This window comes from Synechococcus sp. MIT S9507, assembly GCF_047304715.1.
Lineage (GTDB): Bacteria > Cyanobacteriota > Cyanobacteriia > PCC-6307 > Cyanobiaceae > Synechococcus_C.
The window spans coordinates 2,793,478-2,849,135 of record NZ_CP138970.1 but is presented as its reverse complement, the minus strand read 5'-3'; the positions used below and the strand labels follow the sequence as shown (position 1 = coordinate 2,849,135).

Annotated in this window: 58 protein-coding genes, 3 tRNA genes and 2 pseudogenes (1 of these 63 running past the window's edge); 36 read left to right on the top strand and 27 right to left on the bottom strand. The window is 54.4% G+C overall.

What is annotated here, in order from left to right; all coding sequences use genetic code 11:
- Positions 1–1,801, top strand: partial view of a ribonuclease catalytic domain-containing protein gene (locus tag SIB83_RS15670; protein WP_413746376.1) — the 3' portion only. 167 nt of this gene lie to the left of the window's left edge; only the last 1,801 of its 1,968 coding nucleotides appear in the window; the start codon falls outside the window, past its left edge; its stop codon occupies positions 1,799–1,801.
- On the opposite strand, the gene SIB83_RS15665 is transcribed toward SIB83_RS15670, so the two are convergent.
- Positions 1,802–3,568: an FAD-dependent oxidoreductase gene (locus SIB83_RS15665; RefSeq protein ID WP_413746375.1), complete on the bottom strand. Its 1,767-nt coding sequence runs from the start codon at positions 3,566–3,568 to the stop codon at positions 1,802–1,804.
- Positions 3,569–3,717: 149 nt separating this feature from the next.
- Between SIB83_RS15665 and metG the strand changes: the two genes are divergently transcribed.
- Together metG and lptC are read left to right on the top strand one after the other, a co-directional pair.
- Positions 3,718–5,262, top strand: a complete 1,545-nt coding sequence (metG, locus tag SIB83_RS15660) for a methionine--tRNA ligase (RefSeq protein ID WP_413746374.1) — start codon at positions 3,718–3,720, stop codon at positions 5,260–5,262.
- Positions 5,262–6,449: an LPS export ABC transporter periplasmic protein LptC gene (gene lptC, locus SIB83_RS15655; protein ID WP_413746373.1), complete on the top strand. Its 1,188-nt coding sequence runs from the start codon at positions 5,262–5,264 to the stop codon at positions 6,447–6,449. Before metG ends, lptC begins: the two co-directional genes overlap by 1 nt.
- Here the strand turns inward: lptC and SIB83_RS15650 are convergent.
- On the bottom strand, positions 6,379–7,044 hold the full coding sequence (locus SIB83_RS15650; RefSeq protein ID WP_413402664.1) for a cofactor assembly of complex C subunit B: 666 nt from the start codon (positions 7,042–7,044) through the stop codon (positions 6,379–6,381). The genes lptC and SIB83_RS15650 overlap by 71 nt on opposite strands.
- Before the next feature lie 67 nt (positions 7,045–7,111).
- Here SIB83_RS15650 and SIB83_RS15645 point away from each other — a divergent pair, with 67 nt between their 5' ends.
- The 6 genes from SIB83_RS15645 (at position 7,112) to SIB83_RS15620 (ending at position 11,522) form a co-directional block, all read left to right on the top strand.
- Entirely contained in the window at positions 7,112–7,519 is a 408-nt protein-coding gene (locus SIB83_RS15645) for a tellurite resistance TerB family protein (RefSeq protein WP_413402662.1), read from the top strand.
- A gap of 18 nt (positions 7,520–7,537) precedes the next feature.
- Positions 7,538–8,227: a photosystem II repair protein Psb32 gene (psb32, locus tag SIB83_RS15640; RefSeq protein WP_413746372.1), complete on the top strand. Its 690-nt coding sequence runs from the start codon at positions 7,538–7,540 to the stop codon at positions 8,225–8,227.
- A 7-nt stretch (positions 8,228–8,234) separates the two neighbouring features.
- Positions 8,235–9,383, top strand: a complete 1,149-nt coding sequence (gene pxcA, locus SIB83_RS15635) for a proton extrusion protein PcxA (protein WP_413402658.1) — start codon at positions 8,235–8,237, stop codon at positions 9,381–9,383.
- The gene (cobU, locus tag SIB83_RS15630; protein ID WP_413746371.1) at positions 9,376–9,927 is read left to right on the top strand and encodes a bifunctional adenosylcobinamide kinase/adenosylcobinamide-phosphate guanylyltransferase; all 552 of its coding nucleotides are present in this window, start codon (positions 9,376–9,378) and stop codon (positions 9,925–9,927) included. The genes pxcA and cobU overlap by 8 nt, the downstream gene beginning before the upstream one ends.
- A complete protein-coding gene (locus tag SIB83_RS15625; protein ID WP_413402655.1) occupies positions 9,924–10,421 on the top strand; it encodes a tRNA (cytidine(34)-2'-O)-methyltransferase in 498 nt (165 codons plus the stop codon). Before cobU ends, SIB83_RS15625 begins: the two co-directional genes overlap by 4 nt.
- Before the next feature lie 108 nt (positions 10,422–10,529).
- Positions 10,530–11,522: a peptidoglycan DD-metalloendopeptidase family protein gene (locus SIB83_RS15620; RefSeq protein WP_413746370.1), complete on the top strand. Its 993-nt coding sequence runs from the start codon at positions 10,530–10,532 to the stop codon at positions 11,520–11,522.
- 87 nt (positions 11,523–11,609) lie between these two features.
- Here SIB83_RS15620 and SIB83_RS15615 read toward each other — a convergent pair.
- Both SIB83_RS15615 and SIB83_RS15610 read right to left on the bottom strand, forming a co-directional pair.
- Positions 11,610–11,683, bottom strand: a tRNA-Met gene (locus SIB83_RS15615).
- 50 nt (positions 11,684–11,733) lie between these two features.
- On the bottom strand, positions 11,734–12,030 hold the full coding sequence (locus tag SIB83_RS15610; protein WP_413402653.1) for a hypothetical protein: 297 nt from the start codon (positions 12,028–12,030) through the stop codon (positions 11,734–11,736).
- A gap of 152 nt (positions 12,031–12,182) precedes the next feature.
- Here SIB83_RS15610 and SIB83_RS15605 point away from each other — a divergent pair, with 152 nt between their 5' ends.
- Positions 12,183–12,776, top strand: a complete 594-nt coding sequence (locus SIB83_RS15605) for a peroxiredoxin (protein ID WP_413402651.1) — start codon at positions 12,183–12,185, stop codon at positions 12,774–12,776.
- Between the two features lie 51 nt (positions 12,777–12,827).
- On the opposite strand, the gene SIB83_RS15600 is transcribed toward SIB83_RS15605, so the two are convergent.
- Complete coding sequence (locus SIB83_RS15600) at positions 12,828–15,638, bottom strand: UPF0182 family protein (RefSeq protein WP_413746369.1); 2,811 nt, start codon at positions 15,636–15,638, stop codon at positions 12,828–12,830.
- Positions 15,635–17,497 carry an ATP-dependent metallopeptidase FtsH/Yme1/Tma family protein gene (gene ftsH / locus SIB83_RS15595; protein WP_413406432.1) on the bottom strand — a complete coding sequence of 621 codons (1,863 nt, stop codon included), beginning with the start codon at positions 17,495–17,497 and terminating at the stop codon, positions 15,635–15,637. The genes SIB83_RS15600 and ftsH overlap by 4 nt, the downstream gene beginning before the upstream one ends.
- 87 nt (positions 17,498–17,584) lie before the next feature.
- On the opposite strand from ftsH, the gene rpmF reads away from it, so the two are divergent.
- Complete coding sequence (gene rpmF, locus SIB83_RS15590) at positions 17,585–17,761, top strand: 50S ribosomal protein L32 (protein ID WP_114992884.1); 177 nt, start codon at positions 17,585–17,587, stop codon at positions 17,759–17,761.
- Here the strand turns inward: rpmF and SIB83_RS15585 are convergent.
- The 3 genes from SIB83_RS15585 to SIB83_RS15575 are packed head-to-tail and all read right to left on the bottom strand — an operon-like array spanning position 17,725 to position 19,815.
- Entirely contained in the window at positions 17,725–18,672 is a 948-nt protein-coding gene (locus SIB83_RS15585; protein WP_413402648.1) for a kinase, read from the bottom strand. The two genes, rpmF and SIB83_RS15585, sit on opposite strands and share 37 nt — an antisense overlap.
- Before the next feature lie 28 nt (positions 18,673–18,700).
- Positions 18,701–19,039 (bottom strand): DUF565 domain-containing protein, encoded by a 339-nt coding sequence (locus SIB83_RS15580; RefSeq protein WP_413402646.1) that lies wholly within the window; start codon positions 19,037–19,039, stop codon positions 18,701–18,703.
- On the bottom strand, positions 19,036–19,815 hold the full coding sequence (locus SIB83_RS15575) for an HAD-IA family hydrolase (protein WP_413746368.1): 780 nt from the start codon (positions 19,813–19,815) through the stop codon (positions 19,036–19,038). The genes SIB83_RS15580 and SIB83_RS15575 overlap by 4 nt, the downstream gene beginning before the upstream one ends.
- Before the next feature lie 63 nt (positions 19,816–19,878).
- Between SIB83_RS15575 and recJ the strand changes: the two genes are divergently transcribed.
- On the top strand, positions 19,879–21,774 hold the full coding sequence (recJ, locus tag SIB83_RS15570) for a single-stranded-DNA-specific exonuclease RecJ (RefSeq protein WP_413747402.1): 1,896 nt from the start codon (positions 19,879–19,881) through the stop codon (positions 21,772–21,774).
- Positions 21,771–23,135 carry a chloride channel protein gene (locus tag SIB83_RS15565; protein WP_413746367.1) on the top strand — a complete coding sequence of 455 codons (1,365 nt, stop codon included), beginning with the start codon at positions 21,771–21,773 and terminating at the stop codon, positions 23,133–23,135. The genes recJ and SIB83_RS15565 overlap by 4 nt, the downstream gene beginning before the upstream one ends.
- On the opposite strand, the gene psb30 is transcribed toward SIB83_RS15565, so the two are convergent.
- Positions 23,114–23,245 carry a photosystem II reaction center protein Ycf12/Psb30 gene (psb30, locus tag SIB83_RS15560; RefSeq protein WP_413439723.1) on the bottom strand — a complete coding sequence of 44 codons (132 nt, stop codon included), beginning with the start codon at positions 23,243–23,245 and terminating at the stop codon, positions 23,114–23,116. The genes SIB83_RS15565 and psb30 overlap by 22 nt on opposite strands.
- A gap of 111 nt (positions 23,246–23,356) precedes the next feature.
- On the opposite strand from psb30, the gene SIB83_RS15555 reads away from it, so the two are divergent.
- The 11 genes and pseudogenes from SIB83_RS15555 (at position 23,357) to fmt (ending at position 33,969) form a co-directional block, all read left to right on the top strand.
- A complete protein-coding gene (locus SIB83_RS15555) occupies positions 23,357–23,725 on the top strand; it encodes a YkgJ family cysteine cluster protein (RefSeq protein ID WP_413747401.1) in 369 nt (122 codons plus the stop codon).
- Positions 23,725–24,054 carry a TMEM165/GDT1 family protein gene (locus SIB83_RS15550; RefSeq protein WP_413402639.1) on the top strand — a complete coding sequence of 110 codons (330 nt, stop codon included), beginning with the start codon at positions 23,725–23,727 and terminating at the stop codon, positions 24,052–24,054. Before SIB83_RS15555 ends, SIB83_RS15550 begins: the two co-directional genes overlap by 1 nt.
- Before the next feature lie 42 nt (positions 24,055–24,096).
- Positions 24,097–24,402 (top strand): TMEM165/GDT1 family protein, encoded by a 306-nt coding sequence (locus tag SIB83_RS15545; protein WP_413402637.1) that lies wholly within the window; start codon positions 24,097–24,099, stop codon positions 24,400–24,402.
- A gap of 121 nt (positions 24,403–24,523) precedes the next feature.
- Positions 24,524–26,887, top strand: coding sequence for an RNB domain-containing ribonuclease (locus tag SIB83_RS15540; protein WP_413747400.1), 2,364 nt, complete (start codon positions 24,524–24,526; stop codon positions 26,885–26,887).
- On the top strand, positions 26,884–27,492 hold the full coding sequence (locus SIB83_RS15535) for a flavin prenyltransferase UbiX (RefSeq protein ID WP_413402635.1): 609 nt from the start codon (positions 26,884–26,886) through the stop codon (positions 27,490–27,492). Before SIB83_RS15540 ends, SIB83_RS15535 begins: the two co-directional genes overlap by 4 nt.
- The gene (locus SIB83_RS15530; RefSeq protein ID WP_413402633.1) at positions 27,489–27,992 is read left to right on the top strand and encodes a hypothetical protein; all 504 of its coding nucleotides are present in this window, start codon (positions 27,489–27,491) and stop codon (positions 27,990–27,992) included. The genes SIB83_RS15535 and SIB83_RS15530 overlap by 4 nt, the downstream gene beginning before the upstream one ends.
- Positions 27,993–28,550: 558 nt before the next feature.
- A pseudogene (locus SIB83_RS15525) lies at positions 28,551–28,964 on the top strand (DUF2996 domain-containing protein); the annotation flags it as partial.
- A gap of 72 nt (positions 28,965–29,036) precedes the next feature.
- Positions 29,037–30,119 carry a magnesium-protoporphyrin IX monomethyl ester (oxidative) cyclase gene (gene acsF, locus SIB83_RS15520; RefSeq protein ID WP_413402631.1) on the top strand — a complete coding sequence of 361 codons (1,083 nt, stop codon included), beginning with the start codon at positions 29,037–29,039 and terminating at the stop codon, positions 30,117–30,119.
- A complete protein-coding gene (locus tag SIB83_RS15515) occupies positions 30,119–31,567 on the top strand; it encodes a TldD/PmbA family protein (RefSeq protein WP_413746366.1) in 1,449 nt (482 codons plus the stop codon). Before acsF ends, SIB83_RS15515 begins: the two co-directional genes overlap by 1 nt.
- A gap of 2 nt (positions 31,568–31,569) precedes the next feature.
- Positions 31,570–32,937: a TldD/PmbA family protein gene (locus tag SIB83_RS15510; RefSeq protein ID WP_413746365.1), complete on the top strand. Its 1,368-nt coding sequence runs from the start codon at positions 31,570–31,572 to the stop codon at positions 32,935–32,937.
- Positions 32,938–32,961: 24 nt separating this feature from the next.
- Positions 32,962–33,969, top strand: coding sequence for a methionyl-tRNA formyltransferase (fmt, locus tag SIB83_RS15505; RefSeq protein ID WP_413747399.1), 1,008 nt, complete (start codon positions 32,962–32,964; stop codon positions 33,967–33,969).
- A gap of 26 nt (positions 33,970–33,995) precedes the next feature.
- Here fmt and SIB83_RS15500 read toward each other — a convergent pair whose 3' ends face one another.
- The 4 genes from SIB83_RS15500 to SIB83_RS15485 all read right to left on the bottom strand — a co-directional run bounded on the left by SIB83_RS15500 (position 33,996) and on the right by SIB83_RS15485 (position 36,645).
- Complete coding sequence (locus SIB83_RS15500) at positions 33,996–35,117, bottom strand: DEAD/DEAH box helicase (RefSeq protein ID WP_413746364.1); 1,122 nt, start codon at positions 35,115–35,117, stop codon at positions 33,996–33,998.
- A gap of 238 nt (positions 35,118–35,355) precedes the next feature.
- Complete coding sequence (locus tag SIB83_RS15495; RefSeq protein ID WP_413746363.1) at positions 35,356–35,580, bottom strand: hypothetical protein; 225 nt, start codon at positions 35,578–35,580, stop codon at positions 35,356–35,358.
- A 5-nt stretch (positions 35,581–35,585) separates the two neighbouring features.
- Entirely contained in the window at positions 35,586–35,921 is a 336-nt protein-coding gene (locus SIB83_RS15490; RefSeq protein ID WP_413402621.1) for a DUF6464 family protein, read from the bottom strand.
- A 4-nt stretch (positions 35,922–35,925) separates the two neighbouring features.
- Positions 35,926–36,645 carry a TerC family protein gene (locus SIB83_RS15485; RefSeq protein WP_413402619.1) on the bottom strand — a complete coding sequence of 240 codons (720 nt, stop codon included), beginning with the start codon at positions 36,643–36,645 and terminating at the stop codon, positions 35,926–35,928.
- A 37-nt stretch (positions 36,646–36,682) separates the two neighbouring features.
- Between SIB83_RS15485 and SIB83_RS15480 the strand changes: the two genes are divergently transcribed.
- Positions 36,683–37,504, top strand: a complete 822-nt coding sequence (locus SIB83_RS15480) for a hypothetical protein (protein WP_413746362.1) — start codon at positions 36,683–36,685, stop codon at positions 37,502–37,504.
- A gap of 71 nt (positions 37,505–37,575) precedes the next feature.
- On the opposite strand, the gene SIB83_RS15475 is transcribed toward SIB83_RS15480, so the two are convergent.
- Positions 37,576–37,899, bottom strand: coding sequence for an MgPME-cyclase complex family protein (locus SIB83_RS15475; protein ID WP_413402615.1), 324 nt, complete (start codon positions 37,897–37,899; stop codon positions 37,576–37,578).
- On the bottom strand, positions 37,899–38,645 hold the full coding sequence (locus tag SIB83_RS15470) for a pyridoxine 5'-phosphate synthase (RefSeq protein WP_413747398.1): 747 nt from the start codon (positions 38,643–38,645) through the stop codon (positions 37,899–37,901). The genes SIB83_RS15475 and SIB83_RS15470 overlap by 1 nt, the downstream gene beginning before the upstream one ends.
- 132 nt (positions 38,646–38,777) lie before the next feature.
- On the opposite strand from SIB83_RS15470, the gene SIB83_RS15465 reads away from it, so the two are divergent.
- From SIB83_RS15465 to grxD, 4 genes are read left to right on the top strand one after another with little or no spacing between them, the layout of a single operon-like run.
- Positions 38,778–39,473 (top strand): lysophospholipid acyltransferase family protein, encoded by a 696-nt coding sequence (locus SIB83_RS15465; RefSeq protein WP_413402611.1) that lies wholly within the window; start codon positions 38,778–38,780, stop codon positions 39,471–39,473.
- Between the two features lie 25 nt (positions 39,474–39,498).
- Positions 39,499–40,032 (top strand): hypothetical protein, encoded by a 534-nt coding sequence (locus SIB83_RS15460; protein ID WP_413402609.1) that lies wholly within the window; start codon positions 39,499–39,501, stop codon positions 40,030–40,032.
- Between the two features lie 57 nt (positions 40,033–40,089).
- The gene (locus tag SIB83_RS15455; RefSeq protein WP_413402607.1) at positions 40,090–40,323 is read left to right on the top strand and encodes a BolA family protein; all 234 of its coding nucleotides are present in this window, start codon (positions 40,090–40,092) and stop codon (positions 40,321–40,323) included.
- Positions 40,324–40,347: 24 nt separating this feature from the next.
- Positions 40,348–40,671, top strand: coding sequence for a glutaredoxin family protein (gene grxD, locus SIB83_RS15450; protein ID WP_413402606.1), 324 nt, complete (start codon positions 40,348–40,350; stop codon positions 40,669–40,671).
- A 250-nt stretch (positions 40,672–40,921) separates the two neighbouring features.
- Here grxD and SIB83_RS15445 read toward each other — a convergent pair whose 3' ends face one another.
- Positions 40,922–41,191, bottom strand: a complete 270-nt coding sequence (locus SIB83_RS15445) for a DUF6761 family protein (protein ID WP_413402604.1) — start codon at positions 41,189–41,191, stop codon at positions 40,922–40,924.
- A gap of 77 nt (positions 41,192–41,268) precedes the next feature.
- Between SIB83_RS15445 and SIB83_RS15440 the strand changes: the two genes are divergently transcribed.
- Positions 41,269–42,033: a response regulator transcription factor gene (locus SIB83_RS15440; protein WP_413402602.1), complete on the top strand. Its 765-nt coding sequence runs from the start codon at positions 41,269–41,271 to the stop codon at positions 42,031–42,033.
- Here the strand turns inward: SIB83_RS15440 and SIB83_RS15435 are convergent.
- The 7 genes and pseudogenes from SIB83_RS15435 to SIB83_RS15405 all read right to left on the bottom strand — a co-directional run bounded on the left by SIB83_RS15435 (position 42,008) and on the right by SIB83_RS15405 (position 47,576).
- The gene (locus SIB83_RS15435; protein ID WP_413746361.1) at positions 42,008–42,568 is read right to left on the bottom strand and encodes a hypothetical protein; all 561 of its coding nucleotides are present in this window, start codon (positions 42,566–42,568) and stop codon (positions 42,008–42,010) included. The genes SIB83_RS15440 and SIB83_RS15435 overlap by 26 nt on opposite strands.
- A gap of 3 nt (positions 42,569–42,571) precedes the next feature.
- Entirely contained in the window at positions 42,572–42,856 is a 285-nt protein-coding gene (locus tag SIB83_RS15430; protein WP_413746360.1) for a hypothetical protein, read from the bottom strand.
- Between the two features lie 57 nt (positions 42,857–42,913).
- Complete coding sequence (crtH, locus tag SIB83_RS15425; RefSeq protein ID WP_413746359.1) at positions 42,914–44,464, bottom strand: carotenoid isomerase; 1,551 nt, start codon at positions 44,462–44,464, stop codon at positions 42,914–42,916.
- Positions 44,465–44,492: 28 nt separating this feature from the next.
- Positions 44,493–45,445, bottom strand: a pseudogene (locus SIB83_RS15420) (cation transporter).
- Positions 45,426–46,802 (bottom strand): FADH(2)-oxidizing methylenetetrahydrofolate--tRNA-(uracil(54)-C(5))-methyltransferase TrmFO, encoded by a 1,377-nt coding sequence (trmFO, locus tag SIB83_RS15415; RefSeq protein WP_413746358.1) that lies wholly within the window; start codon positions 46,800–46,802, stop codon positions 45,426–45,428. The pseudogene SIB83_RS15420 and the gene trmFO overlap by 20 nt, the downstream one beginning before the upstream one ends.
- A gap of 57 nt (positions 46,803–46,859) precedes the next feature.
- Positions 46,860–46,982, bottom strand: a complete 123-nt coding sequence (locus SIB83_RS15410) for a photosystem II protein Y (protein WP_413402593.1) — start codon at positions 46,980–46,982, stop codon at positions 46,860–46,862.
- A 60-nt stretch (positions 46,983–47,042) separates the two neighbouring features.
- Positions 47,043–47,576: a gamma carbonic anhydrase family protein gene (locus SIB83_RS15405; RefSeq protein ID WP_413402591.1), complete on the bottom strand. Its 534-nt coding sequence runs from the start codon at positions 47,574–47,576 to the stop codon at positions 47,043–47,045.
- Positions 47,577–47,771: 195 nt separating this feature from the next.
- Between SIB83_RS15405 and SIB83_RS15400 the strand changes: the two genes are divergently transcribed.
- The 5 genes from SIB83_RS15400 (at position 47,772) to SIB83_RS15380 (ending at position 52,524) form a co-directional block, all read left to right on the top strand.
- Positions 47,772–47,843: transfer RNA gene (locus SIB83_RS15400), tRNA-Lys, on the top strand.
- A gap of 56 nt (positions 47,844–47,899) precedes the next feature.
- Entirely contained in the window at positions 47,900–48,286 is a 387-nt protein-coding gene (locus tag SIB83_RS15395; RefSeq protein ID WP_413746357.1) for a response regulator, read from the top strand.
- A gap of 420 nt (positions 48,287–48,706) precedes the next feature.
- On the top strand, positions 48,707–50,101 hold the full coding sequence (locus tag SIB83_RS15390) for a glutamate decarboxylase (RefSeq protein ID WP_413402588.1): 1,395 nt from the start codon (positions 48,707–48,709) through the stop codon (positions 50,099–50,101).
- Positions 50,102–50,132: 31 nt separating this feature from the next.
- Entirely contained in the window at positions 50,133–50,831 is a 699-nt protein-coding gene (locus tag SIB83_RS15385) for a MarC family protein (RefSeq protein ID WP_413746356.1), read from the top strand.
- 1,171 nt (positions 50,832–52,002) lie between these two features.
- Positions 52,003–52,524 carry a hypothetical protein gene (locus SIB83_RS15380; RefSeq protein WP_413746355.1) on the top strand — a complete coding sequence of 174 codons (522 nt, stop codon included), beginning with the start codon at positions 52,003–52,005 and terminating at the stop codon, positions 52,522–52,524.
- A 663-nt stretch (positions 52,525–53,187) separates the two neighbouring features.
- On the opposite strand, the gene SIB83_RS15375 is transcribed toward SIB83_RS15380, so the two are convergent.
- The 3 genes from SIB83_RS15375 to SIB83_RS15365 all read right to left on the bottom strand — a co-directional run bounded on the left by SIB83_RS15375 (position 53,188) and on the right by SIB83_RS15365 (position 55,194).
- The gene (locus tag SIB83_RS15375) at positions 53,188–53,280 is read right to left on the bottom strand and encodes a DUF3104 domain-containing protein (protein ID WP_413746354.1); all 93 of its coding nucleotides are present in this window, start codon (positions 53,278–53,280) and stop codon (positions 53,188–53,190) included.
- Positions 53,281–53,697: 417 nt separating this feature from the next.
- Positions 53,698–54,537 carry a mechanosensitive ion channel family protein gene (locus tag SIB83_RS15370; RefSeq protein WP_413402581.1) on the bottom strand — a complete coding sequence of 280 codons (840 nt, stop codon included), beginning with the start codon at positions 54,535–54,537 and terminating at the stop codon, positions 53,698–53,700.
- Positions 54,538–54,873: 336 nt separating this feature from the next.
- Positions 54,874–55,194, bottom strand: a complete 321-nt coding sequence (locus SIB83_RS15365) for a hypothetical protein (RefSeq protein WP_413746353.1) — start codon at positions 55,192–55,194, stop codon at positions 54,874–54,876.
- A 261-nt stretch (positions 55,195–55,455) separates the two neighbouring features.
- Between SIB83_RS15365 and SIB83_RS15360 the strand changes: the two genes are divergently transcribed.
- A tRNA-Pro gene (locus SIB83_RS15360) sits at positions 55,456–55,529 on the top strand.
- Positions 55,530–55,658: the final 129 nt, after the last annotated feature.

Below are 55,658 nucleotides of genomic sequence, written 5' to 3'. Positions count from 1 at the left end.
ACAGGCCAGTCCCGGCTGTCGCGACTGGGGCGAAACATGGGTCCTGCTGCTGGAATCATCCGAGACGGCTGATCTCGCTTCTTTCGCTGAGCTCGCCTGCGGATCAGATGCTGTGATCAACAAGGCAGCCTGTTGGTTGGCACTCCATCGCGACCAGGACTTTTTTCGCTGGAAGCAGGGTCTTGTTCAGGCAAGACCTGCTTCCGAGATCCGCAGCCGTCGGGCTGAGCGCTGCGTTCAGCTCAAAGCCGAACAGAGAAATCAGCGATGGTTCCAGGTCTTGAAGGCACGTCAACCCGTGGTTTTCAACATGCTTGATCCTCTCCACCAGGGATGGATCAAGAGCATGCAGGAACTGGTCGGAGAAGGCGTTGAAGGGGTTCAACTCGATGCTCAGCTGTCGCAGTCGCTGAAGACAGCTCGCGTGGATGCCACCTCCAGAGATCTACGTCTCTTGTTGATTCAGCTCGGCCAGTGGGATGAGCATCGACCTGCATCAATCGCGGGAACGCCCTGGAGCAACGGATTCAGTGAAAAGCTGCTTCTCGAGGCCAGGCAACTGCTCGAACAGTGTGATGCGCCGCATCCCGGAGATGAGACAAGACTCGATCTCACCGCCCAGGCCTGCGTCACCATCGATGACGCAGAGACGACCGACATTGACGACGCCATCGCTCTTGAACGTCGACAAGACGGAACCGAACGTCTCTGGATCCATATCGCCGATCCGGGTCGTCTGATCACAGCTGGCTCACCACTGGATCTTGAAGCTCGACGCCGTGGCAGCAGTCTTTATCTCACCAGGGGCAATCTGCCGATGTTCCCAGCCGAGCTTTCGACAGGCCCCTTCAGTCTCAGAACCGGTCAGCGCAACGCGGCCTGGAGCACCTGGGTGGACCTCGATCAACACGGTGGCATCAGCGATTTCGGGATCGTTCGCAGCTGGGTGACTCCCCGTTACCGACTGACCTATGACGACGCCGACGAACTGATTGATTTCGCTCCACCTGAAGAGGCAGATCTTTCAGACCTCCATAAGCTGCTGGAGCGTCGCCGAGGCTGGCGAACTGATCAGGGCGCACTCCAGATGGAACTCCCGGAGGGTCGCATTCGTTGCCGCGACGGCGACCTGTCCGTGCAAATCACAGAGCCTGGTGCCTCCAGGATGATGGTTGCCGAGGCCATGATTCTTGCGGGTGCCGTTGCGGCCCGGTTCGGATCGACTCACAATCTGGCGCTCCCCTATCGAAGTCAGCTTCCTGCTGACCTGCCCTCTGCAGTCGAGCTTGAGCAGCTTCCCGATGGTGCCGTTCGATTTGCTGCCATCAAACGTTGCCTGAGCCGTGGTCTGATGGGAACGCAACCCTCAGCTCATTTCAGCCTTGGCCTCAACGCCTATGCCCAGGCCACATCGCCAATCAGACGCTACGGGGATCTCGTTGTCCAACGCCAGATCGCCGCAGTCATCAACTCTGAAACTCCTCTGAGTGAGGAGTCGATGCAGGACCTGATCGAAAGCTTTGATTCAGCTGTGCGCGAAGGGCTGACCATCGCAAGAGAAGATCAGCGCCACTGGCAACAGGTCTGGTTCGAGCGTCATCAGAGTGATCAGTGGCCTGTTGATTTTCTGCGCTGGCTGAGGCCTCAGGACCGACTGGGTTTGGTTCGTCTTGATGATCTGGCCATGGATGTTGCCGCTGAGTGCCCTCAGGGATCGGTGCCGGGAGAAGCACTGATGCTGAAGGTCGATCAGGTTGATTCTCAGTGTGACCAGCTCAGACTGATTGCCCTGGCTGCTTGATCACTGCATGGAGGAGCAACGAAACCATCCTCCCCAGGGATTGTCAGTGCCCTGAATCATGACTTTCGTCGGCTTGTCGAGCGTCTCAAGTCCTGCGTTGACGGCTGGTTCCAAGGTGATCAACTGGCGGGGCTCATCATCCTCCAGTTGGACTGTGTAGCCACCTTCGCCGTCCGGGCTGACCATGCCGTGCCCTGATCTTCCCTTGTCCAGTGTCTCGGGGCGTGCTGCTGCCAGGGAGTTCTGCTCCAGCACAGCTGTTTGCCGCTCCAACCACTGACTGTGATGCCAGGGTGTATCCCAGAGAGGAGCGACTGCCGATGGCGCCATGGCGTCGCCGATCAATCGATCCTGCAGACTGCGCAACGACAGTTCGGAAGGTTGCCGACCTGTTTCCACGGCAAGCGCGGCGGCCGCACCGGCGGCCTGGCCGATGTTCATGATCAACGGTTGCAATCGGGTGGCCCCATTGGCCATGTGACTCGCACTGAATCCCTTGTCTGCCATGAGCAGATTCTCAGTTTCATTGCTCAGCAGGGCTCCAAAGGGAATGCAGAAGGGTGTTCCCGTCCAGCGGCCACCCCAACGACAACTTTTCGGCGCCAATGGCCAGTCATCGCCTGGGTAGTGATGGTCATTGGCGTAATTACCCACAGCAATCGATTCCAGAACACAACGGTCATTGACCGGTGGACCAGGCAGACGTCGTCCTTCAGCGAGAGGGAGCAGATTCTGTTCGATCACCGTGGCGCGACCAACCACCCGCCGGCCTTCGCGCCAGTACGGCATCGCCGCAAGCCAGGGGGCTGGGCTTGCAGCGTCGCTGGGAAAGGCTTCACCCAGCTGTAGCCATCCATCAGTTGCCTTGCGCAACTCGTGGGCGAAGCAGAGGCTGTGTTGCTGCATCTCCCTGAACAGCTCGGCCTCCTGGCTTGAATCAGTGAGGAATGCTCGTTCCAGCCCTCGATGCCAGTCATTGCCGTGCAATGGCCAATTGAGCATCACCAGTCCTGACGGCAAGCGGCCGTAGGTGATGGTTTTTTCCAGCCCGAAAGTGTCACACGCACCGTGGAACGGTGGAGGCAGCTGAACGGGGACCCGTGGATCATTTTGCAGGGGATGATCTGCAGGCTGATCTCCCCGCAGTTGTCCCATCACCACCCAGGTGGGCGATTGCACCGGTTGAATCCTGAAAAACGGATCTGCATCCAAACGCTCCTGTGAAGGCGCACTGGGTTCGGTCCACTGTTCCTGGGGTTCCCAACCCAGTCGGAACGGAACATTCGCCAAAGGCAGAAGATCGCCTCGATCACTGCCGTCAATGACAACGCGGCACCTCACCCTGCGGATCTCTCCACCCACATCAACCTTCAGTGCTGTGATCAGGCAGCCTTCACGCTCAACGCTCAGCAGCTGACAGCAAGACCACCACACCACTTTTTCCTCCTGCTGGAGCCAGTTCTGAAGAATGGTTTCAGCGGTCAGTGGCCGGTACCCGAAACAGCTCACCCAGTTGTGGTCCAGTCCTTCCGGTTCACGCGTTTCCAGTTCACGCAGAAACGCTCCCCAAAGCCCCGTCTGCCATGGGGTCAGTTCGTTGCCATCAGGACAGCACACACCTGCAGCACTGACCATTCCACCCAGCCATGCCCCCGGGGTGAGAAGCAGCGTGGTGGCACCCCCACGGGCTGCCTGAATCGCCGCTGAAGCACCGCCGGTCCCCCCACCCCAGACCAGGACATCCACCGAATCAAGGCTGATGGTCATGGTCCTTCGGCTCTCAATACAGGTACGGCATTCACGATGTTCAGTTGCAGTTCAGCCACCAGGCGACACAGCCGCAAAATCAGGACCCTGGAAAGAGGGTCGTTAAGATCCAGCCCCAGAGCCAGGGGCAAAAGGAGAGCGCCGCAGCGATGACCTACAGCCTCACAACCCCGCTCTACTACGTCAATGCCAAGCCCCATCTCGGCAGCACCTACACAACCATCGCCTGTGATGCACTGGCCCGTTTTCAGCGCCTTGAAGGTCAGGAGGTGCTGTTTGTCACCGGTGTCGATGAGCATGGCCAGAAGATCCAGCGCACGGCCGAGGCCCGCAAGATCAGTCCACAGGAACACTGTGATCTGATCAGCCGTGAATACATGGATCTCTGGTCGCGGTGGGAGATCAGCAACGATCGTTTCGTCCGGACAACAAGTGAGCGTCACCTGCCTCTGGTGCAGGCGTTCTTCCAACGTTGTGAAGCCGCAGGTCACATCCGAACGGGCCACCAGGAGGGTTGGTACTGCGTTGACTGCGAAGAATTCAAGGACGACCCGGCCGACGCTCAATCACCGTGCTGTCCAACCCACCTGAAACCCCTCGAGTGGCGCGATGAAGAGAATCTCTTTTTCTGTCTCTCGACGTTTCAGAAGCCCATCGAGTCGCTGATCGCGGAGCCAGGATTCATTGCACCAGCCAACCGGCGCAAGGAGGTTGAAAACTTTGTGGCCGGCGGCCTGCGTGACTTCTCCATTTCCCGGGTGAATGTCTCCCACGGTCTTCCGGTGCCTGGCCATCCCGGTCACACGTTTTATGTCTGGTTCGACGCTCTGCTCGGCTATCTGACTGCTCTGCTGGACGACGGAGGGTCTGTGGATCTGGATCGTCTGAGCGATGCAGGCTGGCCTGTGAGTGTGCATGTGATCGGCAAGGACATCCTGCGTTTTCATGCCGTCTACTGGCCAGCCATGCTGATGTCCGCTGGTCTGCCTTTACCGAAGAGCGTTTTCGGCCATGGCTTCCTCACACGAGAAGGCCAGAAAATGGGTAAATCCCTGGGTAACGTTCTCGATCCTGAGCTCTTGCTGGATCGCTGCGGAACGGACGCCGTGCGTTGGTACCTGCTCCGTGATATTCAATTCGGAGATGACGGTGATTTTCAGCAACAGCGGTTTGTGGATCTTGTCAATAACGACCTCGCCAACACCATCGGGAATCTGCTGAACCGCACCTCATCGATGTCCAGGAAATGGTTTGAGAACGCAGTGCCCCCTGCTGATGAAGCAGTTCGTGAACACCACCTCCTCCGCGACAAAGCCGAACTGACCATTCAGCAGGTTCGTGAATCAATGCAGCAGCTCAATTTTCAGAAGGCTTCTCAAGCGGTGCTTCAGTTGGCCATCGATGCCAATGGTTTTCTGAATGAGCAAGCTCCCTGGAGTCAGATGAAACAACCCGGTCAGGAAGTTGAGGTTGGCCAGGATCTCTATGCCGTTCTCGAATCTTCCCGGATTGTCGGCATTCTGCTTCAGCCGATCGTGCCCGATCTCAGTGAACGTATCCTCACGCAGCTGGGGCTTGGCTCTGTTTCAGGCGCCTGGAACGACCATCTGACCTGGGGCAGGCTGGTGCCCGGATCAGTCTTACCCAAGCCGGAACCTGTGATGCAGAGACTCGAGCTCGAAGCGCCTCTCTGATGTTCCTGTCGCATTCAAGTGATCATTGTCGTGGTGGTTGTCTCGTTGCCCTGTTGCTGCTGACAGGTTGTGTCAGTGAGCAACCCTCAGCAACGGTCCAATCCCCTCCCTTCGTCTTCCGCTCGCTGAAGCTCGAGCAGAAGACCAGGAAAGGACTGATGGACTGGAGCCTGAACAGTCCTGAAGCTCGTTATGAGCTCAATCGACGACTGGTTCGAGCCGTTCAACCTGTGGGTGTTCTCTACAGGAAGGGAAAACCATCGTTCAAGGTGCAATCAGATCTTGCACTGGTCGTGAACGATGGCGAGCAGATCCTGCTCGAAGGTGATGTGAAGCTCCAGCAGCTCAACGGGTCCAAGCTTCTGATTCAGGGAGATCGTCTGCGTTGGCGACCACAGGAGGGGGTGCTGCTGATTGAACAGCGTCCAAGGGCCTTCGATCAGGACTCCCGGATCAGCTCCAGCAAGGCGCAGTTGATGCAGACCACCAATGATCTGACCCTCAAGGGAGTTGTACAGCTGGAGCGATGGACCGAAAGCTCCGATCCATCCAAGCCGGATACGACATTGAGAACCGGAGAGGCCCAGTGGAATCTCGATTCCGGTGTGCTGAACGCTGAAGGCCCCGTTCTTGCACAAAGACGCAACCTGGAGGGAACAGTGCTTCAGCAGCTTCAGGGCAGGAGTCTTCAGGGCAATACGCGTGCCGGTGACCTGAAGGTGACGGCTCCGGTCGTGGTCCGGATGCCACCCCAGAAGGGAGTGCTCAAGGCTCAGGACATCATGTGGAATTTCCGTTCCCAGATTGTGCGCACCGAGCAGCCGTTTGAAGCCGAACTCGATCGCACCAGGATTTTCGGCAGTGCCTTCCAGGCTGAGTTGAAGAACACAACTGTTCTGATTCAGGACGATTGCAGGATTCAACAGCCTGGAGAATCTCTCGATGCCAGAACCTGCACCTGGAACTGGGGCACAGAGGAGGTTCTTGCTGAGGGGAATGTTGTGGTGAAACGCGACGCCAATGACCAGCTGACTCGTGCCAGCAAGCTGGTTGGTCGGGTTGGAGAGAAAGGCCGGATCACTTTCACTGCACCGGGTGGCAGAGTTGAATCACAGGTCAGATTCCCTGCGGATCGACCTGTTGATCGGACTCCTCGACCGAGGAAATCAGCTCCAGTTGAGTTCTGAGCCTTTCTGCCCAACCTGCAAGCCATCGTTCATCGGATCGAGTGAAGCAGCGCTCTGTCCAGCCACCGAGCACGATCCATCCACGCTGACCCAGGGGTTGAACCATCACCGCCGGCAGACCTGGCAGAACCGGGTCAAATTCCTGGCGTCCAGGGTAAAGAGCGGTTCTGACCAAAGACACCAGCGCCTGCCGTTGCGTGCTGCGACGACAGATGTCGCCTGGAGTGAATGGTTCTCGGGTGATCAGACCTCTTCTCAGCAACACCCTCTCATCCCAGTTCACCAGGATCGTTGCCGCAGATGTCGCCGTCAGAAACTGGTGACTACCCCAGGCCAGTTCCGTTCGCAGGCAGTCGGAGAGCCCAGCGGCGATCTCGAGACCCTGCTCCCCTTCGAGATTCACCGCCTTGGGGGTGCGTGGCACCGCCCGGGTCCAGAGCACCGCCACGAGCATCAGGCCGACCGCCGCCATACCGGACAACACTTCCGCCCGTTGCAGAGCAGGAGTGAAAGCTCCAGCCGTCAACGCATTGAACACAGCGAGCCCCAGCACCAGCAGCCCGGAGATCAGGCAAAGTCGCGCGGAGCCTGGCATGGTCTCAAGTGTCCTGCGGTCAGAAGGGCACACTCTTGCTCAAATGGGGCAGCACTGACCAGTGGTGATGACGGACGCGGAAGCTTTTGCCTCAATCGCACTTGCCGCAGTGGCCTGCGACGGAACACTGGGCCGCGAGGAGGCCCATGCACTCCGACGATCGCTGGAGTACCGCACCCCTTACAAGAACAGGACTGAACAGGAGATGGGAGCCCTGTTCGATCGACTGCTGGTCACGCTCCGGGAGCAGGGGGTGAACCAGCTGGTGACTGATGCATTACCGGCGTTGTCACCTGTCCAGCAGGAAACAGCTCTCGCGGTTGCCGTTCAACTCACTTACGCGGACAGGGATGTCTCGACAGCAGAGCAGTTGTTTCTGAACCAACTCTGCGATCGTCTTTCGCTTCCAGACGGAAGGGCAGCGGCGGTGATGGAATCGATCATGGCTCTTCATCGCGACAGCCTGTCCACCTGAAGGCAGACTGGCACCGCAATGCTCCTGACCATGAAGCGTCTGAACCAACTCGTCGGAGGGTTTCTGTCTGCTTTGATCTGTCTTGTGCTGGCTGCTCCAGCAGCAGTGGCGGTCTCTGCACAGGATTTTCCGCAATCTCTGCCGGATGCAGCCGTACTTGACTCTGCCGATGTGCTCAGCAGGGCCAGCAGAAACGAGATCAGCACGCGTTTGCAGGATCTGAATCAGTTTCATGTGGACGCCCGTTTGGTGACACTGCGGCGACTTGATTACGGGCTCACTCTTTCCGGTTTCGGTGAGGAACTGCTCGAGCGCTGGGGACAGGGTGACAGCCTCACTGATCGTCCTCTGCTGATCTTCCTCGAGGAAACACAGAGCAAACAGGCCACGGTGGTCGCCGCTGAGGCATTGCTCGAGCAGCTGCCGGAATCCTTGTTGCGAAGCACGGGGCGCACCACCATGAGTCAGCCCCTGCGGGATGGTGATCGATTCCGACAGGCGACTCTCGATGGTGTGACCAGGATTGAAACCGTGCTGAACGGTGGGGAAGATCCAGGTCCACCCGTTCAGCTGGAACGTGCGTCAATCCCCACCAATATTCCCACTGCTGAAGAGACAGAGAACAGCAACGCCTTCACATGGGTTGTCGTTCTCCTAGTCGTCGGCACCATAGTGCCAATGGCGACCTGGTGGATTTTCTCCAGCTGACGACACGATGGCAGGACGTAACTGGCTTGGGACCTTCGGCGGAACGAATTCTTTCAACGTGAATTCAGAACTGGATCGTGGTTACGAAGCCGCGCTTCTGATTCAGAGTCTTGAACTTGAATATTACGGCGACCGTCCCATCCGCCCTGATCTGGAACTATCTGTTCCTGCAACAGTTCAGGCCACAATTCTTCGAAAGTTCAGGGCTGCCATCAACGTCTGCCGCTCATCGCTCGATAAACTTGAATATCAGCGTGCACAATTTGACACTCAGGAATTAAGACAGCTTCAACTAATTGAAAGTGTAGTCAATCGATACAGTCCCAGGCGTACTGCATCAGCTCCAACAATCAGCCGAGCGCCTGATCCCCTCCCACGCTCTTTACTGGGCATTTTCGATACATTGCGCCGGCAGCTGAATCCTGCTGCCGAAGCAACTCTGGTGGCGGGATTTCGACGCCGAAGAGATTCAACCTTGATCTCCCTAAAGGTGCTGCTTCTTTTGATTCTTGTGCCGCTTCTGGTTCAACAGGTCAGTCGCACTTACATCATCAGCCCAGCTGTTGATCATTTTGCTCCAGATCTTCCGTTTCTCAGTTATCCCAAGCCTCAACTTGAGGAACAGGCCGTTGAAAAACTGAGGGTCTTCAAGGCTGAGATTGAATTTGATGCACTGCTTCGGGGTGATTCAATCCCTACTCAGGAGGAGCTTCAACAAAAACTCTCTGCAAAAGCAGAAGAATTAAAGGAAGAAGCTGACTCAGAAAGCACCCATGCAGTGAAAAATGTATTGGCTGATCTTGCGGCAACGGTTGCATTCGTTGTGGTCTGTCTGTTCAGTCGCGAAGAACTAAGGGTGCTCCGTGGATTTTTTGACGAGGCTGTCTACGGTCTCAGCGATTCTGCCAAGGCCTTTGCAATCATTCTCTTTACAGATATTTTTGTCGGTTTTCACAGCCCGGAGGGATGGACTGTGCTTCTCGACGGAATCGCCAATCACTTCGGATTCCCTGCCAGGGAGAACTTTATTCTTCTGTTCATCGCAACGTTCCCAGTGATTCTGGCGACAATATTCAAATACTGGATCTTCCGTTATCTCAATCGTGTCAGTCCCTCTTCCGTGGCCACTCTTCGCGGCATGAACGGTGGTGGCTGAATCCTTGCATGGACTTGTATTGGTCACGGGACCAAGTCGTGGTGGCAAGAGTCGCTGGGCAGAACACCTTGTCTCTCAGCACAGTCCTGTCAGCTACGTCGCCACATCCGATCCACGTCCAGACGACAGCGAATGGCAGGAAAGACTTCGTCTTCACAGCGAACGCCGTCCCTCAGATTGGCAGGTCATTGAAAGCGGAGCCGATCTTTCCAAGGCCCTCAGTACTATCCCAAGTGATCACACCATTCTTGTTGACGCTCTCGGAGCCTTCACGGCGTGGCATCTCGAAGCTTCCGCTGTTGACTGGACCCAACTTCAGACAGATCTGATAAAAACCCTTCAGGAACGTCATCGACCTGTCGTTCTGGTGATTGAGGAAACGGGCTGGGGGGTCGTGCCATCAACGGCAATCGGCGGACGTTTCCGTGATCGTCAGGGCCGCCTTGCCCTTGAGCTTGAAGCCATTGCCTCAGCGAGCTGGCTCGTGGTTCAGGGACGAGCTCTTGATCTTCATGCGTTCGGAGTCGCGGTTCCCGAACCATGACAGCGGATTCCACAACACCTCTGAGGATTGCGCTGTTCGAACCAAGAATTCCGCCAAATACCGGCAGTATTGCTCGCACCTGCGCCGCCTTCGGCTTACCGCTTTCGCTGATAGAACCACTTGGATTCTCGATTGATGATCGCCATCTCAAGCGCGCCGGACTGGATTACTGGCCTTTTGTTGATCTTTCCGTTCATCCTGACTTCAATCATTTTCTGAACAGCCTTCCACAACCCTCACGGTTGATCGGTTGCAGTCGACGCGGTGGGCAGATCCTTTCGACCATGAGTTTTCAGGAAGGCGATGTTCTGTTGTTCGGTCGTGAAGACATCGGACTGCCCGATCACATCCGGGCTCAATGCGATCAGATTCTCACGATTCCGATGCCCTGCAGCGCTGCGCAAGATGGGAGCGGAGGTGTGAGAAGTCTGAATCTGTCTGTCGCCTGTGGCATCGTCAGCTATCACGTCGGATCACAGCTTCAGCTGTGGTGATTGGAGATCTGCCACGAAAGCTCTTGCGTGGCCGTGTTCGGCTCGCTACGTTCTGCCGAATCCCGGGTTGTGGTGGCTCCATCGGGAATGATCTTCAATCCTGCCTGAATGAAGCCCCTATTTCTAGCTGTAACCGCAATTACTTCCAGCAGTGTGCTGTTTGCGGCTTCTCAGCTTTCAGGGCATGCAGATGGAGACCACCACAGTTCCCACCAGCTTCTCGTTGCCTTACCCAAATCGCCATCGCTGATCTGGGTCAAGCTGTCGGCGGACAGTGATCTTGGTGTGATTGCTCGAGAACTTGATCTTTCATTGAATGAGCTTTCAAAGTTGAATGAAAAGTCAGCTTCGATTTTGCTCAAATCAGGTTCATGGCTTGTCCTTCCTGAAAAAAGTCGTGATGACCTGAGCGACTTATCCCGTTTCGTCAAAGGTTCCGTTCGCACATCAGCTCCTCTGAGTTCGCCGCCCACACCAAAAGCTGTGGTGAAAATCAAATCAGGTCAGAGTCTGGCTTCTCTTGTTAAAGATCATGGCATCACTCTTCAACAACTGAAGGATCTGAATCCAGGGGTTCCGATTTCCCGAATGCTGGTGCCAGGGAATGAGGTCCGTGTGGCCAAAGCCCGTCCTGTTCTGGCGATCCGTCCATTGAAATCGGGGGGTGCGAGCTATCCGAAACTTCCTTCTTTTTCTGGATCGGATCCTGTTCAATCAGCTAGATCCTTTATCTGGCCGACGAAAGGTGTGTTCACCTCCGGATATGGCTGGCGATGGGGTCGGATGCACAAAGGAATCGATATTGCCAATAATGTGGGTACTCCAATCATCGCCGCCAAGGATGGTGTCATTGCTTTCGCTGGTTGGAGCAGTGGCTATGGCTATCTCGTAGAGATGTCGCATGGTGATGGAACCTCCACGCGGTATGCCCACAACAGTCGTCTGCTGGTCAGGAAAGGTCAGATGGTTCCACAAGGGTCACGTATCTCCTTGATGGGCAGCACTGGCCGTAGCACTGGTCCACATCTCCACTTTGAGATTCGTCGACCCGGTGGAGCAGCCATGGACCCTATGGCCATGCTTCCTGCCAAGCGTTCCTGAAAATCAACTTCTAGGGTTCAATTTATAATTTAAGCTGCGTTATCATAATTTCCATTCAATTTTTGACTTCAAGTTTCAAAAAATAAATGTCAGAGGAGAGACTTGAACTCTCGACCTCAGGGTTATGAATCCTGTGCTCTAACCAGCTGAGCTACTCTGACCAAAGGCCTTCAGGCCAGTCGCCATCATACATCTTGAGATGTCCTCGGAGCTATCTCATCTCGATGGCATTGAGGCGTTCCCTGAACGATTTAGGAGATGATTGCGCTGTTGTCCCTTCATCACTCAATGAGACGTGACCCTCAGGAATCGCATTAGGGCGCCGTTGTTGCCTGACCGGTTGGCCACGATGCGGACGAGCCTTGAGTAGCAGAGCACGCGTTTTTGGATCGCGTTCGAGCGGTTGACTGTTCAGCTCACTTCGCACCTGATTCAGCAAACGGAAATGACCTGTGCTGCTGAATTTTCTGAGAAGTGCTGGATCCCAGCTCATGGAGGATTGAATCATGAACGCATTTTAGAAGTTGAGCATGCCTGGCCAGGTATCTGGTCGCTCCGCAGTCACTGGGTCAGCCGTGATAACTTGACGCGAGCAACTGGAAGTCGGAACGACTACGACCTAGGCCTGTTCACTTCCTTGCCAAACCTCGCATCACCAACATGTCTTCGTTGCGTGTGGGTCAAAAGGCCCCCGATTTCACTGCCACAGCAGTGGTAGACCAGGAATTCAAGGAAATCACTCTCTCGCAGTATCGCGGCAAGTACGTCGTACTGTTCTTTTACCCGCTTGATTTCACCTTTGTTTGCCCTACTGAAATCACCGCTTTCAGTGATCGTTACGCTGATTTCTCAAGCAAAAACACAGAAGTTCTAGGTGTTTCTGTCGACAGTCAGTTCAGTCATCTGGCTTGGATTCAGAGTCCTCGTAACCAGGGTGGTCTCGGTGACATCAATTATCCTCTGGTTGCTGACCTCAAAAAAGAGATCGCATCTGCTTACAACGTCCTTGACGAAGCTGAGGGAGTTGCGCTGCGTGGCTTGTTCATTATCGATCCAGATGGAGTGATCATGCACTCCACCATCAATAACCTTCCTGTTGGAAGGAACGTTGATGAAACGCTTCGTGTTTTACAGGCTTTCCAGTACGTCCAGTCAAATCCTGACGAAGTATGTCCTGCAAACTGGACACCCGGGGAAAAGACAATGAAGCCTGACCCTGTTGGCAGCAAGGAATTTTTTGCTGCCATTAACTGAGTCGTTGAACTCTGCCTGGTACCTCCAAGGTCCGCTCACAGCGGACCTTTTTTATGTGGCTTTGAGGGTTTCCTGCTGCCGTCTCTCCAGCAATGACTTCAATCCTTGATCCAGATCAGCTGCCATTGCAACGCGACGTCCGTCACTGACCACAATTCGAGTCAGTGTTGGCAGCCCACCTTGTTGTGCTCGCAGATAAATCGGTTCGACATAGAGAAGCGAATCACCGACAGGTACAACAAGGAGATTTCCCTGAACCACCTGTGAGCCTGCCCGGTCCCAAAGGGCAAACTGCTGGCTGATTGCAGGGTCTTGATTGATCAGCGCCTGAACCTGTTCCGGGCCAAAAATCGGAATGTCAGTAGGGAACCGCAAAAGAATCAACTCGCCATAGTGTTCATCGTCGTTTCTTGCCGCCAACCAGGCCGAGAGATTTGGTCGTGCAAGAGGAGTCAATGGCTGAAGCAGCAGAAACTCTGAATTCGGGCTTGGTTTCACCTGGGCCGTGATGTGGTACGGAGCTACAGGAATCTGATTATTTCCGTACAACTCCTTGGGTACTTGCCAGACATCATCTCCACTGTAAAAAATGCGAGGGTTGGTGACGTGATAACGGAGAAGTTGCTGCACTTGAAGTTCAAACTGTGCCTGAGAAACCATCAGGTGACGTCTAAGGCTAGTGGGCATATTTTCAAGATTTTCAAACAATGATGGAAAAACCTTGGTCCAACCTTGAATCATTGGGTCGTTCGGTTCATTGATATAAAAATGAACTTTGCCGTTGTAAGCATCCACAACAGCTTTAACCGAATTTCGTAGATAGCGAAGAGGTCGACCATCAGGAAGTGTTGATGCGTAGGGAACGGTTCTTGATGATGTGAATGCATCAACAATCCAGTACTGATGCTGACCCTGTTGATAACCACTGGGGGCATCGTCAATAGGTACGGAGACAAGATATGGCTCACCCATCAGATCCAGAAAAGGCGCCAGTGCGTGAACTCTTTCTTTGACGTCACGTCGCAGAAGCAGACGAGATTCTTTTGTGAGAGCTCCTGTATTCAGAAAACGTGGATCCGCTAGATAGGTCGCTGCAGTAATCCTTTGCCAAAGATGTTCAAGGGGAACGCCTGCTGAACCTGAATAATGGTTGTAAGTGTTCTCGTCACCTTCGGGGTAATCAAATTCATCGATTTTTGTTGGTGCAACCGCGTAAGGTGAATACAGTGATCCAAAGTAAAGTGCGGCGCGTCCAATAGGAACTTCACGTTCCACGGTTTCCTTGCTGATGCCTAGAGACTTGTTTCCTTCAATTTGTGTGGATTGACCCAGATCGCTGATGAAGTAAGCCGGCAGTCCGTCCGGTTCGCGTGTATCCACAGGATTCATAGTGAAACCAAAGCCATGAGTGAAAACAAAATGTTTGTTCTGCCAGGTTCTCGAGCGAGCAGGAAGTGAGGCCTGGTCTAACTCGCGCGCTGAAATGATCACCTGTTGATTCTCATTACTTCCCTCATTGAGTGGGTAACGATCAACGGATGCATTTGCAAACTGGTAATAAACCCTGAGTTGCTGCAATTGGCGATTGGTGTCCAGCATTGGTTGGCTGTCCCAGAGCCTGATGTTCTGCAGGGTGCTGGCTCCCTTGATCAGGTCCTCTTCACTGATCTCCTGGGTCGGTGTGATCCCTCGGGCCCTGATCGAATCCAGTTGATAGGCCTGACGGGTCGCAGCGATCGATCGGCTGAGATACGGAGTCTCGAGTTGCAGCTCACGGGGACGAACCACCATCCACTGGACAATCGGTGAAAGCAGAAGTTCCGACAGAACGGCGATCAAAGCAAGCGTGAACAATGCTGTTCTGAGGCGACGTCGTTGGCGCTGCCTCTTCCCCGGCCATGGCAGACAAGTGCCGGCCATCAGCACAAGCAGAAGAGCAACCCATTCACGAAGCGGAAGCCGCAGATGGATGTCAATCCAGCCTGCGCCGGCGATAAGCCCGCTTTGAGTCCAGAGGAGTTGATGACGTACGAGCCATGTGAGAGCAGCCAGCACCAGCAACAGAGCCACCAGTGCAGGTCGAAGCAATGCCCGTTCCTGTTCATTCCAGCCAGGGAATCCCCAGTCACTCAGACAGGGGGAACGGGTCAGTCGACTCCATGCCGAGGTGCTCAGAGTCAGAAGGATCTGAAGGAGCAGCAGCTGGAGAGCCAGTGCGATCGCTGAAAATCGCGCCAAGCCGAAACTGAGATCAGCTCCCAGCAGTGGGTCCGCCGTCCCGGAATCTGGAATCGTGATGGCCAGCGCCCAGAGGCCCCAGCTGCGACCTGCCACAACACAGAGGCAAAGGCTTCCGTACAGAAAGGCCAGGTTGATTCTTCGCCTCCGGCCAAGCCCCAAAGTGATCAGCACGATCAGCAGGATGCTGATGAACAGAACACTCCATTCCGGTCGAAACGGAACACTCCACCAGTGGGCCAGGAGAAAGGGCTGCTTCCATGCCAGCCACGCCAATCTTGTTGTGACTGCGAGAACGCTGAGAAGGATGGAGAGGCAGGCGAACAGCGAAAGGAAATAGATGCCTCCACTCGATGCGGGGATCTCCCCTCGGGGTGTGGGGATATAGGCCTGCATCCAGCGGTGTCGCCACCAGGCCGTGAACAGAACCAGCAGAAACGCCAAACCAGCGCCGAGAAGCTGAAAGCCAAGCCGCTGCCCATAGGTTCCCTGTTGGCCGAACTGAGCGAACCAGGACCACTCAACCTGGAGCCTGGCGAACAGCCAGAAGACGGGAAAGATCAGCAGCAACCCCACCGCTGATGAACTCGAGAGGGAGGGAAGGCCCCGTTTGAGCAGGCTCAAGCCCCGGCCGGCAGCTGCTTCAGGCTAGGACTCCTCGAGGAGACGTCGAGCCCTGCCAGGGCGTGGAAGCGATCGGACTGGAGGGTCTCTTCCTCGATCAGCGCTTCCACGAGGCGATCCATGAGCTGCCGCCTCGGCTTCAGAAGATCGATGGCCTGTTGCAGAGCGTCCTGTGCCAGCGATCGGACCCGTCGGTCGATCTCACGACCTGTGCTTTCGGCATAGGCCTGTCTGGTGTTGACCAGATCTCGTCCGAGGAACACTTCCTGGTCCTGGCCTTCCAGAGCAACCGGTCCAAGATCGGAGAAGCCGAAGCGCGTCACCATTTCCCGTGCGAGCTGCGACACCATCTGGAGATCACCGCTGGCACCCTGGGTCACCTCAGAGTCTCCGAAAACCACAATCTCCGCTGCACGACCGCCTAAGGCCATCACCAGCCTTGCTCTCAGATAGGAACGCGTGACAAGCCCGGAGTCAATGATCTCCTCATCAGGGAAGAAACGGGTGAACCCACCAACACCACCACTGCGTGGAAGCAGGGTGACCTTATCCACCGGGTCGGCATGGGGTGTGAGCGCCGCCACGAGTGCATGGCCGATTTCGTGATAAGCAATCAATCGCTTCTTTGCTCCGTCCTGGAGCGGGGCAGCTGTGAGGCCCATCGTGATGCGTTCCAGCGCTTCCTCAAGCTCTCTGTTACCTAGGAAAGAAGCTTCATGACGGGCCGTGAGAATGGCTGCTTCGTTGAGAAGATTCGCCAGATCAGCTCCTGAAAAACCAGGGGTTCTGCTCGCCCAGTCAGCAAGAGACACCTCATCCGACAAGGGACGGGTTCGAGCATGTACAGCCAGGATCGATTCACGACCGCGGCGATCGGGGAGACCGACCTGAATACGCCGATCAAATCGTCCAGGACGCATGAGCGCTGTGTCCAGAACATCTGCGCGGTTTGTTGCTGCCAGGAGAATGACCCCCGAGTTGTCAGCAAACCCATCCATTTCGGTGAGCAACTGATTCAGGGTTTGTTCACGCTCATCGTTTCCTCCACCGATCCCGGCACCTCTCTGTCGGCCGACAGCATCGATCTCGTCAATGAACACGATGCAGGGAGCTTTTTCCTTGGCTTTTCGAAATAGATCTCTGACCCGACTGGCTCCGACACCAACAAACAATTCGACGAATTCAGAAGCAGCGATCGAGAAGAAAGGAACGCCTGCTTCCCCGGCGATAGCCCTTGCGAGAAGAGTTTTACCGGTTCCTGGAGGGCCGATCAACAACACTCCCCGGGGAATCCGAGCACCAAGTTTGATGAAGGTCTCCGGCTGTTTCAGAAAGGTGACGACCTCCTGCAGTTCCTCCTTGGCTTCACCAATGCCTGCGACATCCTCAAACCGAACAGTGATGTCCTCTTGAGGACTTGTTCTCGCCTGACTGCGCCCGAAACCCATCGCTTTGTTGGCTGCCTGTGCAGAACGGCGCAACAGCAATGAAAGGCCCACAACGATCAGCACAATCAAAGCCAGATTCCCGGCAAGCCCTGCCAAAGCCTGTTCCTGGCGCACATCCTTGACATTCAGCGGAGTACCCGAAGCCTCGGCAACTCTCAGAATCTGCTGATCATTCGCCAGGACTGGAACTGTGACTGATTTGCCATCGCGGTAGGTGACGATCACCTGACGCCGGGCTGGCACCAACACCAATTCCTTGACGGAACCTGATGAAATTTGCTTCAGCAGGGTGCTGTAACTCACATCCGGTTGCTTGCGGAACAGAGCGAACGGACTTGTCTGTTGTTCGTCAGGCTTTGAATTGGGCGCTGGAGTTCCCTGCTCTGACTGGGTCGGCTGCTCTGAACTCACACCGCTGATGCGTCGTACAAAGATTAGCGATTTGACGAGTGGCGACTTCGAAGTGGATCATGGCTGTTTGGCAGTGCAACGCCCGCGATGGCCGTCCCGAAGAAGAAAACCTCGAAAAGCAAGCGCAATCAGCGTCATGCTGTCTGGAAGGCCAAGGCTGCCACTGCAGCTCAACGTGCGCTTTCCATTGGTAAGTCCGTATTGAGCGGACGGGCTCAGGGATTTGTCTACCCAGTTGCTGAAGAAGAGGAAGCTGAAAGCTGAGTTCTCAACACTTTGATCTCACGGATGCTGCGTGATCCCGTGAGATCGATCACCACTCCAGCTCGAGCAATGTTGTGCAACCAGCTCGGCGGCAGAGCTGCAAGCACCATTCGATTGAAGTCGGAGAGCTCATTCGGGCGGAACCCAACGCCACTGTGTTGTTCCAACGTGGCCAGCTGCTGTCGCTTCCACTGAGATGACAGACCGCTGTGAATGGCTCGCAGATGCCAGAGGTCATCCAGGCATGTCCAGATCTGCCGATAATCAGCAAGCAGGGACTCAGCTCTGGATCGCCATTCCAGCTCCTGATCGGACAACCCTTCAACGATTTCCGTTTCGATTGAGGGATGCGGCGATGCACCCAGAAACCAGCCTTCCAGCAGCACCACTTGTGATCGGGAACTGCTGCTTCCGAAACGATCCCCCCGGCCGTTGCGGAGTGCTTTGTCAAAGCGGGGAGCAGTGATCAGACCGCTTTCTTTCCACGTTTCAAGCGACTGGAGCATGCCATCGATGTCATGGCTTCCAGGAAGCGCTCTCGGAACGGACCAGGGATTTCCCTGAACACTTTTATCCAGCTGCTCGGCAGGCCAGTAAAAATCATCAAGCGACAGATGTTCCACGGGCCAGCCCAGCGTCTGACTCGCGGATTTGACCCAGCTGCAAAGGGTTGACTTGCCGCAGCCAGGCAGAGCGCTGACACCGAGAAGCACTCGTCTGCCCTCTGACAGAGCGCATTCAACCCGGCTGAGCAATGGCAGACCAACGAAAGTAACCCAGGCATCCATGACCGGGACGGACCACCGATCTCTGGCGAGGTTCACACCACCAACGCCTTCCCAGCGGTTCCACCAGTCATCAACATTGGGCCAGCCGAGACTGGCGACCAGGAGCTGGTGCCCATCCGTCACCTGAAGGGGGACTGACTTGTTCCAGCAATCAGGATCCAAGCTTGTAGGCCTCGAGCACCACGGCATACACCGTGCCGATACGCAGGTTGTCGAGGGCGAGCCAGGGGAGTGGCCAGGGTCCCGGACGCACCCTGGTGCGCAGTCGCACGATCAGTTCAATGATCAGCACCATCACCAGTACTGCCACAGGACGGTTCTGACCGGATCTCTGAAACCAGATCATCGTGACGTTACTTCCGATGATGAAGCCGAACAGCAGAGCGAGAACACCCACACTGCGTCTCCGCCAGGGACCAACAAGAACCTGATTCAGCTGCCTGCCGATTCGCCGCTGCAACTGCTCGTAGCGCGTGGCCTGAAGGGTCATCGAGAGGGGGTCGTGATTAGCAGCTTGAGGTACTCCAGCGTGATCAGACCATCTGCACAAGGGGGTCCACTGAAGATTCTTGCCGGCTGGTCAGGCTCTCCAAGCTGATCGACAATGACATCAGCATGTTGCCTGTTGTTTTCAAGCTGCTTGTCCCATGGCGACGGAGTCAGCACACAGCGCAGACCTGCTGTGTGGGCAGACTGGAGACCAGGAAATGAGTCCTCGAAAACAACAACGGCTTCCCGCTCTGATCCACTCAGTTCAAGTGCCAGTTGATAAGGGTCAGGACACGGTTTGTGTCTTTCGACGTCATCAGCGGTGACCATTCCCTGAAACACGTCGATCAACTCGCAGGGCAGGGAGTTGAGCAGCGCCTGAACCGAAGCATGTCCACTGCTGGTCACAACCCACTGCAGCACTCCTGCGGATTTGAGCTCGAGCAGAAGCCGTCTGACACCGGGTCGCAGAGTCACGGCTCCAGACGAAACAATCCTGAGGTAGTGCTGTTGTTTGGAAAGACGCAACCGTTCGAGAGTGGCTGGATCCAGTGTTTCGCCCATTTCTTCAGCAAAGAATTTCATGCGCTGCCTTCCACCCGGGATGCTCAGCAAATCCAGGTAGAGCTGCTCATTCCAGTTCCAGCTGAGGCCACAGTCTGCGAATGCCCTGTTGAATGCAGGACGATGACCATTTAGTTCGGTGTCGGCAAGCGTTCCATCCACATCCCAGAAAACAGCCTGCAAACGCGTCATGCCGATGACTCGATCGGGCACCAGCTTGACCGATCGCTTTTAAGGCGATGAGGGCCCACAATGCAGCGATCGTTTGCATTCGGCATGGTGGCAGGCGCCCGAAATCAGCAGTGGCGACTACCACAACCGATCAAGGGTGATCCACTTCCAGCAGTGGATCTGCCTCTGGCTCTTAAAGCGGTTTTGTTCAGACGCGGACTTCAGGGTCCTGAACAGGTCACGTGGTTGCTCAGTGATCAACCGCTGCCGGATGCGAGTCGTCATTTTCCCGAGTTGAGCACAGCGCTCAAGAGACTTAAGACTGCATGCCTCAACAAGGAGTCTGTCGCCATCTGCGGCGATTACGACGCCGACGGCATGACCAGCACTGCACTGCTGATGCGTGCTCTCGAAGCCATGGGGGCGAATCCTCTGGCGGCCATTCCAAGCCGAATGGAGGATGGATACGGACTCAACAGAGGCATGGTGGAACAGCTCCATGCGGATGGTGTCCGTCTGCTGGTGACGGTCGACAACGGAGTCGCCGCTCATGAAGCTCTCGAAAGAGCTTCAGAGCTTGATCTGGAGGTGGTTCTGACCGATCACCACACTCTTCCTGCCAACCGACCGAAGGCGCTGGCTCTGATTCATCCCGCCACCACGCCAAAAGGCTCTCCCTATGGCTGTCTGGCAGGAGTCGGACTGGCCTACGTGCTGGCCAGAGCATTGGCCGCGGAGTTGAATCACCCTGCTTCGATCAGCACAGCGAGAGATCTGTTCTGCATCGGCACAGTGGCTGACATGGCTCCACTCACAGGTGCGAACCGAATCCTGCTGCGGGAAGGACTGAATCATCTGCATCGAAGCCGCTGCCCTGGAGTTCAGGCCCTGCAACAACTGGCCGGGCTTGGAGATCGTCCTTTGCGTGCCGATGACATCGGTTTCCAGCTGGCTCCGAGAATCAATGCGGTGGGCCGCATCGGCGAACCCTCCCTCGTGGTCGACCTTCTCACTGCTGACGATCCAAATCGTGCATTTGAGCTCGGGCGCCAGTGTGATGCTCTCAACCGTCAGCGACGCGAGCTGTGCGATGCGATCGAAGCGGAGGCTGTGGCATTGCTTGAAAGTGATCCCTCACCTCTGCCTCCCTTTCTGCTGCTTGCTCAGGGCCATTGGCATCACGGGGTGATCGGCATTGTTGCCGCGCGTCTTGTTGAGCGTTATCAACGCCCAGCGGCGTTGCTGGCCAGTGACGGAGACGGGCAAATGCGGGCTTCGGTGCGCGCACCGGATGGTTTTGCTGTTGATCGTGCACTGCAGCACTGCACTGATCTTCTGGTCAGACACGGAGGCCATCCCGCCGCGGGTGGATTCACTGTGCAGGTGACGGCTGTCAGTGCCTTGCATCAGGCTCTCAACACACTTGCGGCGGAATGGCTGCAGCAACGAGGCGAGGATCTGCTGGTCGAACCTGAGGCGCTTCTGGAGCTCGATCAAATCGATCATTCATTCTGGGACGCTCTGCAGAAGCTGGAACCGTTCGGGGCTGGTCATCCAAAACCGCTGTTCTGGTCCAGGGGGTGCCGGATCACTGATCAACAGGTGCTGCGTGGCGGACATCTACGCCTGAAACTTGAACAACGTGGAGTTGAGCGTCAGGCGATTGTCTGGCGCTGGCCTGAAAAGGCTGAACTCAGTCAGATGATTGATGCGACCTACACAGTGACTCAGAATCACTGGCAAGGAGAGACACGGTTTCAACTTGAGATCCAGGCCCTTCGTCCTCACCTTGAAGTGATGGAACTGCAGCGTTCGCGAGGGTGCTATCGCGTCCATCGCGTTGACAGCAACAGCCTGAAGTTGATCAATTCAGACGGACAGTTTCTGGTGAGCCGAGTCAATCGCGAGGGTGAACTTGAAAGCGACGACAGTCGTGCCAGGCACCCTTACGTTGCGGCACTACTGCAGGAGGCCTGTGTAGGTCTCGGTTTACGCCCATGAGTCCGGACAGCCGTCATGAACCCGTCCTGATTCCTGGGACGCTGCCGTCACAGAGTCGACTCAAAGGTGTTGCGCGTCATTTCATCGGTCTTGTTCTGGTCGGGGTGCTGATCGGACTGGCCTGCCTACCGCTGAATCTCGTCGATCGCATTCAGGATCAGCTTTACGCACTGATGCCGACATCAGCGGCCGAGCAGTGGACCTGGAGAGGAGTGGGCGTGGCCTTGATGCCGCTGGGAGTGATGCCGCTGTTGCTGCTTCTCCAGCGAGGTCCATGGAACGCCGGAGCAGGTTCCGGCATTCCATCAACGATGAATGGACTTGAAGATCCGTCACAACTGCCTCGAGCCATGGCAGCTCCGGGAACTGTTCAGCGAGGAATTCTCTGGTCGATCGCCACCGTCGCGATGCTTCCTCTCGGCAGGGAAGGACCGGTGGTTCAGTTCGGTGCAGCTGTGGCGAGGTCCTTTCATCAGCGTTTTCGCGGCTGGCTTCCTTCCCTGAATGAACGCCAGATCGTCGCCATCGGTGGTGGTGCAGGTCTTGCAGGTGGTTTCAACACACCGCTGCTGGGTGCTGTCTTCATGCTTGAGGAACTCACCGCTGAGTATTCGATCGTGACGATCTGGCCGGCGCTGGTTGTCAGCGTCGCCGCTGCAGGTTTCTCCAATATCGGAGGAGAACCGATGTTCGGACTTGGTGTCCTCAACATCGCATCACCCGAAATCGAGCAGCTGATGCTGGCTTTTCCGATCGGAATCGTCTGCGGACTCGTCGGTGGGTTGTTCAACAAGGGGCTTGTCTGGCTGACCGGGCGTCTGGCTCCGGTTGTCAAAACCAGGCCCCTGCAGACAGGTCTCTGGCTCGGTGCTGGGTTGACAGCCCTGGCTCTGATGAGCTGGGGCACCTCCACGTCGGATGGTGAAGCGCTTGTTCGCCAGCTCATCGCAGAGGGAATGCCAACTCCCCTGAGCCCTCAGCACGACATCATCACAGGAATCATCAGCATATGGATCACGCTGGTCAGAGTGATCGGGCCGATGCTGGCTTTGAGTCCCGGGGTCCCTGGAGGGCTGATTGATCCCTCACTCACCTTCGGTGCAGTTCTTGGATACACAATCTGCGCAGTAGCAGGAATTAGTTCCCAGGTCGGCATCGGCCTGGGACTGGCAGCAGGCCTTTCAGGAGCAACACAACTGCCGCTGGTATCCATCGTTTTCGCCTGGAGGCTGGCGGGAGACCAACAGCTGTTCGCTGGAGTTGTGCTTGCAGCAGTCTTGGCTGCTTACACCGGACGACTTGTCTGCAGAGATCCGGTGTATCACGGACTCAGCAAGCTTCAGAGCGCACCGCGGCGATAGAAGAGAATGAAGATCACAGCGGGGCCGGCCAGGGTGATCAGGGCCAGTGCCGCGAAATTGGCGATCAGGTGGAAATCGAGTCCCATGAAACGGAAGCAGTTGAAAGGCATGATGCCTCGTCCAGGCTACGGGGCACTCCCCCTTCTCGTACAGGAGCTGCCTTCCCTCTGTGATGGCTTGTCACAGCTGCCAGGGGCTGTCGCTGTTTCCGGGGTTTGCCCGTGACACGCCATGGAGAGAAATGGTCGTGCATGAATCAATGCGGCGCCTGCTGCCGCCTGGCACCTGATGAACGTCCGGAAGCTGTCGAATCACTGGATCCGCTGCAGCAACAGCAATATCTCTCCATGGTGGGAACTGACGGCTGGTGCATCCATTTCGACAGTGGCTCGAGGAGTTGTCGCATCTATGACTCCCGCCCTGATTTCTGCCGAGTCAGCAGTCTCTGCGGTTTGTTCGGTGTTGATCCTGAGCAGGCGGATTCATTCGCAATCGCCTGTTGCCGACAACAGATCCGTTCGGTTCATGGCGGTCGCAGCAGGGAACTGCGTAAGTTCGAACGTCTCATCCGTTCATCGGAACCTTCGTGATGACTGATTCCGGCACCTCACAACGTCCTGGTTTCACGACTGTTCTGCTGACAACCTTCACAACGGTTTTCCTTGCTGAGCTTGGCGACAAGACCCAGCTCGCCACACTGCTGCTGTCGGCACAATCAGGTCAGCCCTGGCTGGTGTTCGGCGGTGCTGCACTGGCGTTGATCTGCTCCAGCCTTGTCGGTGTCCTGGTCGGACGCTGGCTTTCAACGGTGATGCAGCCGGAGCGACTTGAGCAGATGGCTGGATTGTTGATGCTGGGCCTGGGCCTCTGGCTTGGTTCTCAGGCACTGCAATCGTTGATGTCCTCGAATCCTGTCTGAGAGGCATGTCCTGATCGAGCTGCCGCTGAACCTTTCTCCTTCATGAATCTGCCCCTGCTTCTTTCCACATTCGCCACTGTTTTCCTGGCGGAACTCGGCGACAAGACACAACTGGCCACGGTTGCCATCAGCGGAACCTCCAACCGCCCGCTGGCTGTGTTTCTGGGCTCAGCCTCTGCGCTCGTGCTGGCAAGCCTGATCGGTGCCATTGCAGGTGGATCTCTGTCAGGCATCGTTCCCGCCGACTGGTTGCAACTCATGGCATCGCTTGGATTTCTTGCGATTGGACTGAAATTGCTCTGGCCGCTTCTCAGTGGGACAGAGTCAGCAGCAACAGCTGACGACTGAAACTCCAAGTGCGCGCATGGCCCGTACTATTGGTTCCTTAGGGATTGCGCACTCTTCCGCTGCAAGCGCTCCCGAGACGACTCCTCCCGGTCCTGTAGGCCGCTTCCCGTACACCGTTCCGATGAAATTCACGGTCGCTGACCTGCTTGATCAGGTTCCTTCAGAAGGAAACCTTGAGACCGCCAAGCTCGAAAAGATTCTGCGCCTGACCAATCGCGCTGAGAAACAGTCCCTTGGGCTTGCACTACAGGGTCTGACACGCCTTGGAATCCTCGATCTCGACAGCAACGGAGCCATCAGTCGGGGAACAGCTGTTGATCTGGTTGAGGCACGTCTTCGCTGCAGTAGCAAGGGATTCTGCTTCGCTATTCGTGATGACGGCGGAGATGATATTTATATCCGAGATCATCAGCTCAATCACGCCTGGAACGGCGATCGTGTGCTAGTGAGGCTGACCCGTGAAGGCGGCAGACGCCGCTCACCTGAAGGTGGGGTGCAGTGCATTCTTGAGCGGGCCACCACCAGCCTGCTTGCATCTGTTGAACAGCAGGATGAACGGGTTGTTGCCGTTCCTCTCGACGATCGCTTGCTGGCATCGATCGATTTGTCTCCAGACGATGCAAGCCACGCGGACAAGCCCGTCGGGACGGCTGTGGCCGAAGTGGTCCTTGATCGCTTTCCGATTGCGCAGTTCCCGGCACGTGGTCACGTTGCTCGATCGCTTCCCCTCGACGGTGGTGCGGATGCTGATCGTGAACTGATGCTCACGAAAGCCAATCTTCATCAGCGTCCGGCTGCTCCTCGTGCAAGTTTCAAGGCTCCATCCTCCAAGAAACGTCAGGATCTGAGCAAACAACCTGCACTGATGCTCAGGGGCTGGACTGCCGATGGAGCTCCTGCATTGCCGCTTGTTCATGTCATTCCCCACGAAGGTGGGGCACGACTGTGGATCCATGCCCCTGCTGTGGCTGAACGTCTTAGCCAGGGGAACAGTTACGACCAGTGGCTCCTCAATCAGGCAGAAAGCCTTTGTCTCGGTGGACATTGGCAGCCTCTGCTCGGTCCTGCGCTTGAGAAAGCCTGTTGTTTCCGTGTCGGTGAGGTTCAGGACGCTGTCTCGTTACGCCTTGACATCGGATCGGAAGGTGAATGGCGTGACTGGGAGTTTTGTCTCAGTCGCGTTTGCCCGGTCGCTGAGGTCGATACTGATGCTCTCCAGGCTCTTGAATCTCGTAAACCCAAATCAAGAGCGATCCCTGCCGCTCTGAAGCCGATCAAAGATCAGATCGGTCAGCTTGAAACACTGATTTTCTGTGCAAAAAAGCTTCAGGAGGCCGAACGATCGGAAGGTCGCATCGAACTAGATCTGAATCGTGCTCAAGCGGATGATCTGGGTGATCTCAACAGGGTCTCCCCCGACGGTGATGGGCAGAACTGGGCGATACCACTGAATACCAGTTGTCCGAATTCCTTACTCTCCGTTCTCACCCGGCATGCTCATCGTGTCTGGGAAGAACACAGTCGTCAGCTTGGTTTGCCGGCCATACTCCTCGACGCACCACCAGCGGATGATGCGGCTCTCAACGATGTTGCCAAGGCTGCCGTCGCTCTGGACGTGTGTCTCGAACTGGATGAGGACGGAGCCCCCATGGCATCCGAGCTGGCTCTGGCTCTTGCGAACAGCAAATCCAGTCATGTCCTCAACCTGCAACTGAAGCTGGCTTTGCCTGACAGCAGCTACCGGGTTTCCAGTCAGAGCAACCAAATCCCGTCCGATTCCTCGGATGAGGCTTCGATTGCTTCGGTGGATGAGCCTCAGATTGATGATTCGGATCCTTCCGATGTCATTACCAACAACAAGAAGCGTTTGAATCCCTTCGCACCGTGGTGCTGCCCAACCTTGCATCAGGCCGATGTCATCAACCAGCAGGTGCTCTGTTCGCTGCTCAATGACGGCAAGGATCGCCCGACTGTTCGTCAGAAGAACAAAGTGAAACTGGGAGAGAAGGGAGTTGCCGCTTCATTGAACTGGCCTCTGTTCACAGCATCACAGGAACAGAAAATTCAAGACCTGATCCGTGAGCGCACTGTTCAGCGTTTGAATGCCCGTCGCCACCTGGTGGCCGAACTGAAGCGGGATGTGCTCGCAATGTCCAAGGCCCGCAGCGCCGAGCCGATGATCGATCAGCAGCAGACCGGCGTCATCAGCGGGGTTCAGAGCTATGGATTTTTTGTTGAAATCGCACCTTCCATGGTTGAGGGTTTAGTGCATGTCAGCTCACTGAATGACGACTGGTATGAATACCGTTCAAGACAGAACCGTCTTGTTGGTCGTAGAAGCAGGCGTGTTTATCAATTGGGTGACACCGTCGAAGTGAAGGTACTGAAGGTTGATGTTCTGAGAAATCAGATCGATCTCGAGGTGGTTCCTTCCACTGCAGCTCGTTCAGATGATCCTCTGCCGGTGGCTGTGAGCGAGGAATGACTCCCTATGTGATCGGTATCAGCGGTGCGTCCGCTCAGCAGTTGGCTGAACGCACACTGCAATGCATGTTGCGCCGTGATCTCAGCGTGCATGTGATCCTCAGTCGAGGGGCCCACGGCGTCTGGAGGGCTGAAAGGTCGATTTCTGTTCCAGTTGATCCCCGACTTCAGGAACGTTTCTGGAGGGAAAGGCTCGGAGTCAGTGAAGGACAGCTGATTTGTCATCGGTGGAATGATCAATCGGCTGTTGTCGCGAGTGGAAGCTTTCCAACCAGGGGAATGGTGGTGGTGCCTTGCTCCATGGGAACCGTTGGTCGCCTGGCTGCTGGCCTTGCAGGTGACCTGCTTGAGCGTTGCGCGGATGTTCATCTCAAGGAGGGGCGCCCTCTCGTGATCGCACCGCGGGAAATGCCATGGAACCTCTTGCATTTACGCAACCTCACCACACTCGCTGAAGCGGGAGCAAGAATTGCTCCACCAATTCCGGCCTGGTACACACAGCCTGAAAGCATCGACGACATGCTTGATTTTCTGGTGATGCGGCTTTTTGATTCGTTAGGTGAGTCCCTCACCGATCAGAAGCGTTGGCAGGGGCCTCTGTCATGACATCTCTTCAGCGCCTTCTGCTGATCCCCTGTCTTTCGCCACTGTTGCTCACCTTGCTCATTGGTGGACTCAATCTGGGCAAGGCTGGCGGTCTGCGCATTCTCACCTGGGAGTTACCCAAGCTGCCCATCGGGGTCTGGATGGCTGTTGCCGCCACCTCGGGAGCGGTTCTTGGATCTGGAGGGGTTCTGGCGGCAGGATCGTCATCACAACAGTCCATGCAAAGAGAAGTCCGTCGCCCCTTTGCATGGCAACAAGAATCGTCTGAGCAGGAAACGCATCACACCGCCACCACAGCGGCAACAATGCCCTGGCCCCAGAGAGACGTGCATGAACCTGCTCCTACTGTTTCAGTGCCGTTCAGGGTGATCAGAACCGGACGTGCGTCCAGGAGCAGTGACGCCGATGCCGACCCCAGAGAAAGTGTTGCCGCGCAGTCTGTTCAGACTTCAACAACATCAAGCGAAGACTGGAATCAGCCGCTTCCGACAGATTGGTGAAACTGGTGAGAGGTGCACCGGGCTGTCTACAGTCCCGCGAGCGAAACAGGTTCGGTGAGCGAAACCCCCGACACTCCTCCAAAACAGGAAGCAAGTTCCGTTCCGGATACGGCAACCAAAGCTGCGGGTTCAGCAGAACAGAAGGCCTCTGCACCATCGGAGCAAACCGAAGCAGTGGTTGCCGCTGACAAGTCCGCGGCTGATCAAGCAGCCAACCCCGCGGAGGCTGATACAGCTGAAAAACAACCCAAAGATGACAAGCCGGCCAGGCCAGCCCAGTCGGGCAGCGCAGAGAAGCCATCCGCGGAACCGAACAAGGCCGATACCGACAAGGCTGACAAGCCCGCGGCTGATCCAGCAGCCAAACCCGCAAAGGCTGATACAGCTGAAAAACAGCCCAAAGCAGACAAGCCGGACAAGCCAGCCCAGTCGGACAAGGCAGAGAAGCCATCCGCGGAACCGAACAAGGCCGATACCGACAAGGCTGACAAGCCCGCGGCTGATCCAGCAGCCAAACCCGCAAAGGCTGATACAGCTGAAAAACAGCCCAAAGCAGACAAACCGGCCAAAACAGACAAGCCGGAAAAGCCAGCCAAACCAGCCGCCAAACAAAAGCCCGAAGACAAGCCTTTTGCAACATTCATACAGGAAGACTTTTTGCCGACACTCACCAAGTCATTGACCGAGCGCGAGAGTGCGCCGATCAGCCTCGAACTTGTTGAAGGCGAAAGACCTGTCGTGGGAGGAGCTTGTTGGATGGTTCAGGGCGTTTTACCTGCTGAACGACGTTTCTGGCTTTGTTTTGCATCCGATGCGATCACTTCCGGCAAAACAATTGCTCTTGCGGAATCCGGTTCAGATCCAAGTCTGCTCGAGTCGTTCTTGATTGATGAGAAACGCATCAACCTGGCCTTATTGGAATCCCGATTGCTTCAGCGCCTGAACGGTCAGAAATGGTTCGGAGGTAACTGATCCAATGGGTTACACCCAGCCCCGACTGTGTCGGGACTGCATTTACGATGAAGAGAACACACGCTGGATCTGATGGTGCCTCCCACCGCTGTGAATACCGCAAAAACCGGAGGTTCCGGCGTCGCCGTGAAGGATCCGGTCAAAGACACGATCCTGACTCCGCGCTTCTACACAACGGACTTTGAAGCCATGGCGGAGATGGATCTCCGACCCAATGAGGCTGAGCTTGAGGCGATCTGCGAGGAGTTCCGCAAGGACTACAACCGTCACCACTTCGTTCGTAATGAAGAGTTCGATGGTGCTGCCGATAAACTTGACCCGGAAACAAGACGCGTTTTCATCGAGTTCCTTGAACAGAGTTGTACTTCAGAGTTTTCTGGATTTCTTCTCTACAAAGAGTTGAGTCGTCGCATCAAGGCAAAAAATCCTCTTCTTGCCGAATGTTTTGCACATATGGCCAGAGATGAAGCAAGACATGCAGGTTTCCTGAACAAATCCATGAGTGATTTTGGTCTTCAACTGGACCTTGGTTTTTTGACTGCAAACAAGAAATACACCTTTTTCAAGCCTAAGTTTATTTTTTATGCCACATACCTTTCTGAAAAAATTGGCTACTGGCGTTACATAGCAATTTTCAGGCATCTTGAAAAGAATCCTGAAAGTAAAATCTTTCCTATTTTCAACTTTTTTGAAAACTGGTGTCAGGATGAAAACCGCCATGGTGACTTCTTTGATGCCTTGATGAAGTCCCAGCCGGACACTGTCCGTGGTCTTCGTGCAAGGCTCTGGTGTCGCTTCTTCCTGCTGGCTGTTTTTGCAACGATGTACGTGAGAGACGTTGCGAGAAAAGAATTTTATGAGGCACTTGGGCTCGATGCCCGTGAATACGACCGCATGGTGATTGACAAGACCAATGAAACTTCCGCGAGGGTGTTCCCAGTGGTTTTGGACGTCAAGAATCCTCGTTTCTATGAGCGTCTTGAAAAAATAGTCACCAACAACGAATCACTCGACTCGGTGGATAAGACTCCTGCATCTGCTCCACTCAAATTTGTTCGCAAACTTCCCCACTGGGTTGCCAATGGATGGCAGATGGCCTCCCTTTTTCTGATGTCTCCTGTTCGGAGTGAAAATTATCAGCCCAGTGTTCGCTGATGCAGTCAACTCTTCAAAAATCTCCGGCTGGGTTCAATGATCTGGACCCAGGCCACCACCCCTGGCGTCAACGTCTCGACACCCTTCTGAATTTCGGAGCCAATGCAGGAGCTGATCTTGTTGAGGTGTTTCTTGAAAGAACTGATCATCTCGGCGTTCTCGCTGAACAGGACAGGATCACAAGCGTGAGTCCTTCTTTCGGGATGGGGGCTGGCATCCGCGTGTTCAGAGATGGGAGGGATGGTTTCGTCAGCACGAATGATCTCAGTGATCAAGGTCTTAAGGACGCTCTTCTTCAGGCTCTGGCCATGCTTCAGCTGGATGCATCAACTTTTGCTTCCACCAGCGGATTTGACGGGCTGGGAACGCTCCGTGATTATGGAATCTCGAAAAACAGCTGGCTCGACAGCACTCCAGATCTCAACACGATCACTCAGCGGCTGCTCGAGGGCACTCAGAGTCTGGGGAAATTCGGCCAGCATCTCGATGTGCGCCGGGGCAGTTTCGCTCGTGACTGGCAGGAAGTGCTTGTGGCGGCCAGTGATGGAACATTTGCCCGAGACATCCGATTGCATCAGTCCAGCGGACTGAGTGTGCTTGCAGCTGATGGTGAGCATCGATCCAGCATTGCCCGTCGTTACGGGAGTACAGACCGTCCAGATGACCTCTGCAACTGGAACGTTGATGCTTCTGCTCAGGAGGTCTGTGACAGCGCTGCCAAAATGCTCCGTGCCGACTACGTCGATGGCGGGCAGATGCCGGTGGTTCTAGCCAATCGATTCGGTGGTGTGATTTTCCACGAGGCTTGCGGTCACCTTCTGGAAACCACTCAGGTTGAACGTGGTTCAACACCCTTTGCCGACAGCATCGGAGACAGCATTGCCCATTCCGCTGTCACAGCGATTGATGAAGGCATGAGTGGTGGTGCATTCGGATCCATTTCCATGGATGACGAAGGCATGGAACCACAGAGAACCGTTCTGATCGAAAACGGGATTCTGCAGTGCTTTCTGAGCGACCGAGCCGGTGAAATGCGAACAGGTCACGCCCGCACCGGCAGCGGTCGTCGACAAAGCCACGGATTTGCCGCGGCAAGTCGCATGCGCAACACCTACATCGCTGCTGGTCCCCACAGCATCAACGATTTAATCAGCTCCGTAGACCACGGGCTGTATTGCAAATCAATGGGAGCCGGCAGCGTCGGTGCCACCGGTCAGTTCAACTTTTCCGTTGAAGAGGGTTATCTGATCCAGAACGGTGAACTCGGTCAGCCCGTCAAAGGAGCCACTCTCATCGGTGACGCAAAAGAAGTCATGCCGAGGATTTCCATGTGTGCAGATGACTTGGAACTTGCAGCCGGCTACTGCGGTTCTGTCAGCGGCAGTGTGTTTGTGACCGTTGGTCAACCCCACGTGAAAGTGGATTCAATCACTGTGGGAGGTCGCTGACCATGACAAGCGCAGCTCTCAACGTGTCCACACTTCAGGATCAACTTAAGGCTCTGGCACGTCGTGAAGGCATTCTCAAATGGGATCTTGGTGCCAATCGAAGCAGCAGTGCATCGGTTCAGGTTGATCGCGGTCAGGCCAAACAGCTCAAGGCTGCACAACGCAGTTCAATCACGATTCGAGTCTGGAATCAGCAGGGATTGGTTGGAATCACCAGCACCTCCGATCTTTCCGATTCAGGTCTTGAAAAAGCGCTGATGGGTGCACATCAAGCCAGTTGTTTCGGTAATCCTGACGATGTTCCCGGTTTTTCCCCACTCGCCACTGCCCCGGAACCGGATCTTCATCGTCCTATTCAGGATGCTCAGGGAATTCAGTGTCTTCTGAAGCAGCTGCTGGATGCTGAACAACAACTTCTGGACCGTCATCCCGCAATTGGCACGCTTCCTTACAACGCCATGAATGAGGGAAGCAGCGAACGCATCTACATGAACAGTGAAGGTGCGTTGCGTCAGGCGCAGCGCACACAGGCGAGTGTTTTCCTGATGGCACGTGCTGAGGAAACCGGTCGCAAACCTCGCAGTGGGGGGGCCGTGCGCGTCGCTCTCGGCAGTCGCGATCTCGATCTGAGCGGTTGCATCAATGAGGCTGCTGAACGCACCATCAGTCATCTCAACTATCAGCCGATCGACACCGGTCGCTACCTCGTGTGTTTCACACCGGAGGCCTTTCTGGATCTGATCGGTTCATTCAGCAGCATGCTCAATGCCCGAGCCGTTCTGGACGGTGTCAGCCTCAGCAAGGCCGACTCGATCGGCCATCAACTTGCTGTTCCCTTCTTCAATCTCACTGACAACGGTCTTCACCCTGCTCACGTCGGAGCGATGCCCTTCGATGGTGAAGGAACCCCGACTCGTGCCCTTCCTCTGATTCGTGGAGGATGCCTGGAAAGCTTTCTGCATTCAGAAGCCACAGCCCGCCATTTCGGAGTGGATCCAACAGGGCATGCAGGTATGGGAGCCAAAGTGTCTGTCGGAGCTGATTGGTTGGAAGTGAGTCGCTCTCCGTCCATGACCACTGGAGCCGAACACCTTGATCACACCACAACGCGTGACTGCTTCGTCCTGATTGACAGCCTCAGCGCTCTCCATGCCGGTGTCAAAGCCAGTCAGGGAGCCTTCTCTCTTCCCTTTGACGGCTGGCTGGTCAGAGATGGGGAACGGATTTCCGTCGAGGCTGCAACCGTCGCTGGTGATATCCGCGAGCTGTTGCATTCCATTGTCCACCTTGAATCGAAATCGGTGATCACCCATCAAGGGGTCAGTCCTCACGTATGGATCGATGGTCTGGCCATCACCGGTGAAGCCTGAAGACTCTCTGCTGAATCATTGGCCTTGAAGATTCTGTTCTGGGGCACCCCCTCCTATGCAGTGCCAACTCTGGATGCTCTGCACAGCGCCGGACATCAGATTGTCGGCGTTGTGTCACAGCCAGACCGGCGTCGGGGAAGAGGTGGACAGCTGATTCATTCAGCTGTGAAAGAGAAATCTCTGACACTGGGACTGCCGGTATTCACCCCGGAACGAATCCGACGGGATCATCACTGCCAGCAGCAGCTTGCGAATCTCGGTGCTGATCTTTCTGTTGTGGTGGCTTTCGGCCAGATTCTGCCTGCAGAAGTGCTGGCGCAACCACCGCTTGGCTGCTGGAACGGCCATGGCTCGCTTCTGCCCAGGTGGAGGGGAGCTGGGCCGATTCAATGGTCGATCCTTGAAGGTGATGCCCAGACCGGTGTTGGCGTGATGGCGATGGAGGAAGGACTGGATACCGGTCCTGTGCTCATCGAAAGGAAGCTTGAGATTGGATTGCTTGAGAATGCCCACCAACTCGCGTGTCGACTGAGCCTGCTCACAGCTGAACTGATGGTGGAGGCGATGCCACGGATTGAAAAAGCGGGAGCCGGACCCGAAGAGGAACGACTCAGGAGGTTGGGTGTTCGCTCTCAGACGCAGGAGGTCACTTATGCACGGATGCTTGTTAAAAGCGACTTCCAGATCGACTGGTCCGCTTCAGCTCTGGCAATCCACCGCAAGGTGATGGGCCTTTTCCCTGGTGCCGTGACTCTCTGGAGAGGCAAGAGGCTGAAGTTGCTGGCCACTGAACCCTTGATTGAAAGGCTCAGAGATGAGCTCAGTCATTCCGCACAGCAGTTTTTAAGCCGCTGGCCAACCGGTGAACACAAACCTGGAACCGTTTTGGAGTGCAGTGACGCAGGCCTGGTCGTGAGCAGTTCGGGATGTCCGTTGCTGATTCGAGAAGCGCAGCTGGAAGGCAAAAGTCGCAGCAGCGGTCGTGCTCTGATTCAGCAGTTGCAGGTCAAAGCTGGTGCCACGCTTGGCTGACTGAGCCGGATCTTCCATGGCGTTTCTCAGCGTCTGCGCTGGCGGGATACGGCGGAAGCGCTGCGACGACTGCCTTGGTTGCTGCGTTGATGACTTCGCCGTTTGCCACCGCCGAGGTCAAGGGGCGGGGCGCTCAGAACCGTCGGCTCGAACCCCTTCACATTTTCCTTGCGTAAGGGCTCGCCTGTGAGTCGTTCGATCGCCTTGAGCAGGAGCGATTCTTCTGCAGCAACGAGAGAAATGGCATGACCTGTTTCGCCGGCGCGACCAGTGCGACCGATCCGATGGACATAATCCTCGGCAACGTTGGGAAGATCGAGATTGACCACATGCGGCAACTGCTGAATATCGATCCCACGTGCAGCAATGTCCGTCGCCACGAGAACCCGGACACTGCCCTGCTTGAACCCCTGAAGCGCACGGGTGCGAGCTCCCTGACTCTTGTTGCCATGGATTGCAGCAGCTTCAAGTCCTTCCTTGCTGAGTTTTTCCGCAACCCGGTTTGCTCCGTGCTTGGTCCGTGAAAACACCAGTACCTGACGCCAGTTGCCAGTTCTGATCAGATGACTGAGAAGTTGTGGCTTCCGTTTCATGTCACAGGGATGAACAACCTGCTCCACAGAGCGGGCTGTCTGATTTTCGGGCGTGACCTGAATCTGCAGTGGTTGATGCAGCAGTCCGGTGGCCAACTTTCTGATCGGTGGGCTGAACGTGGCAGAGAACAACAACGTTTGCCGTTGCTCGGGCATGAGGCGAATCAATCTGCGGATGTCATGAATGAAGCCCATATCCAGCATGCGATCCGCTTCATCCAGAACAAGACATTCCAACCTGTCGAACCGCACAACCCCCTGCTGATGGAGATCCAGCAACCGGCCGGGAGTCGCCACAAGCAGATCAACCCCTCCCTGAAGGCGATCAATCTGGGGATTGATCTTGACTCCTCCGAACACCACATCACTCTTCAAGGGAAGGGGATGCCCATAAGCACGCACACTTTCATGGACCTGAGCAGCCAGTTCACGGGTGGGCGTCAACACCAGCGATCGAACCTGACCACGTCCGGCGCGCCTGCCATGACGCAGTCGTTCGAGCATCGGCAAGGTGAATCCCGCCGTTTTGCCTGTGCCGGTCTGTGCTGCTGCCATGACATCGCGTCCACGGATCACAGCTGGAATGGCCTGTTCCTGGATTGGCGAGGGATGAACGTACCCTTTATCTCTCAGCGCCTTGAGAAGGGGTTCACCGAGTCCCAGGTCATCGAAACCGACCTGCGAATTGACCGTTGCAGTGGACTCGCCGATCGTGTTGGAGACGAATCCTTCACCTTAGAAGCCTGCCCATCCACTTCTGCCTGATCCATGTCGGAGCTTGAAGGAAACTTGCTCAGATGATTTTCCAAACGGCATTGGCCGGTATCTCAGGAGCAGCGTGTGGATCGGACGGCTCCTGCTGGGTCACCCGCCAGGCAGGAACCCTTGTATCGCGATAGTGACCGTGTTGAATCAGAACACCTTCCTGCTCGTCAGTGGTGGCATAGAAACCACCTTCCCAGTGGGATTTCTGATTCAGACCACCACGAAACCAGACCCAGCAACGTTCCCGTTTCATCGATGTCACTCTGACCGGTGGATGCAACGCTCGCATGGACCTTCAGGAATCACAGCGCAGCGCATCAGCGGACTTCTGGCATTGAAACGGCAGGCAGGATCACCAATGACCCACCCGTGTTCAAACCAGCGTGCATCGTCAGGTCGCTTCTGGGGTTTCACCATCAGTACGACTGAATTCAGCTGGTATCGACCGGAACGGAGGCGATAACGGTGTCGGCGCTGCATCACAAGAAAACTGTCTTCTTCATGCAGAAACCAGCGGCCGGGCGACGGTGGTTCATCCAGTTCAACACGATCCAGAAGTTGATCACTGCCGGTCTGTCGGATCTCCACGAGCATCTGATCAGGACTCCTCTGCAGCGGAGGACTCACGTACAGAAAATCCCCACACCATCAAACAAACCACGGCGGCGAGAGTGACCAGTTCGGAAGGATGAAGGGTTGGCATTGCCATCATCGCCAGCAATTTCAAACCAACGAATCCAACAGCAAGGAATCCTGCTGTTTCCAGTCGTGGATAAATCTGCAGCCAACGAATAAACAAACCTGAGGTGAAACGCAAAGCAACCACACCGACCAGAGCACCCGTCAACACAAGTAGCAACTGATCACTGATGGCAACAGCGGCTGCGACGCTGTCGATCGAAAAGGCGAGATCCGTAATTGCGAGAGTCAGCACGGTCCGACCGAATCGGATCGGTTGAAACGGCGTTTCAACTGATCCTTCGCTGTTTTGCTCAACAGACTTGGTCCAGTGACTCAAACAAAGCCAGATGAGGTAGACACCTGCGATCAGCTGAATGGGTGGAAAAGCGAGGACGTATTGCGCCATCAGGATCAGTCCGACACGCAAGCCAAACGCCATCACGATGCCGAGATTCAAGGCACGGCGTTCGAGTCGTGGGTCGCGTTGCTCCCGAGCGATCGCTGCAAGAGCAATTGCATTATCCGCCGAAAGGATCAACTCGAGAGTCACCAGCACAGGCAACAACGGCAGCAGTTCACCCAGCTGGTCGACGTCGTCCAACCAGGCAGTGAGTGACGACAGAGCGGCTGTATCCATCTTCACAGCCTAGAAATGGGAAGCATTGATCAGTGGAATGCGCACCCACTCCCAGCTCTGCCATGTGACGTCAGACCGATGCGTTGTTCTTGTTGAGGCCTATGAGGGAACCACGCCGCTCGGGAGTGCTCTAGGTGAGGGTGGAACCGCTGCAGAGGCTGAAGACCAGGCACTCTCACGACTCCGATCCAGGCTTGCTGCTTCTGAAACAGCTCCGGTCGAAACGGCTGTCAACTCATCCTCGCAGCAGAGCGTTGCCGTGGGGATGCAAATGGCTGGTACCAAGCAGCCAGAAGCGATCCGGCGTGTTGCCCATTCGCCGCAAACATCATCCGATCCAGCCAAGCAGACACCGATGACACAGCCGCCATCGGTACAGCCACCATCGGCACAGCCAACGGGTTCTGCAGATGGTTCAACGGTCTTGGAGAGTGCAATTGATCCGGAACCACCCAGTGAGTCACCCACCGATCCAGAGGACTGGAGTGAGGAGCTCACTGCCATTGATCTCGAACTCCAGAGGGTGGGATGGGACCGCGACAGTGAAAAGATCTACCTCGAACGAGCCTTTGGTCATGCCAGTCGTCATCGCCTGACCCGGTTAAGTGATCTTGTGGCTTATCTCAAACGACTACGCGATCTTTCAGCAGGTAGTGATCCTCAACACGCTGCGATTCCTCTTCGTCGATCCGATCTGGTTGCGCAAGGTGATGAAATTCTAAAACGTCTTGATTGGAGTCAGCAACAAGCCAAAGACTTTCTTCATCACCATGTACAGGCAAACTCACGGCAACAACTCACTGACGAACAACTCCTGAATTTCAACATGCTGCTTGAAGAGCAATTGATCAATACCTGAACTGCATCTTGCGAGAATAAAACAATCAACTTTGTAAAATGTCAATCTTCAATACCAATAAAACTACAGAGTCATGATCGGGATGTCGCTAAGGCATCAGGTATCTCAGGGCTTGGTGCTTCAAAACATCCCTCAAGAACAAATTCCAGCCGGAGTTTCATGAATGTGATGAAATTGGAATCTGTGGAGATCACAGCTGCCGCAGGCTGTGGAAGCTGATCGCGGATTGATTTCATCTGTGATGCGTTGAGAAAAGCCGGTTGTCGAACAAGCCAGAAGTCGACTTCCTTGCCATGTTCCTTGTAGTGACGTCTCCTTTCCTTGAGAACTTCCTCCAGAGGCTCCTCCTCTGTAAGAAAACGATCGCTGGCTGCAACGAAGTAATACGTGGTCATCAATTTTGGCTGGCAAACAAGGGCTCACGGCGTGGATTCTGAACGAGGGAGCGCATCTCACTCACAGCCTCCTTCAAACCGACTGCCAATGCTCTTGCGACAATGGTGTGGCCGATGTTCAGTTCTTCCATTCCCTCGATGGCCGCAATCGGTTCAACGTTCTGATAGGTGAGTCCGTGACCGGCATTGACTCGCAGACCGAGGGAGCGGGAGTAAGCGGTGGCTTCGGTCAGGCGAGCCAGCTCATGCGGCTGATGTGTCCAAGCTGCCTCCGCATAGGCACCGGTGTGCAGTTCGACCCAGCGGGCTCCGGCATCGTGACAGGCCTGCAACTGTTGCTGATCTGGGTCCACGAACAGGCTCACTGGAATCCCTTCGTTGTGGAGCTGTTGCACCATGGTTTTGAGCTGCAGGAGCTGACCGGCCACATCAAGCCCCCCCTCGGTGGTGACCTCTTCACGCCGTTCAGGAACGAGTGTGACCATGTCCGGTTTCACGCGCAGTGCGATCTGGATCATTCCATCGGTGGCTGCCATCTCCAGATTCAACCTGCTGCGGACTGTTTGCCTGAGTAGATCCACGTCTCTGTCCTGGATATGACGACGGTCTTCGCGCAGGTGCACGGTGATGCCGTCAGCTCCTCCGAGTTCAGCCAGCAGAGCCATTGGAACAGGGTCAGGTTCCACGGTGCGCCTTGCCTGACGGACATTGGCGATGTGGTCGATGTTCACCCCGAGGCTGGCCACGCTGTATCGATGAAAGGTGTGAATCCTATTCAGCATGTGATCCGAGACGGCCGAAGGACCAACTGCCCAGTAGAGGGCTTGATATTCAGCCTTCCCCGGTAATTTCTCAACAGTGGACTTTCGGTTAAGGCGGTGTCCAGCAGCCTGACGACGCGCTCAGATGCCCTCGACACAGGGATCGATCCCTTCTGGGCTCCTCTGGCCATGGTTGTCACCCAGGATTTGGCACTGCATTACCTGCGAGAAAGAATTGTTCTTGGTGCAGAAAACCTTCCAAGAAATGGGCCTGTGCTGCTGGCCCCAACACACAGAGCTCGCTGGGATGCCCTGATGATCCCGATGGCTGCTGGCCGACGGATCACAGGACGCGACTGTCGTTTCATGGTCACAAGAACAGAGATGTCGGGATTGCAGGGATGGTTCCTGCATCGTCTTGGTTGTTTTGCAGTCGACCAGGACAAACCCTCGCTGACAACCCTGCGATTCGCACTTGACCTGCTGGAGACTGGTCAGCAACTGGTGGTGTTTCCCGAGGGACGCATCAACAGGACCGATGCACCGATTGTTCTGGAGCAGGGCTGCGTGCGACTGGCGCAACTTGCTCAGCGCAGGGGGATCGATGTGCAGGTTGTTCCTGTCGGTCTGGCCTACAACCCTGCTGTTCCAGGACCGCGCAGCCGCTCGGCGATCAGTTTCGGGCCTCCTTTGCTTATCCAAGGCAAAGGCAAGGAGGAAGCCCTTCACTTCAACCGTCTTCTTGCCGAACGCATGCATACGGCTGAACAAGCGGCCCGAGAGTCCATCGGACGACCGCTGGAATGCACTTAAAGTCCGCGCATTCAAGATTGGTTTCATGGGCACCCGCCTTCTTTGCTCAGCGATTGCCCTGACAGCGGGATTCTGCTTCTCACCCGCATTGGCTCAGATGGGATCAGATCCATCGAATTCCGCCACAAAGGTGCTTGCATCCAGTGGATCCGGATTCAATGTCTCATCCGTTGAAGCCATGATTCAGCGAGGTGATGCGGCGGTCGCCTCCGGCAATCTCGTTCAAGCGAAGAAGGATTACGACAACGCCCGCACGGCATCGAAGCAGCTTCTCGCCTTCTACAGGGATCTCTCCGGTTCATTCCGGGGGCTCGATGCACGCATTCCCAGGGAGATGGATACCAAGGGACGTGAAGCTCTGGCTCTTCTTGCCGAGTCGAATCTCCGTCTCGCAGCATTGTTCCGCCGCCAGGGTCAGCCGGAAATCGCTGTGCCTGTGCTGGTTGAGGTCGTTCGTCTGATGACACCGGCAAAACCGGAAGGCCAGAAGGCTTATCAGAGTCTTCTTGAACTTGGTTTTGTTGATACCCCTTACCGCGGTGCTGGTGCTGCTGAGTGATTCAGTTCAGTCGAGTCATTCATCTGCCAGCATCAATCGAGTCCATGCTCTGTTCCAATGGTTCAGCCTGAAGCTGTCACCTCCGCCATCCAACGCGCACTTCCAGACGCTCAGGTGAGTGTTGAGGATCTGACCGGTGGTGGTGATCATCTTCAGGTGAGCGTTGTTTCGACTGCCTTCGACGGTCTCAACCGCATCCGTCAACATCAGCTGGTGTACAGAGCACTGAGGGAGGAACTGGCTTCAGAGGCCATTCATGCCCTCGCTCTGAACACTTCCACACCCAACTGATCCGTTTCACATCGCCTGATTTCCATGGACAGCCAAACTCAATCACGCATCGAGAGCCTGATCCAGTCAAGCCCGATCTTTGTGTTCATGAAAGGAACGAAACTGATGCCCCAGTGCGGTTTTTCCAACAATGTTGTTCAGATTCTGAATGCACTGGGCGTGAGCTTTGAGACTTTTGACGTTCTCTCCGATCCTGAGATACGCCAGGGCATCAAGGAGTTTTCCGACTGGCCCACAATCCCTCAGGTGTACCTCAAAGGTGAGTTCATGGGCGGCTCTGACATCCTCATCGAGATGTACAACGACAACACGCTGAAGGAGAAACTTGAGATTGCGCTGGCAAGCTGATTAATCCAGCGGAGATTCACGAAGCTTTTGTTGCAGCCGATGGTTATCTCACCAAATAACTGAGTTTTTCAACCAGTCCTTGGAAGTTGCCAAGAATGCTTGTTTGTTGAAAACTCGTGATCATCGGGTTGAACAGCCAGGCGTGTTGAATCAGTGGATTGGCAGAGGCGAATCTCTGCTCAACGTGAATCAATGAGCTTCAGGAAGCGTTCCATACGAAGAAAACCACTGCTGCCCATGCCCTGAAATTTCAGTACTGATTCGGGTGTCTGTACAAGGTGCTCACATCGCCATCGGGACCGATGAAACTGGAGGGATCCAGTATCCAGCGTTCAATCAGGGTTTCCAGCTTGGAGAGCTCCCTGGAATCGAGATCACCGGTTCGTCGCAGCGCATGGAGATAGCCGTCGGCGTAAAGCCTTAACTCGGAAGGACCGTGGTAACGCGTTGTCAGCTCCTGACAGGCATCACAGAGCGCCTGGAAGTGGCGAATGGCCTCCGGGTGCTGAAGAGATGTCATCTTTGGTGAGGACGGCAGCCTCTGTTACCAGCGTGCCTTAGGAATGGCATTAGCGTAGGACGGCTTTCGGATGCCCTGTGACCTCGTCCTCCCGCGATCTTCTCGCCCATGGAACCGGTCCGGCTCCTGTGCAGCAACTGACTGTTCCGGCGATTCCCACTCGTGAACCGGCTCGGGTGCTTGTCGTTGAGCCCCATCCGACACTGCGCACGGTGCTTGTGCAGCGGCTCCGGCAGGACGGCCATCTCACTGCAGCGGTGTCGTCGTCCAGGGAAGCCCTTGAGCTCTGCCAGGAGCAGTCTCCAGATCTGCTGGTGAGTGCTGAACTGCTTGAACAGAGTTCTGCTCTGAGACTTGGCCAGCAATTGCGCTGTCCTGTGATTGTGTTGACAGCCCGCAGCGGTGCTGAGCCTGTTGTGGGACTGCTCGATGACGGAGCGGATGATGTGCTGCGCAAACCCTTCGGGCTAGAAGAAATGGCCGCCCGTTGTCGCACTCTGCTCAAGCGAGGTCGCAGCGGTCTTCAGGAACGCGTTGCCGTTGGCCCGCTAGAGGTGCATCTGCTTCTGCGTCAGGTGACTCTTCGGGAACAACCCGTTGAATTGAGCCCTCGCGAATTCGCGCTGCTGTGCGCTCTGCTGATGCCTCCCGGAATGGTGCGCAGCCGTCAGGAGCTTCTGAGGATGGCCTGGCCTCCCTTCAGCGGTGGTCCACGATCAGTGGATACTCAGGTCCTGACGCTCCGCCGCAAACTTGAACAAGCGGGTCTGGGCGAAGGCGGCGGCATCACCACCGTTCGTCAGCAGGGGTATCGCTTCAGCCTGGATAACCTTCCGGAATAACCAGCCAACCGCACGTCACGGCCACAGCTGCCGCTGATTCGATGACCAGCATGCCAAGGGCCAAACCAAACAGCAATTGGTAGGTCCAGGGTGGCGTCAATCGACCGATCGATCCTGTTCTGAGACCGGTTTGTTCTTCAACGATTAGGAGGAACTTGTCAAAGTGCTCAAGCCGTTGCGGGAGCAAACGCTGGCCGTGGTTGAAGGTGGTGAGGTAGTAAACCGTTCCTCCCTGGCTTGTACCGACTGGAACAAGCCTCTTGATCTCTTCCCACCGCAACTGCCAGCCCCGGCGAATCAACCAACTGCACCAGGTGGGATGGCCAACGCTGATGCCATTGTCATCCAGGCTCACCTGCTCGCTGAGCATGGCCAGAACCAACAACAGTCCTATCGGAGCAGCACTCCAGAGGATCAGCTTCAAACCCGGTGGTGCCATCAACGGCAACGGCAGAACCAGTGCCAGGTACACACTGATCAAGGTTGCCCGAATCAACGGTGACAGTTGAAACCGCTCCTGTAGGGCAACGGTCATCGCTCAGCGATCCTCCGGTGATCCCGGCAGTGGTTCAATCACATCATTGGGTTGGTAATCGCCATTGAACACTTCCCCCTCGCGACCCTTCCAGAATTCACCGAGACGCATGAGGTCGGCGTGGGCCTCCTGGATTGATTTCAGATAGGTCTCAGGAGACATCTGATCACGAGCTTCCTTCAGCTTTGAGAGCCGCAGCATCTGAAGCATCCACGGTTTACCAAGTTCGCCACGTTGTTCCAGGTAGCGGGCAAGTTCAGCTGAGCTGGGCTGTCGGGCCGGTGACATGGAGATGCATTTCTCGCTCAGACCTTACACAGATCAGGAGGTCTGACGTTGTGAGATTCAGGCGGGAAGGGCCCAGGGATTCAACCCCAGATCTGCACCGATACGATGGCTGCAGGCATAACCGCTGAAGGCAACGGCGTTCAATCCCTGGCCCGGGAAACAGGAGTCTCCGACGCAATAAAGACCTTTCAGGCCTGTTCGATTGAATGGCATCGGCAGCAAACCTGGCAGTCGGCCTGCAGGAATTGGCCCATAGGACCCCCCCATCCGCCCGAGGAAGCGACGATGGGTTCGGGGGGTACCCACCTCCTGAAGTTCGATGGCCTGCGACAAACCCGGAAGGATGGACTCCAGTCGCTCAATCAGACGGGACGCGTCGTGCCGCTTTTTTGCTCTGTAGTCCTTGGGTTCGAGATCATCCCAGTGCCGAATATCACTCATCGTGAACGTATGCACGATATGCCGACCCTCAGGCGCCAGCAGTGGATCAAGCAACGTTGGAATGGATACGAAGATCACACCCTGCTCAGCTTCAAGGTCGTCCCAGTTCTCCAGGAGCAGGTGATGGCAGTAGAAGCCATCAGGTACTACATCAGCCTTGACACCGAGGTGAACCGAGAGAAATGAACTGGATGGTTGATACCGACGCCGCCAGGTGGTTTCAGCGGAAGGGGTGTGCTCTTTTGTGACCAGCGTGCTGTCCGGTGAACCTTCTCCTGCAAATGTGTCCCAGCGGGTGGCATTGCTCACAATCCTGTTACCCCTCAGCTCTTCACCATCGGAAAGCTCCACGCCCACAGCGCGACCTTGCTCGATCAGCACCTTCTTGACACGGGCCCGGTAGCGGATCTCGCCTCCGTGGGCTTCAAGCCCTGCCACCAGCTTCTCGGCAATCGTACCGACACCGCCTTTGGGATAATTGATGCCACCGGCATGGCGATCAGAGAACACCATGCCGGCATTGATCATGGGTGTTCGATCAGCCGGCATCACCGACCAGCAGAAACATTCCATATCGATCAGACGAAGCAGTTCCTGGTCGCGGATGTGCTTACGAGCCACATCGCCTACGTTGAAGGGCAGCCAGCGAGCCAGTCCCAGACAGGCGAGTGGGGCTCGAAAAAAAACCTTGGCCAGGTAAGCCGGATCCTCAAGCGAGAGAAGCGGCATTGCATCGAGACAGCGAAAGACCTGCCAGCAGGTGTCGTAAAAAGCCTTGATTCCTCCCGCCTCGTGGGGAAATCTGGAGCTCATGCGCGTGATGAATCCCTCGTAGTCACGATCCACGGCCATGGTCAGACCATCGGGCAGGTGGTACTCCAGCTGCACCGGATCCGGGACCGTTTCACAACGCTGCCCAACATCTGCCAGGGCTCGTGTGAGCAGGTTGGTGTGCCCATGCTCACCGAAACCGAAAATCATCGAGGCGCCCACATCAAAGGTGTACCCCTTGCGCTGAAAGCTCCCACCGGATCCACCGGGAATCCGATACTGCTCCAATACAACGGTTCTGGCCCCTTTGGCAGCCAGCTGAGATGCGGTGACCAGCCCTCCAATGCCTGAACCGATCACGATCACATCCCAGTCTGGGTTTGAGCTCACGGCCACACCTCAGAAATTGCTGCAGCCTTAGACCCTAGGCAACACCGGCCGCAGCGAAGGGCGGTGTTGCGGTCAGAATCACCTCTGTTCGTCCAGGACAGGCCAACAGGGACTGGCATCTTTCCTGAATACGATCACGGATCAGATCGACGGCGCCGCCGTCCATCGGTTGACTTGGATTCAGATAAACAACCACAAAAGCCGTGCGACCTACCTGGTAAACCGTGAGATCCAGAAGCCAGCAGGACAGCCCTGCCAGAAGATCTTCAAGGGCCAGGCGGGTGCTGCGGATGAGGTCGCTCTCAGCCGAGGCGCCTGCTGCCTGTCCAAGGGCGGTCATGAAGCCCTGCAACGGTTCACGCACCACCAGAAGACTCACCACCAGGACCAGCAAAGAGTCTGTGACTGGAATCAAACCAGACAACATGGTGCCCTGCAGCAGTGGTGCAGCAAGCAGCGCCAGACCTGTCAGACCGCTGATCAGACCATCCAGTCGCGCTGCCTTGGCTTCGGTGAGCAGGATCTGAGAATGTCGCCCTGTGCGACACCAGTCGTGATGATGCCTCCAGGCAAGACCTCAGCAGGAAGCCACCATGGCAATGGAATACCAGGCAACGGGTCCGAGCCGTACGGAGCTGACGGCAACCCCGTAGGCGTAATCAATCACTGTGCTGAGCGCTGAGATCGCAGCGAAGGACAACACCCCCATCAGCAGCAGAGAACGAAAAAGCACGTAAAGAGCTTCCTGCCCGTCGTAGCCATACGGATAGGCACGATCCGGCGGTCGAACCACGTTGCGACTGATCCTTGCTGCCACAAGGCCCGAACCCACCATCACTGCTGAATACAGGCCGTCAAGGAGGAGTGCGTAGGAACCCGAAACAAGGTGAACACCGACCCCTGCAACAGCCATCAGTGCATGGCGTAGACGCCGATCTTCAAAGAACGGCGCTCAATCAGCCGCTCTTCAGGCCGGACAGGCGACATCAAAAGACTCGTGTTTCTCTGTTGCTAGCAGCAAATCCTTCAGGGCTCTGTCCCTGTAGGCGCCATAGCGAAGCCGTTTGTCCCTGATTTTTTGCGGTAAAGCAGGCAACAGGCCGAAGTTGGGGGGCATCGGCTGGAATTTGCCTGATGGTGCCTCACTGATGAAGTGGGTCAGTGCGCCAATCATGCAGGTGGGAGGCAGATCGATGGTGGGTAGACCCAGGGCAATTCGTGCAGCATTGGTGCCAGCGAGCCAGCCACCGGCAACTGCAGCGGCATACCCCTCAGTTCCTGTGATCTGCCCCGCTGCAAGAAGACGTTCACGCTCTCTGAACTGCAGCGTGGGCTTCAGCAACTCTGGTGCCTCGAGGAAAGTATTGCGGTGCATCACTCCGAAACGCACGAATTCAGCCTTCTCAAGACCTGGAATCATGCGAAGAATTCGTTTCTGTTCTCCCCACTTGAGATTCGTCTGGAAACCAACCAGATTCCAGAGTCGACCGTCTTTATCTTCCTGACGAAGCTGGACCACTGCGTAGGCGCGTTTGGCCCTCCGTATGTCGCGATCGTTGACATCTCCCCAGCGCGGATCCCAGAGACCAATCGGCTTCAGCGGTCCGTAGCGCATGGTGTCTTCACCACGGCGAGCAAGTTCCTCGATCGGCAAGCAACCCTCAAAAAATGTGGCGCTGTTTTTCTCGAAGTCCTTGAGTTCAGCTTGCTCGGCAGCCAGAAGCGCCGATCGGAAGTCCAGATACTGGACCTGATCCATCGGGCAGTTGATGTAATCCGCATCCCCCTTGTCGTAGCGGCTCGCTCTGAAAGCCTTGTCCATATCAATACTTTCACCGTCGACGATCGGACTTGCCGCATCGAAGAAATGACAGTCATCACGGCCGGTGAACTCGCGAAGATCATTCGCCAGTGACTCACTGGTGAGCGGTCCTGTCGCAAGCACAGTGATCTGGTCTTGATCAGGAAGGGACATCTGTTCACGACGTTCAACCGTGACCAAGGGATGCCGTTCAAGAATCTCAGTCAATGCAGCGCTGTATCGACCTCGGTCGACAGCGAGAGCACCACCAGCTGGGACAGCGTGGGCATCAGCGATTCGAATCACCAATGAACCAAGACGACGAAGCTCTTCTTGAAGCAGGCCAGCAGCGCGGTCGCTGCTGAGAGCTCCGAAACTGTTGCTGCAGACAAGCTCAGCGAACTCACTGCTGTGGTGCGCGGGAGAACGCTGCAGCGGTCGCATTTCAACCAGTCGGACAGATATGCCTGCCTGGACTAGCTGCCAGGCGGCTTCCGTTCCGGCCAGACCTGCACCGATGACAACGACTGGTCCGTTGCTCAAAATTTGATGTCAACCGATCTCAACCCTATCGATTGGGTCGCGACCGGTCGGAGAAGCTCAGACCTCTCCGCGTTTCAGCATCATCTGCAATTGCCCGATCGCTGCACGACTGATGTTGTAACCAGCCCATCCAAGAGCAATCAGAATTGGAGCAGCGACAACGACAACTCGTAAATCCATGGGTTCTAGGGATGGTCGAAAGATATTAATGAAAGCTGGCCGAACAACGAACCGAAAGCGTCAGGCCGTTTGGTTTTGCAGCATTTGAGCCCAGCCGGCAGCCAGCTGCGAGTAATTCACAGCATGGTGTATCTGCTCAAGTACGGCTGCGTCGCTTTGTTCACGTTTCACCTGGGCAGGAACACCGGCCACAAGACATCGTGGCGGAACGTCGCGGGTGACGACTGCACCGGCTGCAACGAGAGCGCCTGCACCAACGGTGACACCGTTAAGAACGATCGCTCCGATACCGATCAGACATCCGTCCTCAAGAGTGGCTCCATGAACCACAGCCCGATGCCCGATCGTGACATCCGATCCGATGAGCACAGGAGAACCAGGGTCTCCATGCAGAACAGCGCCGTCCTGAACGTTGCTACGAGCACCGATGACAATGGAAGACATATCACCTCGAGCAACAGCGGTCGGCCAGAGACTCGCACCAGCCGCAATTTCGACATCACCCATCACAACAGCGCTTTCAGCGACCCAGGCCAGAGGGTCAATGGATGGAGTTGCGACGATCAAACGCTGTGCAATGGATGGATCAGTCATCAGCTGCCAGCTCGGGACGTGATGTGCTGATTCAAGCGGGTGGGGGGAGAACCTGAACGAGTCGGTTATGAGTTACAAGCCGCTGCTCACAGATCAGGATCACGGCGCACTTGGACGATGGCTTGCCAGGGTGATATTTTTCTGTGGTGCCTGAGGGCACTGCCTGTTCCGGACCCCTTGCTCCGGCTCAAGGAAGGGTCGCTAGCTCAGCGGTAGAGCACTCGGCTTTTAACCGATTGGTCCTGAGTTCGAATCTCAGGCGACCCATTTCAGCCGATCTTTCAGGATCCAGCCATGATGGTTTCTGAAGCCATGGACTATCCATGAGTGGTCAACCACGTGTTGCATTCGTCAATGATGATCCTCGACTTCGCAGCTTGATCGCAGAAGAATTACAGGATCAAGGGGTTCTGCCTTTGGCATTCAGCACAGGCCAGGAACTGCTTGATCACTTGGATCGTGAACAAGTTGATCTGATTCTGCTCGATCTGATGATGCCTGTCATGGATGGATTGACCTGCCTACGACATCTCAAGGAGCGTGAACAAGAGGTGCCAATACTCGTTGCCACTTCCTTCAACGACGAGATCAAGCGACAGGAGTCAATCGAAGCAGGAGCAGCCGACTACATCAACAAAACTGATCTGTTTGATTGTCTTCCTGAGCTACTGGACACACACCTAAAAAAACGTCGAAACACATGTGATTAAATTAATTAAATATCGACTAATTAAATAAAAATATCGATAATACAGAATCAATTTTCACCCTCAGGAAGCTTCTGCCATGCCAAGAATTAGCCGCCATGATTGAATTAAAAGTTTAAAGCTATTCCATTGAAGTCGCGACTTGAATGCTTGCAAGAGAAGAAATTTGACAGTTCAACTCAATTCTTTTAAATAAATCAACCGCCTCTGATTGGCAAATAATCGAAGACAATAATGAGAAAGTTGTTGCACTCAAATAATCAAAGCAGGATAAACTTGAATCGCACATGTGAACTTCTGGTACAGGAGAGCATCAACAAAATCAGAACAGAATCCATAACAACGGCGAAATATTTCAAATCAGATGCCCATTGATTCAATTCGTAGCTAAGGGTGAGACAAAGATTCCTATCAGCAACCAAGATGGAGAACTCGAATCCAGAACTGGATCTTCAAACCAACCTTGGGCATCGCCTAGTCCAACGAAGCATGACATGGGTTGAACTGCCTCGGTACGAGCTCTCCAAAGAGGGTATCCAAGGAGATCTTGCCTATCGATTGATCCACGATCATCTGTTGCTGGACGGCAACGCAATGCTGAATCTCGCAACGTTTGTTGGCACCTGGATGGAGCCTGAGGCTCTTCATCTGATGCGCGAATGCGTAGATAAAAATATGATTGACAAGGACGAATATCCACAGACAGCGGAGCTTGAAAATCGATGTCTGAAGATGCTGGCTCATCTCTGGAATGCGCCTGATGCCGAACAGGCGGTTGGAACATCGACAACTGGATCAAGTGAAGCCTGCATGCTCGGAGGAATGGTGCTCCGATGGCATTGGCGTCAAAAGCGAAAAGCGATGGGCTTGAATGATCAACGCCCAAATCTTGTCATGGGAACCAATACACAGATTTGCTGGGACAAATTCTGCGCATATTTTGATGTCGAAGCACGAATGGTACCGATTACCAGAGATCATCTGCAGATGACAGCGGAGGGCGCGATTGCTGCCTGCGATGAAAATACAATTGGTGTTGTCGCAGTGCTGGGAAGCACTTTTGATGGAAGCTACGAACCTGTAGAAGCGATTCAGAATGGATTGGATCAATTGCAAAAAGACAAGGGACTCGATATCCCAATTCATGTTGATGGCGCCTCCGGTGCGTTCGTGGCACCCTTCAACAGTCCTGATCTGAAGTGGGACTTCAGACTCCCAAGGGTGAAATCAATCAATACAAGTGGACACAAATATGGAGGAGTTGTCCCAGGGGTGGGATGGGTGCTGTGGCGTGGACAGGATGACCTACCCGAAGAGCTTCGTTTCAATGTGAATTATCTAGGAGGTCAGATGCCAACAATTGGGATGAATTTTTCGCGACCAGGAGCTCAAATCGTTGCACAATATTTTAATTTTATTCATCTAGGCCATGAAGGATATTGCCAACGTATGAACACCCTCGAAAAAACCGCTACATACCTGGCTGAATCAATTGAGATGATGGGTCCTATGAGGCTGCTAAGTCATCCAAAAGGACAGTTGCCTGTTTTTGCCGTGACCTTAGATGACTCGATTGATAAGTGGAGTGTCTTTCAACTTTCTGATCATTTACGCATGCGCGGCTGGCAAGTGCCTGCCTACACGATGCCGGCTGATTGTGAAGATATTTCCGTTCTACGTTTTGTAATCCGTGCTGGATTTACACGTGATATGGGCGAACTTCTGCTTCAGGACATACGAAACGCCATAGCCTGGTTCGAAAAGCTGGATACACCTATGCCTGATCCAAATCCTGACCATCAGTCGTTTCACCACTGAAAATAATCAATAGCCGAATAAGCCATTGGCAATGGAGGTGCAACCACTGATTAACCCAAATACATTTCATGATTATCTGACACGATTACTGGCAATCGGCAATAGCGTATCGGCATTAGGGGCATTTCTTTTACTGACAAAAGGAATGCCTCGGAATAAAATCAATCAAATCATTTTTATTAGCAGTTTAACTTGCTTGATAACACTTGTAGGCTTCATGTTTATCGGGACAAGGATACTTAATTTCTTTGGAGTTTCAATTAATGCTTTTCAGGTAGCTGGTGGAATCCTACTGGGGAAAGTCGGACTTGAAATGCTGGGGCACAGTCCAGAAAAAATCAATGATCCAAAAAGCAACAATCAAAAAATCAATTTGCATAGGATTGATAGCCAAAATATGTATTCTGAAGCAGTTGTGCCAATAGCCATACCACTGACCATTGGAGGAGCAACACTTTCAGCTATAGTTTTATTTGCAGAAACCGCAGCACAAACAGAAACATCTCACGAACTTCTTGCAGCGATTGTGATCTTGGTAATCGTAAATTACGTTATTTTCAGGTTTAGCGCCGGGATTTTCAACTTACTAGGGTCAATGGGTATAAATATTTTTATCAGAATCATGGGAATTTTCACATTATCCATCGGCATTCAGTTTTTGGCTCAAGGCCTAGGCGGCTTTTATCTAAAATATCGCGCCATGGAAATACCTGTTGTTTCGATGATGTGATCAACAAATGAATGAGTATGAGCAGAGAAATTGAAAAAAATAAATCAGTTAGCGACAATACATCAAGGGAAAACATTCATGAGTAATTTGAAAATAATTTAGATATTGAGCGTTTGCGAAGAGAATACAGCTGAAAACAGAAACATAAAACAGTGCGTCCAAATCAGCATTGACCGGTAAAAAGATTTATGAATTATAAAAAAGCTTACTCCAGCTTTAATTGTATTAAATAATGGCACGCATCTTTCTACTAAAACAAGTGAAAGCCGGACAACTGCAGCGCCCAGAATTTGGCGATGTGAACATCCAGCATGTATCCACTATGAAAACCATTTTTGCTTCTTTTAAAACTGAGTTGTTCCATGCTAAGGAATAATTTAATCTTGTAGACCGGCATTCAGGCCATAGCTTTAAATCGCATTCAATCTGAAATCACCAGATATTTACACAACTCTGTTGATTCGATCCCAATTTTAGTGGTGTGATTTGAGTAATTTACGCAGCAGAAGGACATGCATTAAGTCCATGTCCAAAAAGTCAAGTGAGTGCTACCAATAGGTTCCAGAAACATCGATGCAATGGCAGCGTCCCCGATTGTCTACTATCAACGCGTTCAGGCGCTCCCCGAAGAGATTTATAGGCACCAACCCTATAAGGAAGGCTCAGACCCAAGAGACCCAAGGATTGGAGCTGCCATTGAGGATCTGAAAAAGGCTTCCGATAATTTACGAAAAGCCAATATCTAATTCATCAGTCACAATGTCATGGTGGTGGCCATCAACACTTAGACGTGCTTACTCCCAATAACTCACTGTTCTGAGACGGGTTACTGCGTGGTGTTGCTGGGATCAACTGCATTTCTGTAGGCATATAGACACTCGTACGTACCTCTTCCGGACACTGGTGAATTTTTAGGTCTTCTTAGTTACCGGATCACCGCCTTAAATCCCGTCAGTGTTCACCCGCATCACGTAATCCATCAGCGATCAATGGTTGGTATTGTCCCTTTGAAGATGAGATCCAAGCTGCGTGACTCCGAGCTGTGGTCCCTGGTGCCACAATTGAAGCTTTGGAGGTTGATTCAGTGAGTACAGACCAGTTGTCCGCATTTGGATGATGACGGACGTAAGACTGTGTGCAAATCCATCATGCTGGATATTGACATTCTCTAATGAACTCAAAACCTAGTGAACTTGATACTGTTCTCACCTCTTTCACCGATGATCAGCCTCTTCAAGCTTCGTCTCTGCTCGATCCACGTCTAAATGAATGCGGCACCGGTCTTCGAGAGACCGAGGACATGACTCCCGTAGGAGAAGAGTCTGCTGAGCTGCGATTCGGTCCTGGAAAACTGCGCTATTTCGTCATGAGGTTGCCGCACAGGTCGCTGTCAGTTCGATCAATGACGCGTCATTTGCATTCCACCCAGTGTCTTGGTTCAGCTGAAGGTCTTCCTTTCTGGATGTTGTTAGCACCACCTGAGACCCAAGGTCCAACGCTTGCTGCCAAAGCAGCCTGGTTGTTAAGGGTGATGCCGGGCGAAGGCCTTAAACTCCACATTGGTACTTGGCACGCTGGTCCTTATTTTCCTGCAAAATCTGCATTGTTTTTCAATCTCGAACTTGCGGATACCTACAAGAGTGACCACGAGACACTGGCGCTAAGCAAACCAGTCCAAATTATTTTGAATTGACATTGTAATCCCGAAAGTCACAGAATACTAATATATATAAGTTGAAATCATGGCTTCGCAGAGGCTTAGCTGTTTTTGCAATTAAGGGAAATCAATGCAAGTAAAACAGAACTACTCAGAATAGCCGTATCATACCAAATCCATTGGATTGTCGCTCCTGAGACAGGGCCATTTAGTAGCAGATTAAGGGAACCAAAGGAACCATAAAGGTGCTCTACTCAAATCAGATGACCAACCTTTTTTATTGCGTCAAAGCAACAAAATAGCACTAAAGCTTCTTGATGATATTTGGTGCGAGTCAAGAAAGCGGATATCAGCTGCATCACAGTCGAGTGGCTATAGACGATCAGTCATCTCTGACCACTTGTCTCATAGATAGAAAAACCAGTGCAGGAGCAGGTTGCGTCCTGATGTACGTCAGGCCCTACTGTGTGGAGACTTGTGCACATTTCCAAAGTACGAGTCTCTCTTAGCGACCTTCTGGAGACATCAGCAGGATATGAGTCACACCCCTTGATCGGGTGATTTAGTGTCTTTTTCTCATTAAGGAGGGGGGCAACAGCTCCCCTGTAGGTCGTTGAGACCTCGTGTTGCTGACGATCTCTGACCTAAATCCAGATTATTCGGATGGCATCTGCTCGACATCCGTCGAATTACCTGCCTTCAGTAGTTGGGAACGATGTCAGGCACCAGATCAGCGTTGCCCCAACGGATCATACAGGAATCCACATCAGTGATCTGGAAGAGGTTGTGCATGGAGAGATCACGGGCAGCACCGCCGTATCCACCAATCTTTCTAAGTCTTTTCGCCGGACAGATAATCGTGCTTGGCGATCACTGTCATGCCTGGAGCTACGTCCCGGAAGATCGGACGCTCTGACTCGGGTGAGCTGTAAACCCCGTGGTCAATCGACATATCCACAAAACTATGACACCAGTACTAGCCGCTTTCGCTGGGCTTGGCAGCCCGATCCACCGGGACGCCCGAGCACCGGTGAATCGTTTTGGCCTGCAGGGATCCCTAGGCACTGTTTTATGGGCCGGCCCTCGCACTCATGCCACCAAGTATTGATGGTTTCTCAGAATAATTAAATCCACTGCCGATCCTCATGGATTTTGAGTTTGAGAATCGTGTGGTCAAGCCCAGATTAATTGACCACACTTTCAAAAAATTCAATTGACAGAACTACCTTGCATTGCAACTGGAATTCGAGGCACGGGGAAGCCAGCTTTTCCTAGAACTTCAACAATCATGCGATTGGTGTCAAAGTAAACTTGCCAATAGTTAGTAACTTCAGTGTAAGGCCGTACCGCCAATCGAGGACCACGTTCACTGAACTCAAGGACTTCGACATCAGCTTCTACACCGTCCATTTGGTTCGGAACAGATTTAATGGCTTCCTTCAATAATTTGATCGCTTGTGCAACGTCTGCACTGTTATCAAGTTGAGCAACAAGCTCTACCATCCTATAAGGATTGGCGGAATAGTTCTTAATTGTGTCGTTAAAGAGTTTTCCGTTGGGGACGTAATGAATAACATTATCAATTGAAGTAATCGAAGTAACGAACATCCCCACCTCTTTGACGGTTCCTTCAACTCCACCACCGTCAATATAATCTCCCGTAGAGACTGGGCGTAACACCTGGAGAAATACGCCTGCTGCAAAATTTCCGAGCATGCCGCTCCAAGCAGCGCCAATCGCAACACCAGCACCAGCAAGGAGTGCGGCGAAACTTGCCGTTTGGATTCCAAAAAATCCAAGGATTGCCACAACAAGAACCACCCTGAGGGTGACACCAAGAATATTTAGGAGATATCTGACGACTGTCGGGTCGAGAGCCCATTTCTTTAAAGCCTGGCGCATGACCCGCAAAGACAGGCCGATCAGCCAGCCTCCGGCGATCCATAAAGCGACAGCTCCCGCCAGTTTAAATAAAAATGAAATAATAATTGCCGAAATTTCTGCACTGTCAAAGAACGACAGGGCAGAAGAAGCCCCTAGCAAGTACATCAAAAGAATGAATATCTATAGCCATTAATATCCAATATTCGCCTGCTTGTCATTTGAATCTGTGTGACTAGAAACAATATGAAACAGCTAATAATTTCCTGACTGCTTGAAGAATGAGTAAGATTATACCTACCACCTATCAAAAAAATACACCTGGCTTTCTCGCCACGCGCTCACCCATCATTAAGACATAATCAGTTACCGACTTCGCTCAAAAATGGAGTATTAATACTTGCTCCTGGCATTGCCTTCGGTCACGCAGATGCCCTTCACCCTGCGAAAATATTCACAGGTCAGGAAAACGCCACGGTTTGGATCGACCTCGTCGGTGTCGAGCTACGGGGCTAGGGCCTTCTCATCGATGCTCATCACTTCCAGGCCCAGATAAAGAATGCTGAGAAGGTCCTCCATGCCTTCGTCGACTGCCTTCTTTGCCTCCAAGCCAGCGAGGTTGATTGCTGTTTCGGTGATCTCACTGGCTATGCAGATCAGCCCTCTGTTGTCTTGTGCAGCAGTGTTCAGAGCACCGACTGAACGGCTGGTGTCGTTTGTTTGGTGTGCAGGTCCGCCAATGCACGGCGATACGTCGCAAAACTTCCGTTGATCTGCTCCTGATTGTTTTTCAGCAGTGCAAGTGATTCTTCTGAAGCTGCTCACCAGGTTTTACAGCCTCTGCCATGGCGGTGGTTCGCTCAATCAGATCGCTGACGGTGGCTTGTATTCCGGCAAAATCCCCAGACAGCTACATCGTCCTTGCGTAGATGGCACTGCTCACAGCGTTCCACTCAGTCATCGCAACCACATGGGACTGGTGCCGAACCGTTCTGAGAGCTCTGCCAGGACAGCATTGACCTGCTCACCATCAGCCTGCAGCTGGTTTCGCCCAGATGCACGTCAGGCTCTACTATGTGGAGGTAACGGGGCGTGGCGCAGTTTGGTAGCGCGGGTGCTTTGGGAGCACTAGGTCGCAGGTTCGAATCCTGTCGCCCCGACTTATAGTTTTAATGACGCGTAGTGCTGATTATCTGACGCTGAATGGGCGCTGATTGAGCAGAGTTCCACCCAGTGTTACTACAGCGTCCACGCACTTAATAACGATGTTCGCCTTTGCTTCTCCATAC

Bases quoted from the DNA above. Each gene is read 5' to 3' on its own strand.
- SIB83_RS15650 (WP_413402664.1), bottom strand. From the start codon at position 7,044: ATGCCAGGCTCCGCGCGACTTTGCCTGATCTCCGGGCTGCTGGTGCTG.
- SIB83_RS15480 (WP_413746362.1), top strand. From the start codon at position 36,683: ATGCGCACCCACTCCCAGCTCTGCCATGTGACGTCAGACCGATGCGTT.
- SIB83_RS15565 (WP_413746367.1), top strand. From the start codon at position 21,771: ATGAGTCCGGACAGCCGTCATGAACCCGTCCTGATTCCTGGGACGCTG.
- SIB83_RS15395 (WP_413746357.1), top strand. From the start codon at position 47,900: ATGAGTGGTCAACCACGTGTTGCATTCGTCAATGATGATCCTCGACTT.
- SIB83_RS15580 (WP_413402646.1), bottom strand. From the start codon at position 19,039: ATGACCCTTCAGGCCACGCGCTACGAGCAGTTGCAGCGGCGAATCGGC.
- SIB83_RS15510 (WP_413746365.1), top strand. From the start codon at position 31,570: ATGACAAGCGCAGCTCTCAACGTGTCCACACTTCAGGATCAACTTAAG.
- SIB83_RS15535 (WP_413402635.1), top strand. From the start codon at position 26,884: ATGACTCCCTATGTGATCGGTATCAGCGGTGCGTCCGCTCAGCAGTTG.
- SIB83_RS15445 (WP_413402604.1), bottom strand. From the start codon at position 41,191: ATGACATCTCTTCAGCACCCGGAGGCCATTCGCCACTTCCAGGCGCTC.
- SIB83_RS15550 (WP_413402639.1), top strand. From the start codon at position 23,725: ATGACTGATTCCGGCACCTCACAACGTCCTGGTTTCACGACTGTTCTG.
- SIB83_RS15475 (WP_413402615.1), bottom strand. From the start codon at position 37,899: ATGACCACGTATTACTTCGTTGCAGCCAGCGATCGTTTTCTTACAGAG.
- SIB83_RS15540 (WP_413747400.1), top strand. From the start codon at position 24,524: ATGAAATTCACGGTCGCTGACCTGCTTGATCAGGTTCCTTCAGAAGGA.
- SIB83_RS15380 (WP_413746355.1), top strand. From the start codon at position 52,003: ATGAACTCAAAACCTAGTGAACTTGATACTGTTCTCACCTCTTTCACC.
- SIB83_RS15620 (WP_413746370.1), top strand. From the start codon at position 10,530: ATGAAGCCCCTATTTCTAGCTGTAACCGCAATTACTTCCAGCAGTGTG.
- SIB83_RS15390 (WP_413402588.1), top strand. From the start codon at position 48,707: ATGGAGAACTCGAATCCAGAACTGGATCTTCAAACCAACCTTGGGCAT.
- SIB83_RS15500 (WP_413746364.1), bottom strand. From the start codon at position 35,117: ATGGCAGCAGCACAGACCGGCACAGGCAAAACGGCGGGATTCACCTTG.
- SIB83_RS15375 (WP_413746354.1), bottom strand. From the start codon at position 53,280: ATGCACAACCTCTTCCAGATCACTGATGTGGATTCCTGTATGATCCGT.
- grxD (WP_413402606.1), top strand. From the start codon at position 40,348: ATGGACAGCCAAACTCAATCACGCATCGAGAGCCTGATCCAGTCAAGC.
- psb32 (WP_413746372.1), top strand. From the start codon at position 7,538: ATGCTCCTGACCATGAAGCGTCTGAACCAACTCGTCGGAGGGTTTCTG.
- rpmF (WP_114992884.1), top strand. From the start codon at position 17,585: ATGGCCGTCCCGAAGAAGAAAACCTCGAAAAGCAAGCGCAATCAGCGT.
- SIB83_RS15495 (WP_413746363.1), bottom strand. From the start codon at position 35,580: ATGAAACGGGAACGTTGCTGGGTCTGGTTTCGTGGTGGTCTGAATCAG.
- SIB83_RS15605 (WP_413402651.1), top strand. From the start codon at position 12,183: ATGTCTTCGTTGCGTGTGGGTCAAAAGGCCCCCGATTTCACTGCCACA.
- SIB83_RS15435 (WP_413746361.1), bottom strand. From the start codon at position 42,568: ATGACCGTTGCCCTACAGGAGCGGTTTCAACTGTCACCGTTGATTCGG.
- SIB83_RS15405 (WP_413402591.1), bottom strand. From the start codon at position 47,576: ATGACTGATCCATCCATTGCACAGCGTTTGATCGTCGCAACTCCATCC.
- pxcA (WP_413402658.1), top strand. From the start codon at position 8,235: ATGGCAGGACGTAACTGGCTTGGGACCTTCGGCGGAACGAATTCTTTC.
- SIB83_RS15490 (WP_413402621.1), bottom strand. From the start codon at position 35,921: ATGCTCGTGGAGATCCGACAGACCGGCAGTGATCAACTTCTGGATCGT.
- metG (WP_413746374.1), top strand. From the start codon at position 3,718: ATGACCTACAGCCTCACAACCCCGCTCTACTACGTCAATGCCAAGCCC.
- SIB83_RS15515 (WP_413746366.1), top strand. From the start codon at position 30,119: ATGCAGTCAACTCTTCAAAAATCTCCGGCTGGGTTCAATGATCTGGAC.
- SIB83_RS15625 (WP_413402655.1), top strand. From the start codon at position 9,924: ATGACAGCGGATTCCACAACACCTCTGAGGATTGCGCTGTTCGAACCA.
- SIB83_RS15645 (WP_413402662.1), top strand. From the start codon at position 7,112: ATGACGGACGCGGAAGCTTTTGCCTCAATCGCACTTGCCGCAGTGGCC.
- SIB83_RS15370 (WP_413402581.1), bottom strand. From the start codon at position 54,537: ATGTACTTGCTAGGGGCTTCTTCTGCCCTGTCGTTCTTTGACAGTGCA.
- SIB83_RS15455 (WP_413402607.1), top strand. From the start codon at position 40,090: ATGGTTCAGCCTGAAGCTGTCACCTCCGCCATCCAACGCGCACTTCCA.
- SIB83_RS15530 (WP_413402633.1), top strand. From the start codon at position 27,489: ATGACATCTCTTCAGCGCCTTCTGCTGATCCCCTGTCTTTCGCCACTG.
- acsF (WP_413402631.1), top strand. From the start codon at position 29,037: ATGGTGCCTCCCACCGCTGTGAATACCGCAAAAACCGGAGGTTCCGGC.
- recJ (WP_413747402.1), top strand. From the start codon at position 19,879: ATGGTGGCAGGCGCCCGAAATCAGCAGTGGCGACTACCACAACCGATC.
- lptC (WP_413746373.1), top strand. From the start codon at position 5,262: ATGTTCCTGTCGCATTCAAGTGATCATTGTCGTGGTGGTTGTCTCGTT.
- SIB83_RS15610 (WP_413402653.1), bottom strand. From the start codon at position 12,030: ATGATTCAATCCTCCATGAGCTGGGATCCAGCACTTCTCAGAAAATTC.
- SIB83_RS15460 (WP_413402609.1), top strand. From the start codon at position 39,499: ATGGGCACCCGCCTTCTTTGCTCAGCGATTGCCCTGACAGCGGGATTC.
- SIB83_RS15545 (WP_413402637.1), top strand. From the start codon at position 24,097: ATGAATCTGCCCCTGCTTCTTTCCACATTCGCCACTGTTTTCCTGGCG.
- SIB83_RS15385 (WP_413746356.1), top strand. From the start codon at position 50,133: ATGGAGGTGCAACCACTGATTAACCCAAATACATTTCATGATTATCTG.
- SIB83_RS15665 (WP_413746375.1), bottom strand. From the start codon at position 3,568: ATGACCATCAGCCTTGATTCGGTGGATGTCCTGGTCTGGGGTGGGGGG.
- SIB83_RS15410 (WP_413402593.1), bottom strand. From the start codon at position 46,982: ATGGATTTACGAGTTGTCGTTGTCGCTGCTCCAATTCTGATTGCTCTT.
- SIB83_RS15430 (WP_413746360.1), bottom strand. From the start codon at position 42,856: ATGTCACCGGCCCGACAGCCCAGCTCAGCTGAACTTGCCCGCTACCTG.
- SIB83_RS15485 (WP_413402619.1), bottom strand. From the start codon at position 36,645: ATGGATACAGCCGCTCTGTCGTCACTCACTGCCTGGTTGGACGACGTC.
- psb30 (WP_413439723.1), bottom strand. From the start codon at position 23,245: ATGCCTTTCAACTGCTTCCGTTTCATGGGACTCGATTTCCACCTGATC.